At 70.6% G+C, this 56,366-nt stretch carries 52 protein-coding genes and 1 riboswitch (1 of these 53 running past the window's edge); of the genes, 26 read left to right on the top strand and 26 right to left on the bottom strand.

Annotated elements, in window-relative coordinates; genetic code table 11:
* The 5 genes in view from J4H91_RS10615 to panB are tightly spaced (at most 52 nt apart) and all read left to right on the top strand, a layout consistent with a single transcriptional unit that may run on beyond the window.
* Window positions 1–200: the end of a MaoC/PaaZ C-terminal domain-containing protein gene (locus J4H91_RS10615; RefSeq protein WP_208046233.1), read on the top strand. 229 nt of this gene lie to the left of the window's left edge; only the last 200 of its 429 coding nucleotides appear in the window; its start codon lies beyond the left edge, outside the window; its stop codon occupies window positions 198–200.
* Window positions 197–1,375: a UDP-N-acetylmuramate dehydrogenase gene (locus J4H91_RS10610; protein ID WP_341783520.1), complete on the top strand. Its 1,179-nt coding sequence runs from the start codon at window positions 197–199 to the stop codon at window positions 1,373–1,375. The genes J4H91_RS10615 and J4H91_RS10610 overlap by 4 nt, the downstream gene beginning before the upstream one ends.
* Before the next feature lie 52 nt (window positions 1,376–1,427).
* Window positions 1,428–2,156 (top strand): Rossmann-like and DUF2520 domain-containing protein, encoded by a 729-nt coding sequence (locus J4H91_RS10605; RefSeq protein WP_208046232.1) that lies wholly within the window; start codon window positions 1,428–1,430, stop codon window positions 2,154–2,156.
* On the top strand, window positions 2,153–3,034 hold the full coding sequence (gene panC / locus J4H91_RS10600; protein ID WP_208046231.1) for a pantoate--beta-alanine ligase: 882 nt from the start codon (window positions 2,153–2,155) through the stop codon (window positions 3,032–3,034). The genes J4H91_RS10605 and panC overlap by 4 nt, the downstream gene beginning before the upstream one ends.
* A 5-nt stretch (window positions 3,035–3,039) precedes the next feature.
* A complete protein-coding gene (gene panB / locus J4H91_RS10595; RefSeq protein ID WP_208046230.1) occupies window positions 3,040–3,888 on the top strand; it encodes a 3-methyl-2-oxobutanoate hydroxymethyltransferase in 849 nt (282 codons plus the stop codon).
* A 30-nt stretch (window positions 3,889–3,918) separates the two neighbouring features.
* Here panB and J4H91_RS10590 read toward each other — a convergent pair whose 3' ends face one another.
* From J4H91_RS10590 to J4H91_RS10580, 3 genes are all read right to left on the bottom strand, one after another.
* Window positions 3,919–5,454, bottom strand: a complete 1,536-nt coding sequence (locus J4H91_RS10590) for a PLP-dependent transferase (RefSeq protein WP_208046229.1) — start codon at window positions 5,452–5,454, stop codon at window positions 3,919–3,921.
* Window positions 5,451–6,737 (bottom strand): MalY/PatB family protein, encoded by a 1,287-nt coding sequence (locus J4H91_RS10585; protein WP_208046228.1) that lies wholly within the window; start codon window positions 6,735–6,737, stop codon window positions 5,451–5,453. Before J4H91_RS10585 ends, J4H91_RS10590 begins: the two co-directional genes overlap by 4 nt.
* An 83-nt stretch (window positions 6,738–6,820) precedes the next feature.
* Window positions 6,821–7,300 (bottom strand): ATP-dependent zinc protease family protein, encoded by a 480-nt coding sequence (locus tag J4H91_RS10580; protein ID WP_341783519.1) that lies wholly within the window; start codon window positions 7,298–7,300, stop codon window positions 6,821–6,823.
* 25 nt (window positions 7,301–7,325) lie between these two features.
* Here J4H91_RS10580 and J4H91_RS10575 point away from each other — a divergent pair, with 25 nt between their 5' ends.
* A complete protein-coding gene (locus J4H91_RS10575) occupies window positions 7,326–8,519 on the top strand; it encodes a RimK family alpha-L-glutamate ligase (protein ID WP_208046227.1) in 1,194 nt (397 codons plus the stop codon).
* Window positions 8,520–8,537: 18 nt separating this feature from the next.
* On the opposite strand, the gene J4H91_RS10570 is transcribed toward J4H91_RS10575, so the two are convergent.
* The 4 genes from J4H91_RS10570 to J4H91_RS10555 all read right to left on the bottom strand — a co-directional run bounded on the left by J4H91_RS10570 (window position 8,538) and on the right by J4H91_RS10555 (window position 11,958).
* Window positions 8,538–9,257: a YceI family protein gene (locus J4H91_RS10570; RefSeq protein ID WP_208046226.1), complete on the bottom strand. Its 720-nt coding sequence runs from the start codon at window positions 9,255–9,257 to the stop codon at window positions 8,538–8,540.
* 113 nt (window positions 9,258–9,370) lie between these two features.
* Window positions 9,371–10,360, bottom strand: coding sequence for an MDR family oxidoreductase (locus J4H91_RS10565; protein ID WP_208046225.1), 990 nt, complete (start codon window positions 10,358–10,360; stop codon window positions 9,371–9,373).
* A gap of 49 nt (window positions 10,361–10,409) precedes the next feature.
* The gene (locus J4H91_RS10560) at window positions 10,410–11,369 is read right to left on the bottom strand and encodes a diacylglycerol/lipid kinase family protein (protein WP_208046224.1); all 960 of its coding nucleotides are present in this window, start codon (window positions 11,367–11,369) and stop codon (window positions 10,410–10,412) included.
* 19 nt (window positions 11,370–11,388) lie between these two features.
* Entirely contained in the window at window positions 11,389–11,958 is a 570-nt protein-coding gene (locus tag J4H91_RS10555) for a hypothetical protein (RefSeq protein ID WP_208046223.1), read from the bottom strand.
* Window positions 11,959–12,048: 90 nt separating this feature from the next.
* Here J4H91_RS10555 and J4H91_RS10550 point away from each other — a divergent pair, with 90 nt between their 5' ends.
* Both J4H91_RS10550 and J4H91_RS15905 read left to right on the top strand, forming a co-directional pair.
* Complete coding sequence (locus J4H91_RS10550) at window positions 12,049–13,710, top strand: deoxyguanosinetriphosphate triphosphohydrolase family protein (protein ID WP_208046222.1); 1,662 nt, start codon at window positions 12,049–12,051, stop codon at window positions 13,708–13,710.
* Window positions 13,711–14,134: 424 nt separating this feature from the next.
* Complete coding sequence (locus J4H91_RS15905) at window positions 14,135–16,693, top strand: AAA family ATPase (RefSeq protein ID WP_208046221.1); 2,559 nt, start codon at window positions 14,135–14,137, stop codon at window positions 16,691–16,693.
* A gap of 61 nt (window positions 16,694–16,754) precedes the next feature.
* Here J4H91_RS15905 and J4H91_RS10540 read toward each other — a convergent pair whose 3' ends face one another.
* A complete protein-coding gene (locus tag J4H91_RS10540) occupies window positions 16,755–17,459 on the bottom strand; it encodes an NUDIX hydrolase (RefSeq protein WP_208046220.1) in 705 nt (234 codons plus the stop codon).
* A 127-nt stretch (window positions 17,460–17,586) separates the two neighbouring features.
* Between J4H91_RS10540 and J4H91_RS10535 the strand changes: the two genes are divergently transcribed.
* Together J4H91_RS10535 and J4H91_RS10530 are read left to right on the top strand one after the other, a co-directional pair.
* Window positions 17,587–18,351, top strand: a complete 765-nt coding sequence (locus J4H91_RS10535) for a HipA family kinase (protein ID WP_341783518.1) — start codon at window positions 17,587–17,589, stop codon at window positions 18,349–18,351.
* A 12-nt stretch (window positions 18,352–18,363) separates the two neighbouring features.
* The gene (locus tag J4H91_RS10530; protein ID WP_208046218.1) at window positions 18,364–19,233 is read left to right on the top strand and encodes a DUF3037 domain-containing protein; all 870 of its coding nucleotides are present in this window, start codon (window positions 18,364–18,366) and stop codon (window positions 19,231–19,233) included.
* Between the two features lie 65 nt (window positions 19,234–19,298).
* Here J4H91_RS10530 and J4H91_RS10525 read toward each other — a convergent pair whose 3' ends face one another.
* Together J4H91_RS10525 and J4H91_RS10520 are read right to left on the bottom strand one after the other, a co-directional pair.
* The gene (locus J4H91_RS10525) at window positions 19,299–19,574 is read right to left on the bottom strand and encodes a hypothetical protein (protein ID WP_208046217.1); all 276 of its coding nucleotides are present in this window, start codon (window positions 19,572–19,574) and stop codon (window positions 19,299–19,301) included.
* A 55-nt stretch (window positions 19,575–19,629) separates the two neighbouring features.
* Window positions 19,630–21,222 (bottom strand): carboxyl transferase domain-containing protein, encoded by a 1,593-nt coding sequence (locus J4H91_RS10520; protein ID WP_208046216.1) that lies wholly within the window; start codon window positions 21,220–21,222, stop codon window positions 19,630–19,632.
* 113 nt (window positions 21,223–21,335) lie between these two features.
* Between J4H91_RS10520 and J4H91_RS10515 the strand changes: the two genes are divergently transcribed.
* The 3 genes from J4H91_RS10515 to J4H91_RS10505 all read left to right on the top strand — a co-directional run bounded on the left by J4H91_RS10515 (window position 21,336) and on the right by J4H91_RS10505 (window position 25,469).
* A complete protein-coding gene (locus tag J4H91_RS10515; protein ID WP_208046215.1) occupies window positions 21,336–22,181 on the top strand; it encodes a biotin--[acetyl-CoA-carboxylase] ligase in 846 nt (281 codons plus the stop codon).
* 171 nt (window positions 22,182–22,352) lie between these two features.
* Entirely contained in the window at window positions 22,353–23,726 is a 1,374-nt protein-coding gene (locus tag J4H91_RS10510; protein WP_208046214.1) for an APC family permease, read from the top strand.
* 132 nt (window positions 23,727–23,858) lie between these two features.
* Window positions 23,859–25,469: an amidohydrolase gene (locus tag J4H91_RS10505; RefSeq protein ID WP_208046213.1), complete on the top strand. Its 1,611-nt coding sequence runs from the start codon at window positions 23,859–23,861 to the stop codon at window positions 25,467–25,469.
* A 79-nt stretch (window positions 25,470–25,548) separates the two neighbouring features.
* Here J4H91_RS10505 and purU read toward each other — a convergent pair whose 3' ends face one another.
* Complete coding sequence (gene purU / locus J4H91_RS10500) at window positions 25,549–26,433, bottom strand: formyltetrahydrofolate deformylase (RefSeq protein ID WP_208046212.1); 885 nt, start codon at window positions 26,431–26,433, stop codon at window positions 25,549–25,551.
* Between the two features lie 72 nt (window positions 26,434–26,505).
* Window positions 26,506–26,588, top strand: a riboswitch (ZMP/ZTP riboswitch).
* A gap of 35 nt (window positions 26,589–26,623) precedes the next feature.
* Between purU and glyA the strand changes: the two genes are divergently transcribed.
* The 3 genes from glyA to J4H91_RS10485 all read left to right on the top strand — a co-directional run bounded on the left by glyA (window position 26,624) and on the right by J4H91_RS10485 (window position 29,784).
* Window positions 26,624–27,907, top strand: coding sequence for a serine hydroxymethyltransferase (gene glyA, locus J4H91_RS10495; protein ID WP_208046211.1), 1,284 nt, complete (start codon window positions 26,624–26,626; stop codon window positions 27,905–27,907).
* Window positions 27,908–27,989: 82 nt separating this feature from the next.
* Window positions 27,990–28,877: a bifunctional methylenetetrahydrofolate dehydrogenase/methenyltetrahydrofolate cyclohydrolase gene (locus tag J4H91_RS10490; protein ID WP_208046210.1), complete on the top strand. Its 888-nt coding sequence runs from the start codon at window positions 27,990–27,992 to the stop codon at window positions 28,875–28,877.
* A gap of 169 nt (window positions 28,878–29,046) precedes the next feature.
* Window positions 29,047–29,784 carry a VTT domain-containing protein gene (locus J4H91_RS10485; protein ID WP_341783517.1) on the top strand — a complete coding sequence of 246 codons (738 nt, stop codon included), beginning with the start codon at window positions 29,047–29,049 and terminating at the stop codon, window positions 29,782–29,784.
* A gap of 58 nt (window positions 29,785–29,842) precedes the next feature.
* Here the strand turns inward: J4H91_RS10485 and J4H91_RS10480 are convergent, their stop codons facing one another.
* Window positions 29,843–30,154 (bottom strand): DUF6907 domain-containing protein, encoded by a 312-nt coding sequence (locus tag J4H91_RS10480; RefSeq protein ID WP_208046209.1) that lies wholly within the window; start codon window positions 30,152–30,154, stop codon window positions 29,843–29,845.
* A 77-nt stretch (window positions 30,155–30,231) separates the two neighbouring features.
* Window positions 30,232–30,516: a helix-turn-helix domain-containing protein gene (locus J4H91_RS10475; RefSeq protein WP_341783516.1), complete on the bottom strand. Its 285-nt coding sequence runs from the start codon at window positions 30,514–30,516 to the stop codon at window positions 30,232–30,234.
* A 219-nt stretch (window positions 30,517–30,735) separates the two neighbouring features.
* Between J4H91_RS10475 and J4H91_RS10470 the strand changes: the two genes are divergently transcribed.
* From J4H91_RS10470 to J4H91_RS10460, 3 genes are all read left to right on the top strand, one after another.
* Window positions 30,736–33,870 (top strand): DUF5979 domain-containing protein, encoded by a 3,135-nt coding sequence (locus tag J4H91_RS10470; protein ID WP_208046208.1) that lies wholly within the window; start codon window positions 30,736–30,738, stop codon window positions 33,868–33,870.
* Between the two features lie 148 nt (window positions 33,871–34,018).
* The gene (locus tag J4H91_RS10465; protein WP_208046207.1) at window positions 34,019–34,357 is read left to right on the top strand and encodes a metalloregulator ArsR/SmtB family transcription factor; all 339 of its coding nucleotides are present in this window, start codon (window positions 34,019–34,021) and stop codon (window positions 34,355–34,357) included.
* Window positions 34,358–34,470: 113 nt separating this feature from the next.
* Complete coding sequence (locus J4H91_RS10460) at window positions 34,471–35,463, top strand: SRPBCC family protein (protein WP_208046206.1); 993 nt, start codon at window positions 34,471–34,473, stop codon at window positions 35,461–35,463.
* Between the two features lie 77 nt (window positions 35,464–35,540).
* On the opposite strand, the gene J4H91_RS10455 is transcribed toward J4H91_RS10460, so the two are convergent.
* On the bottom strand, window positions 35,541–37,376 hold the full coding sequence (locus tag J4H91_RS10455) for a glycerophosphodiester phosphodiesterase family protein (RefSeq protein WP_208046205.1): 1,836 nt from the start codon (window positions 37,374–37,376) through the stop codon (window positions 35,541–35,543).
* A 135-nt stretch (window positions 37,377–37,511) separates the two neighbouring features.
* Between J4H91_RS10455 and ccsB the strand changes: the two genes are divergently transcribed.
* Both ccsB and J4H91_RS10445 read left to right on the top strand, forming a co-directional pair.
* Complete coding sequence (ccsB, locus tag J4H91_RS10450; RefSeq protein WP_424960843.1) at window positions 37,512–38,519, top strand: c-type cytochrome biogenesis protein CcsB; 1,008 nt, start codon at window positions 37,512–37,514, stop codon at window positions 38,517–38,519.
* A 43-nt stretch (window positions 38,520–38,562) separates the two neighbouring features.
* Window positions 38,563–39,096, top strand: a complete 534-nt coding sequence (locus tag J4H91_RS10445; RefSeq protein WP_208046204.1) for a DUF308 domain-containing protein — start codon at window positions 38,563–38,565, stop codon at window positions 39,094–39,096.
* A 46-nt stretch (window positions 39,097–39,142) separates the two neighbouring features.
* Here J4H91_RS10445 and J4H91_RS10440 read toward each other — a convergent pair whose 3' ends face one another.
* The 11 genes from J4H91_RS10440 to J4H91_RS10390 form a co-directional block, all read right to left on the bottom strand.
* Window positions 39,143–39,694 carry a chlorite dismutase family protein gene (locus J4H91_RS10440; RefSeq protein WP_208046203.1) on the bottom strand — a complete coding sequence of 184 codons (552 nt, stop codon included), beginning with the start codon at window positions 39,692–39,694 and terminating at the stop codon, window positions 39,143–39,145.
* A 49-nt stretch (window positions 39,695–39,743) separates the two neighbouring features.
* Window positions 39,744–40,052: a metal-sensitive transcriptional regulator gene (locus tag J4H91_RS10435; protein WP_208046202.1), complete on the bottom strand. Its 309-nt coding sequence runs from the start codon at window positions 40,050–40,052 to the stop codon at window positions 39,744–39,746.
* 9 nt (window positions 40,053–40,061) lie between these two features.
* Entirely contained in the window at window positions 40,062–40,964 is a 903-nt protein-coding gene (gene rarD / locus J4H91_RS10430; protein WP_208046201.1) for an EamA family transporter RarD, read from the bottom strand.
* Window positions 40,965–40,969: 5 nt separating this feature from the next.
* A complete protein-coding gene (locus tag J4H91_RS10425; protein ID WP_208046200.1) occupies window positions 40,970–41,422 on the bottom strand; it encodes a GNAT family N-acetyltransferase in 453 nt (150 codons plus the stop codon).
* A 113-nt stretch (window positions 41,423–41,535) separates the two neighbouring features.
* Window positions 41,536–42,435 carry an ROK family protein gene (locus J4H91_RS10420; RefSeq protein WP_341783515.1) on the bottom strand — a complete coding sequence of 300 codons (900 nt, stop codon included), beginning with the start codon at window positions 42,433–42,435 and terminating at the stop codon, window positions 41,536–41,538.
* A complete protein-coding gene (locus J4H91_RS10415; RefSeq protein WP_208046199.1) occupies window positions 42,432–44,081 on the bottom strand; it encodes a glycoside hydrolase family 3 N-terminal domain-containing protein in 1,650 nt (549 codons plus the stop codon). The genes J4H91_RS10420 and J4H91_RS10415 overlap by 4 nt, the downstream gene beginning before the upstream one ends.
* The gene (locus tag J4H91_RS10410; protein ID WP_208046256.1) at window positions 44,078–44,956 is read right to left on the bottom strand and encodes a carbohydrate ABC transporter permease; all 879 of its coding nucleotides are present in this window, start codon (window positions 44,954–44,956) and stop codon (window positions 44,078–44,080) included. Before J4H91_RS10410 ends, J4H91_RS10415 begins: the two co-directional genes overlap by 4 nt.
* Before the next feature lie 26 nt (window positions 44,957–44,982).
* Window positions 44,983–45,906 (bottom strand): carbohydrate ABC transporter permease, encoded by a 924-nt coding sequence (locus J4H91_RS10405; RefSeq protein ID WP_208046198.1) that lies wholly within the window; start codon window positions 45,904–45,906, stop codon window positions 44,983–44,985.
* Between the two features lie 82 nt (window positions 45,907–45,988).
* Window positions 45,989–47,320, bottom strand: coding sequence for an extracellular solute-binding protein (locus tag J4H91_RS10400; RefSeq protein ID WP_208046197.1), 1,332 nt, complete (start codon window positions 47,318–47,320; stop codon window positions 45,989–45,991).
* 85 nt (window positions 47,321–47,405) lie between these two features.
* Entirely contained in the window at window positions 47,406–48,593 is a 1,188-nt protein-coding gene (locus tag J4H91_RS10395) for an ROK family transcriptional regulator (protein WP_208046196.1), read from the bottom strand.
* A gap of 269 nt (window positions 48,594–48,862) precedes the next feature.
* Window positions 48,863–49,561 carry a GntR family transcriptional regulator gene (locus J4H91_RS10390; RefSeq protein ID WP_208046195.1) on the bottom strand — a complete coding sequence of 233 codons (699 nt, stop codon included), beginning with the start codon at window positions 49,559–49,561 and terminating at the stop codon, window positions 48,863–48,865.
* A 110-nt stretch (window positions 49,562–49,671) separates the two neighbouring features.
* On the opposite strand from J4H91_RS10390, the gene J4H91_RS10385 reads away from it, so the two are divergent.
* From J4H91_RS10385 to nagA, 4 genes are all read left to right on the top strand, one after another.
* Entirely contained in the window at window positions 49,672–51,165 is a 1,494-nt protein-coding gene (locus J4H91_RS10385; RefSeq protein WP_208046194.1) for a sugar porter family MFS transporter, read from the top strand.
* Window positions 51,162–52,121 (top strand): N-acetylglucosamine kinase, encoded by a 960-nt coding sequence (locus J4H91_RS10380; RefSeq protein ID WP_208046193.1) that lies wholly within the window; start codon window positions 51,162–51,164, stop codon window positions 52,119–52,121. The genes J4H91_RS10385 and J4H91_RS10380 overlap by 4 nt, the downstream gene beginning before the upstream one ends.
* 81 nt (window positions 52,122–52,202) lie before the next feature.
* Entirely contained in the window at window positions 52,203–53,000 is a 798-nt protein-coding gene (gene nagB / locus J4H91_RS10375; protein ID WP_208046192.1) for a glucosamine-6-phosphate deaminase, read from the top strand.
* The gene (gene nagA / locus J4H91_RS10370; RefSeq protein ID WP_341783514.1) at window positions 52,997–54,253 is read left to right on the top strand and encodes an N-acetylglucosamine-6-phosphate deacetylase; all 1,257 of its coding nucleotides are present in this window, start codon (window positions 52,997–52,999) and stop codon (window positions 54,251–54,253) included. Before nagB ends, nagA begins: the two co-directional genes overlap by 4 nt.
* A 13-nt stretch (window positions 54,254–54,266) precedes the next feature.
* Here nagA and J4H91_RS10365 read toward each other — a convergent pair whose 3' ends face one another.
* Window positions 54,267–55,334, bottom strand: a complete 1,068-nt coding sequence (locus tag J4H91_RS10365) for an LLM class flavin-dependent oxidoreductase (RefSeq protein ID WP_208046191.1) — start codon at window positions 55,332–55,334, stop codon at window positions 54,267–54,269.
* An 84-nt stretch (window positions 55,335–55,418) separates the two neighbouring features.
* On the opposite strand from J4H91_RS10365, the gene J4H91_RS10360 reads away from it, so the two are divergent.
* Complete coding sequence (locus J4H91_RS10360; protein WP_208046190.1) at window positions 55,419–56,234, top strand: suppressor of fused domain protein; 816 nt, start codon at window positions 55,419–55,421, stop codon at window positions 56,232–56,234.
* Window positions 56,235–56,366 lie beyond the last annotated feature (132 nt).

The raw sequence follows: 56,366 nt of genomic DNA, 5'->3' as shown, positions 1-56,366 counted from the left end.
CAGCGGGGAGCGTGGTCGACTACCAGTCGCGCTTCACCCGCCCCGTCCCCGTCGACGCCGAGCACGGAGCCGACATCACCGTGACCGCGACCGTCGGCGCGCTCGACGAGGCGCAGCGCACCGCCCGTCTCGATCTGAAGGTGGTCTTCGACGGCGCCACGGTGCTGGGCAAGGCCCAGCTCTCGGTGGCGTTCGCGTGATCCCTCGCGATGAGGTGAGCGCGACGACCCCGCTCGCCGAACTCACCACGATGCGCGTGGGCGGCCCCGCCGCCCGGCTGCTCGTCGCGCGCAGCGCCGATGAGCTCGTGGAGCGCGCGAACGAGCTCTGGGACGCGGAGGAGCCGTGGCTGCTGCTCGGCGGGGGCTCGAACACCGTCGTCTCCGACGAGGGCTTCCCCGGAACGGTTCTGCTCGTCGACTTCGACGGCGTCGAGCGGATCGAGACCGGCGAGGAGGCGCCGGGCACCGTGCGTCTTCGGGTGCAGGCCGGCCACGACTGGGACGCGCTCGTGGCCGAATGCGTGGAGCGCGGCTGGGCCGGCATCGAGGCGCTCTCGGGCATCCCGGGCTTCGCGGGCGCCGCCCCCGTGCAGAACATCGGCGCCTACGGCACCGAGCTCTCCGACGTGCTGCACTCGATCCGCTTCCTCGACCGCTTCGAAGGCGGGGTGCGCACGATCACGGCGGACGAGCTCGAGCTGAGCTACCGCGACTCGGCGATCAAGCGCGGCCTCGAGGGCGTCGTGCTCTCGATCGATCTGGTGCTCGGCGAGGGATCGCGGCGCGGCAGGCACGGCGACGGCGAGGGGCCCGTGCTCTCCGCACCGATCGCCTACGCGCAGCTCGCGAATGCGCTCGGCGTCGAGCTCGGCGCGCGCGTGCCGCTCGCGGACGTGCGCCGGGAGGTGCTGCGGCTGCGGGCCTCGAAGGGCATGGTGCTCGACCCCGCGGATCACGACACCTGGAGCTCCGGCTCCTTCTTCACGAACCCGATCGTCAGCGAGCGCTTCGCGCGCACGCTTCCCGAGCACGCCCCGCGCTTCCCCGTGGACCAGGTCGACCCGGCACCGGCCGTGACGAGCCTCGAGGAGATCGCAGCAGGCCTGCCCCTGCGCGTACCGCCGCCCGCCCCCGAGCCGAAGGTGAAGCTCTCAGCGGCCTGGCTCATCGAGCACTCCGGCATCGGGCGCGGTTTCCGGCTGCCGGGGTCCGGCGCCGCCATCTCGTCGAAGCACACGCTCGCGATCACCAACCGCGGCGGCGCCACGGCCGCGCAGGTCGCGGAGCTCGGCCGTTTTGTGGTGCAGCGCGTGCGGCAGGAGTTCGGCGTGGTGCTCGTGCCCGAGCCGAACCTGTACGGCCTGGAGATCTAGCGGTCCCGATGATCGCGTGTGACGAGATCGCGAGGGATCGGGAGCTTCGCGTATGAGGATTCAGATCGTGGGCCGCGGGCGTATGGCGACCGCGCTCGAGGCCGCGCTCGCCGGCGGGCCGGCGGGTGAGGTCGAGCTGCTGCCCCTCGGTGGACGCGGCACCGACGGAGCCGGCAGCGACGCGGTGCTGCTCGCGGTTCCCGACGCCGAGATCGCGAAGGCTGCGCGAGGGATCCGCCCCGGCCCGCTCGTCGGGCACTGCTCGGGCGCGACCGGCCTCGACGCGCTCGCACCCCACGAGGCCTTCTCGCTGCACCCGCTGCTGACCGTGGTCGGGCCCGGCGCGCGCTTCGAAGGCGCATCGGCGGCCGTCGACGGCACGACGCCGCGATCCCTCGCCCTCGCGGAGCGGCTCGCCGAGCTGCTCGGACTCGAGGCGTTCAGGGTCGCGGGTCGCGACCGTGCCGCCTATCACGCGGCGGCCTCGATCGCGTCGAACTTCCTCGTGACCGTCGAGGGGTTCGCGGCCGATCTCGCGGGGACGGCCGGCGTGCCGCGCCGCGCGCTCGTGCCGCTCGTGCGCGCCGCCGTGCAGAACTGGGCCGAGCTCGGTGCGGCCGATGCCCTCACCGGCCCCGTCGCGCGGGGCGACGCGGCGACGGTGCAGCGGCAGCGAGACGCCGTGCGCGAGCGCATGCCCGAGCGGCTGGCGCTGTTCGACGCGCTCGTCTCGGCGACCGAGGACCTGGCGGCGTTGGCCGCGACGAAGGAGGAGCCGTGAGAATCATCCGCACCGTGTCGGCTCTGCGCGAGGCACTGGGGCGGGCCAGGTCGGGGGGAGCGGCCTCGGTCGGCTTCGTGCCGACCATGGGCGCCCTGCACGAGGGCCACCTCTCGCTCATGCGCGCGGCGCGGGAGGAGAACGATCTCGTCGTCGTCTCGATCTTCGTGAACCCGAAGCAGTTCGAGGAGGCCGCCGACCTCGCCGCCTACCCGCGCCAGGAGCGGCACGACGCCGAGCTCGCAGCCAGCGCGGGCGTCGACCTGATCTTCGCGCCCGACGCCGACGAGCTCTATCCGGCGGGTTTCGCCACCACCGTGAGCGTTTCGGGGACGATCGCCGAGACCCTGGAGGGCGCCGCGCGCGGCACGGGGCACTTCGACGGGGTCGCCACCGTCGTCGCGAAACTGCTCATCGCCGTGATGCCCGAGAACGCCTACTTCGGCCGCAAGGACGCCCAACAGCTCGTCGTGGTGCGTCGTATGGTCGCGGACCTCGGGCTGCCCGTGCGCATCGTCGGCTGCCCGACCGAGCGGGAGCCCGACGGCCTTGCGCTCTCGAGTCGCAACGTGCGCCTCGACGGCGAGGCCAGGGCGCGCGCGGCCGCGATCCCTCGCGCCCTCGCGCTCGCGGAGAGCCTCGTCGCAGACGGCGAACGCAGCGCCGATGTCGTCGGGCGGGCCGTCGCGGAGACGCTCGCCGAGAGCGGGGTGGAGCCCGAGTACATCGCCCTCGTCGACCCCGTCGGCTTCGAAACGGTGGAGAATATCGATCAACCGGTGCTGTGCGCCGTCGCCGCCCGTGTCGGCGGCGTGCGCCTCATCGACAACACGACGCTGAGCGTCGGAGGAACGACGGCGCGCGGCGCCGGGGAATGAGCGAGATGACCAAGATCACGATTCCGGCACTCATGCAGTCGAAGGCCGAGCGGAAGCCGATCGTCATGGTGACGGCGTACGACTACCCGGGTGCGCGCGCCGCCGAGCGGGCCGGCGTCGACATGGTGCTCGTCGGGGATTCCGGCGCGCAGGTGGTGCTCGGCCACGAGTCCACCGTCTCGGTGACGACCGACGAACTGCTGGTGCTCGCCAAGGCCGTGCGTCGAGGCACCGAGACCGCGTTCATGGTGTGCGACGTGCCCTTCGGCTCCACCGAGCTGTCCGACGAGCAGGCCGTCGCGACCGCAGTGCGCTTCGTCAAGGAGGCCGGCGCCGACGGTATCAAGATCGAGGGCGGGGGAGAGCCCCAGTTGAGCCGCGTACGCGCGATCGTCGCGGCGGGTATCCCCGTGGTGGGACACGTGGGGCTCACCCCGCAGACGGCGACCGCGCTCGGCGGGCTGCGCGCCCAGGGTCGCACGATCGCGAGCGCGAGGCGCGTCGTGCGCGAGGCGATCGCCGTGCAGGAGGCCGGAGCCTTCTGCGTGGTCGTCGAGGCAGTGCCCGCCGAGATCGTCGAGTTGCTGCGCGATGAGCTGCGCATCCCGATCATCGGGATCGGGGCGGGTCCCGCCGACGGTCAGGTGCTCGTGCTGCACGACCTCATCGGTTTCACCGAGGGGCAGGCGGCGAAGTTCGTGAAGCGCTACGGCACGATCGGCGAAGACACGACCGCCGCGATCGCCGCCTACGCCGACGAGGTGCGCTCGGGAGTCTTCCCCGGCCCCGAGCACTGCTACGCAGCCAGCGACGACGCGGTGGAGGCTGCCCGGGCCGCGCTGGGTTTCGCGTAGGGGTTTGCCGCTCCCTCGGTTTCCGCTCGCTCAACCGGCTGCTGCGACGCGGTCGAGCGCCCCGCGCAGGTCGCGGATCAGATCCTCGGCCGACTCCAGCCCGATCGACAGCCGCAGCAGGCCCGGCGTGATGCCGAGCCGCTCGTTGATCTCGGGCGCGAAGGAGCCGTGCGTGGAGGTGCCGGGGTGCAGCACCATGGAGCGGGTGTCGCCGATGCCGGTCATGCGCGAGAACACGCGGAGGCCGTTCACGAAGGCGCGCGCCCCGTCGATCCCTCCCCGCACCGTGACGCCGAACACCGATCCGGTCCTGCCGTAGCCGGCGTCGTCGGCGCCGTAGTCGCGCGCCGCGAGGGCGTGCAGCGGGTTCGACGGGAGGCCGGCGTAGTCGACCGAGAGCACTTCGGGCTGCTCCTCGAGCCAGGCCGCGATCCTGATCGACGATGAGACGTGTCGCTCCATACGCAGCGACAGGGTCTCCATGCCCTGATGCAGCAGGAACCCGTGCAGCGGCGAGAGCGTCGGGCCGATGTCGTTGACGACCGATTCCCGCGCGGCCCGCGCGAAGGCGCCCGCGCCGAAGCGCTCGAGCATCGGGGCGACGCCGGGCCTGGCCGACTGCGTGATGAGCGGGTAGGAGCGCCCGGCGCGCTCCGCGGCCTCCCAGTCGAAGTTGCCGCCGTCGACCACGGCTCCGCCGACCGCGGCGCCGTGGCCGGTGAGGAACTTGGTCGTCGAGTGCACGATGATGTTCGCGCCGTGCTCGAAGGGCCTGATGAGCGCGGGTGTGCCGACGGTGTTGTCGACGATGACCGGCAGGTGATGGCGGGCGGCGACCTCTGCGATGCGCCGCAGATCGGTGATGTCGTTGCGCGGGTTCGGGATGGTCTCCGTGTAGATCGCCTTCGTCTCGGGGCGGATCGCCCGCTCCCACTCCGCGTCGTCGTCCGCGTCCCACACGTAGTCGAAGTCGATCCCGAAGCGGCGGAAGCTGCGGCCGAAGAGGATGCGCGTGCCGCCGTAGATCGAACCCGTCGACACGATGTGGTCGCCCTGCTGCGCGAGGGTGAGCAGCGCGGCCGTGATCGCGGCCTGACCGCTCGCGACCGCGACGGACACCTTGCCGCCCTCGAGCGAGGCGAGCCGCTCCTCGGCCACCCAGTTCGTCGGGTTTCCCTGCCGGCTGTAGATGGGAGCATGTTCGCTGGGGGACGGGGCGAAGCCCCGGCCGCGAACTGCTCCGGCCTCACCAGGCCGATGCTCACTGGGCGACAGGGCGAAGCCCTGGTGGTGAGCCGCGCGGGCCTCACCAGGCCCGTGCTCGCTGGGGGAGAAGCCGTCGGGATCGTCGTGCCCGGCGTGCTCGTCGACGCGCCAGTGGATGCTGCCGTCGAAGCGGCTCACCTGATCGTCGAAGTCGTCGAAGAGGTAGCCGGCGGAGAGCGCGATCGGCGGGATGCGGAGCCCGCTGTTCCTGTCGGGGTACTCGCCGGCGTGCACCTGGCGGGTGTCGAATCCGAAGCCGTCCCAGTCGTAGACGGGCGGCGCGGCGGTGTGCTCGGTCACGGGGTCTCCTTCGGTGCCGACGGCAGGATGGCGGCTATGCGGTCCACGGCCTCGCGGATCGTGTCGGGCGCGCACGCCAGGTTGAGGCGCACGTGCCCTCCGCCCCCGGCCCCGAAGTGCGAGCCGTCGCCGAGCGCGACGCGGGCGTCCTCGAGGATGCGGGCGTGCGGGTGCTCGCCCAGGCCGGCCTCGCGGAAGTCGAGCCAGGCGAGGTAACCGGCGTCGGGGCGCGTGTGCCGCACACCGGGCAGCCGGTCCCTCACGAGATCGGCGAGCAGGGCGTCGTTGGCCTCGACCTGCGCGACGGCGCGGTCGAGCCAGCCGCGGGCGTCGCGGAACGCCGCGACGCCCGCGTGCAGGCCGAGAATGCTCGCGCGGCAGGCCACCTCGGGAGGAAGACGGCGCAGCGTCTCGTTCGTCCGATCGTCGGCCGCGACGAGCACCGAGCATTTCGTCCCCGCGAGGTTCCACCCCTTGCTCGCGGAGGTCGCGGTGACCGCGAGAGCTCCGGCCTCCGCGGCGAGAGGCGCGAACGGCGCGAAGGACGAGCCCCGGTGCGTCAGCGGCGCGTGGATCTCGTCGGAGATCACGAGCACGTCGTGCGCCGCGGCGAGGCGCGCGAGCTCGGCGAGCTCATCGTTCGTGTGCACGGTGCCGTGCGGGTTGTGCGGGTTGCAGAGCAGGAACGCGTCGATGCCATCGGCGAATGCGCGGGCGATCGCCTCGAGGTCGAGGCGGGCTGGTGCGATCGATGAGGGATCGCCGACGTCGGCCGCAGCCGCCGCGGGGGCCGGGGCGAGCGGGATCTCGACGACCTCGAACGGCACCTCGTCGAGCATCTCGAAGAAGCTCGGATAGACCGGCACCGGGAGGGCGATCCGCCCGCCCCCCGGCCGGAAGACGCGGAGCGCCTCGACGATGCCCGTGGCGACGTCGGTCGCGAGGTGCACCCGCTCGTGCGGCACCTCCCAGCGCCAGCGATCCCTCGCGAAGTCGGCGAACGCCTCGGCCAGCGGGCCCGCGGCATCGAGGTAGCCGGTGTCGGAGGCCAGCACTCGGTCGACGACGGCGCGCTGCACGACGGGAGAGACCGTGAAATCCATCTCGGCGACGAAGAGGGGCAGCACATCGGCCGGGTATCTGGTCCACTTGAGGCTCGTGCGCTGCGCGCGCAGCAGCGAGGGATCGAGCTCCGTGAACGGCACCCCGCTCGGATCGACGGCGTTCAGCCGGATGCCGCGCGGCGCGGCGGCCGGCGCCCCGGCACAGTCGTGATCGCTCATGCCCCCATGCTCTCGCGCGCCATCGGCGCCCCGCGAGCCGGCAAGTAAGACGGCGTCACACTCCCGGCGCGGCGGGATCCGCGCTAGATCCGACCGCGGTTGCGCCTCCGCACCTCGCGCGGCGGCTTGGCACCCGCGAACGAGGTCGCGGAGTCGACGACGAAGCCCTGACGCAGCGCCTCGCGCCCGACGAGCATGCGGAAGACCATCTCGTCGCGGTCGGTGAGCGTCACCTCGGTGCTGATCCGCCGCCCGACGATCTCGAGGTCGGTGAGCACCACGAGCCGCTCCTGGGCGTGCCCCGACGAGCTGCGCACCGTGCGCCGATCGTGCAGCGGTAGTTCGACCTGCGCGGCGTCGGCGTCGTTCCGCTGCCAGGGGTGCACCGTGAAGCGCACCCACGACTCGCCGTCGCGCTCGAACTCGGCGATCCCGGTCGCGTGCAGCGCCGAGGTCTGTGCGCCGGTGTCCACCTTCGCCTTGATCCACGGAACCCCGATCCCGGGGAGCGACACCCATTCACGCCACCCCGTGAGGGTGCTTGAATGGTGGGGTACGGTCACGCATCTATCTTGGCAGGATTCCACGGTGAAACTCGCGATTCTTTCGCGCGCCCCACAGGCGTACTCGACCCAGCGGTTGCAGGCAGCGGCCGAGCAGCGCGGGCACAGCATCAAGGTGCTCAACACGCTGCGCTTCGCCATCGACCTGGCGGGGGACGAGCCGGATCTGCTCTACCGCGGCAAGCAGCTCGGAGACTACGACGCGATCCTGCCCCGCATCGGAAACTCCATCACCTACTTCGGTACCGCCGTCGTGCGGCAGTTCGAGCAGATGGATGTCTACACCCCCAACACCGCCGCGGGCATCTCGAACGCCCGCGACAAGCTGCGCGCGATCCAGATCCTCTCCCGCCACAACATCGACATGCCCGCCACCGCGTTCGTGCGAAATCGCGCAGATGTGCGCCCCGCGATCGAGAGCGTCGGCGGCGCGCCGGTCGTCATCAAGCTGCTCGAGGGGACGCAGGGCATCGGGGTGATCCTCGCCCCGCAGGTCAAGGTCGCCGAGGCGATCATCGAGACGCTGCACTCGACCCGCCAGAACGTGCTCATCCAGCGCTTCGTCTCGGAGAGCCGCGGCCGCGACGTGCGCGCCCTCGTCGTGGGCGACCGTGTGGTCGCGGCGATGCGCCGCATCGCCTCGGGCGACGAGTTCCGCTCGAACGTGCACCGCGGCGGCACGGTGGAGGCCGTGCAGTTGGATCCGGCATACGAGCAGGCCGCTGTGCGCTCCGCGCAGATCATGGGCCTGCGCGTCGCGGGTGTCGACATGCTCGAGGGCGATGAGGGTCCCCTCGTGATGGAGGTGAACTCCTCGCCCGGGCTGCAGGGGATCGAGGCCGCCACGGGACTCGACGTGGCCGGTGCGATCATCGACTACATCGCGAACCAGGTCGACTTCCCCGAGATCGACGTGCGACAGCGGCTGTCGGTGTCGACGGGCTACGGCGTCGCGGAGCTCACGATGCACGGCTCGGAGCACGTGGGCAAGACGCTCGGGGAGCTCGGGCTCTGGGACCGCGACATCACCGTGCTCACCCTGCACCGCGGTGTGCAGGTGATCCCGAACCCTCGCAAGCACGTGGTACTCGAGGCCGAGGATCGCCTGCTGTGCTTCGGGAAGCTCGAGGAGATGCGCTCGATGATCCCGGAGCGGCGGCGCCGACGCGCGCGTGTGCGCAAGCTGCCGAAGTCGGCTCAGGATCTCGCCGAGGGGTGAGGGATCGGCTCCGCCGGCTCAGTCGGCGGGGCCGCGCTCCGCGGTGAGCTGGAATTCGACGGCGCCGGACGGCTCGACCTGCACGAAGCCGAGGCTCGGCGCCTGCACGCCGAAGTCGGCGAACACGATCGGGATCGACCCCGCGATCTCGGCCACGCGGCCGTCGCTGCGCACCGAGACGTCGGCGGTGACGGAGCGGGTGACGCCCGCGATCGTGAGGTCGCCCACCGCCTGCGCCTGCACGACCTCGCCCGTCGCGGGCACGGAGGCGAGCTCGACGGGCGTCGTCAGCTCGAAGGTCGCGGTCGGGAACTCGTCGGCGCGCATCGCCTGATCTCGGAAGTAGGCGTCGCGCGACGAGTTGTCGGTGGCGATCGAGGCGACGTCGACCGTCAGCCTCGCCGCGTCGAGCGAACGGCCCGAATCCGCGATCGTGAAGGTGCCCGTCACGTCGGAGGTGCGCCCCGTCACCGTCACGTCGGTTCCGTTCAGCACCTCGTCGACCCGGTAGCCCGCCTCCGATCCCTCGCCCACCGACCACTCGCCGGCGAGGTCGGCGGGGTCGAGGGCGGCGCCGTCGCGCGAGAGCACGCTCTCGTCGGCGCCGAGGCTGGGCGCTTCGGCAGCGGGTGCCGCGATGAGGTCGCGGTACACGATCGGCCCCGCGATGGCGGCGACCGCGATGAGCGCGAGCACGCCGACGCCGGAGGCGACGAGGATCTTCTGAGACTTTCGCAAGCGGGGCTCCTGGGCTCGTGCGGCGGGTGGTGCCCCCACCTTCGCAGGCGAATCGATGAGGAACCTCGGAGCCGGTCGGGAGCTGCCTGGGTGGCGGGCGTCCCGGCGAGGGATCAGCGGTTCACGTCGACGACCGTGCGACCGCGCACGCGGCCCGCGAGGATCCGCTCCGCGTGCGGGATCGTCTCGGCGAGGCCGATGGTCTCGGTCATGCCGTCGAGCACCGCGAGGTCGAGCTCTGCTGCGAGCGCCTTCCAGGCCCGCTGCCGCAGCGTTCGGGGCGCGTCGACCGAGTTCGCCCCGGCCAGGGTGACGCCGCGCAGGATGAACGGCATGACCGTCGTCGGCAGGTCGGCGCCCTGCGCGAGCCCGCAGGCCGCGACGGCGCCCCCGTAGCCGGTCTGCGCGAGCACGTTCGCGAGCGTGGTCGACCCGACGGAGTCGACGGCGCCCGCCCAGCGCTGGCTCTGCAGGGGCTTGCCGAGCTCCTCCGACAGCTCGCGTCGGTCGATGAGGTCGACGGCGCCCAGCTCCCGCAGGTAGTCGCCCTGCTCGTCGGCGCGTCCCGTCGAGGCGACGACCCGGTATCCGCGCCCGGCGAGGAGGGAGATCGCGACCGATCCCACGCCTCCCGCGGCGCCGGTCACGAGCAGATCGCCGGCCCCGGGCTCGACGCCGGCGTCCTCGAGGGCGAGCACGCAGAGCATGGCGGTGAAGCCGGCGGTTCCGATCGCGGCTGCCCGGTCGGGCGAGATCCCTTCGGGAAGCCGCACGAGGGCGTCGGGGCGCACGCGGGCGCGCGTCGCGAAGCCGCCGTTGCGCGTCTCGCCGAGCCCGTCGCCGTTCAGCACGACGACGTCGCCCTCGCGCCACTCGTCGGACGCGGAGGCTGCGACGCGCCCCACGACGTCGATGCCGGGGATGAGGGGCCAGGACCGCACGATGCCCTTGCCCGCGAGTGCGAGGCCGTCCTTGTAGTTGAACGACGAGTGGAGCACGTCGAGCTCCACGGATCCCTCGCCCGCCCGCAGCAGTTCCTCGGCCTCGGAGTCCTCGACGATCCGGGGCTCCGCGCCCTTCGATTCGATCACGATCGCACGCATCGGTATTCCTCCTCGTTCCGTTCCCGCGGCTTCCGCCGCGCCTCGTTCCCTACCCGCGCACCCGCAGCGCGCCGGGCAGGATCCGCACCTCGAACGCGGCGACCTCTCCGACGTCTTCGCCGTCGATCTCGAAGGCGAGCGGTTCGGGCAGCTCGACGCGCACCTCTCGTGCGCGCAGGTGGGTGGTCGACTCCGAGCTCTCGGCCGTTCCGCCTCCTGCGACGAGCCGCTTCAGCCCGTTGTCCCACATCATGTTCTTCATCGTGTCGAACCAGGCGCCGGCGGTGTCCGCGCTCAGTACGAGCAGGTCGAGTTCGCCGTCGTCGGGTGCCGCATCCGGCAGAAGAGTGATCCCTCCCTGGATGCTGCCGCAGTTCGCGACCAGCAGGGTGTGGGCGGGGACGGGCGAGGGATCGCCGCCGTCGAGGCTCAGGGACGCCTCGACGACCTCCGTGCTCGATGCAGCGCGGCCGAGCGACTCGACGTAGGCGAGCCAGCCGGCCTTGGCCTTCAGCTCGTCGTCGGTCTCGACGATCATCTGCGCATCGATCCCGAAGCCGACCATCACGACGAAGCCGCGGCGCTCCTCCGCGCCGTCGGCCGTGCGTGATCGCACCTCGCCGAGGTCGAGCGGGGAGGCGGTTCCGGCGAGTGCGAGCGCGAAGGCGGCTCGCGCGTCGCCGAGGGGGACGCCGAGGTTGCGGGCTAGCAGATTGCCGGTGCCGAGCGGCACCAGCCCGAGCTCGGCCGCAGCGGCGCCGCTCTCGCCCAGCCGCTCCGCGACCGCGCGCACGGTGCCGTCGCCGCCCGCCGCGATCACGAGGTCGCAGCCCTGCTCGAGCGCCTCTGCCGCGGCCCCCTGTCCGGGGTCGTCCACGGTGGTCTCGAACCAGAGGCAGTCCGCCTCCTCGTGCCCGGGCGACTCCGCGAGCGCGACGCTGAGCGCGTCCCGCAGCTCCGCCTCTTCGACCTTCGACGGGTTCCAGACGATCCCGATCCGCTCACCCATGGTTCTCCCTTCGTCCGAATTACAGCTCGGCGAGCATCGCTTTCCAGTGCCCGCGCCACGCCTCGATGCGGTCTCCGCTCGGCAGGCCGTCGTGGTTCACCGCGAGGATGCACCGGTCATCGCCCTTGGGAGTCGCCGAGACCTCGACGCGGCCGGCTCCGTCGAGCCCGAAACGCCAGAACGAGCGCTTCTCGGTGCGTGATGAACGCGGCTCTCCCGCCGCGTGTCCCAGGTGCGCCTCTCGCTCGCCGTGTGCGGTGCGCCAGGCGTCGATGGCGGCGTCTCGGTCGAGCGGCATCGTGCGGCTCGCGCTCACCCGGAACGTTCCCGACGAGGACTGGCCCGGCACCCGGAGACCCGCGTGCTGCTCGTAGGCGATCGCAGCGCCCTGCGCCCACCAGTCGGGGTTGTCGAGCCCCTCGGGCATGCGGGTACGGGCGAGGCGGGCGATATCCGCGTGCGTGAGCTCGCGTGCTCCCTCGGCCTCGAAGTATCGGAGCCAGTCGTCCCAGGCGCGGCCGGTCGCGCGTTCCAGGGCCGGGATGTTCCCGGGCCGCGTGCTGTTGCCCGATTCCGCTGCAGCGCTCATGGCTCCAGCGTACTCGGGAAGCCGCGGCGCGCGTCGGCGCCGACCCCTCGCCCTGTCGCCTCCCGCGAATCGGCTGCTATGAATGGAGGCATGAGTGCGCGAGTCGAGAGCGGCGAGGGATCCCCGGTGGCCGGGAGCGCCGCCGCCGAGCGGGCGCGTGAGGCGCGGCGCTACGTCGAGGACGTGGGCTCGCAGCACCGACCGACCGACCTCGGTGCGCCCGGCGATCCCGGCTGGGAGGCGCGCGAGGGCGAGGTGCAGGAGTTCAGGGTCGACCTCGAGCGGATCCGCTTCTCCTCCTATTTCGGGAGGCTCTCCGACGTCACCCAGGTCGTGCCGCAGTCGGGCGTGGGGCCCGTGATGCACAACCGGCTCACCCACTCGCTCAAGGTCAGCGCCGTCGCGCGCGTGATCGCGGCCCAGCTCGCGGGACGCGAGGCGCGCCACGCCGCTTTCGCGAGGGGCGAGAGCCCGCACGACGACGCGGTCGGCGCCGTCGTCGCACGGCTCGGCGGGTGCGACACCATCGTCGCGCAGGCGGCGGCCCACGCGCACGACCTCGGCCACCCGCCGTTCGGGCACCTCGGCGAGCGAGTGCTCGACAGAGTCGCGCGCGAGCGGCTGGGGCTGGCCGAGGGCTTCGAGGGCAACGCGCAGAGTTTCCGCATTCTCACGCAGCTCGACACGCTCGGTCGCGATTTCCCCGGCCTCAACCTCACCGCCGCCTCGCGCGCGGCGACGCTGAAGTATCCCTGGACCCGTGCCGCGTGGGTCGGGGTGACCGAGGCGGAGCTGCCCGCCGACGAGCGTCCGCGCGGCGTCGGCACCGACGCGGTCGGCGGCGCCGAGAAGTTCTCGGCCTACTCCCTCGATGCGGAGGAGATGGAGCAGGCGCTCGCCGCATTCCCTCGGATCGAGCGCGGACGGCAGACCGTGGAGTGCGGCGTGATGGACCTCGCCGACGACATCGCCTACGCCGTGCACGATCTCGACGACTTCGCGAGGGCCGGGGTGCTGCAGCAGGCGGCGGTCACCTCGGAGTTCCGCGCCTGGCTCGCCGAGGCCGACGCGCTGGCAGGCGAACCGGAGCCGGCGCTCGCCGCCGAGCGCCGCGCGCCCGGCCGCTCGCTCGAACTGCTGTGGCGGCGCCTGCGTCGCAAGGACGGCTGGATCGCCGACCGCGACGCGTTCACCGCGGCGGTGCGTCACGTGAGCGCTGAGGTGGGCGAGGCCCTGCTCGCTGCTCCCTACGACGGCGGCATCGACAGCGAGCGCGCCGTATCGAGCTTCACGCGGCGCTGGATCGATCACCTGCGCACCTCGATCGTGGTCGAGGAGCACCCGCACGTGCGCAGCGGTCACGTGCGTCTGGACGGCCGCGCCTGGCACGAGGTGATGGTGCTGAAGTTCGTGCACGCGCACTTCGTGCTCGAGCGCCCGGAGCTCGGGCAGCCTCAGCGCGGCAGAGCGCGGGTGGTCGAGGAGTTGGCGCTCGGCTTCGACGCGTGGCTCTCCGATACCGACGACGCCGTCCGGGCGCCGCGGCGCCTGCTCGAGTGGGTCGAGGAGGCGACGGACGCAGCGTTCCGCGTGCGGAGGGATCGGCCCGAGCTGCTGATGGGCGACGCCGACGACGCCGCGCTGCGCAGACAGGGCAGGGCGCGCGCGGTGCTCGACTACGTCGCGTCTCTCAGCGATCAGCAGGCGGTGACCGCGCACCGCGCGCTCACCGGAGGCTCCGTGCTCGGCTGAGCGCACGCGGAACGGACGGTCTGCCGCGTCGACGGGTGGGATTTGGGGCCCGGGGAGGGTGGTTCCGGGGGCTGAAACGGCGGGGCGGGCGCTTACGGGATCTACAGTCGGAAGCAGCGGTCCGGCTGCGAGTTATCTCGACCCGGACTCGCTCGACGATCGACTTGCGGCGCGTCATCCCCGATAAGCCGAGGTGGTCGTCGCACGGGCGGGGCGAGGCCATCTCCCCGGGTGCTTCCCCCGCCCGTTCACTCCAGACAACGCCTCCGGCTCCCCGCGGCCCCGCCGCGATGCGGCGCCCGACGCGCGTGATACCCTTTCGACAGGGGAACTGCAGGGTCTCGGATCGCGGTTGAGGTGGTGCTTCGTCGGGGGGTGAGGCGCCGCGCGGCTTCGAGCTCCGTACGAGTCTGGGAGTGTTGTGGTGATACCCGCGATCCGGTTCCGAGCCCTGGAGAGATCTCGGCTGATCCCGGTCGGGCCCGAGGGCGATCTTCCTCCGCTGACGCTGATCTTCGCGCCGGCGGGCATGGGCAAGACCGTGCTCGCGGCGCAGTGGGCCCGGGGCGGGGCCTTCGGCGACCGGGAAGTGCTCTGGATGCGTTCGCCCGAGATGGGGAGCGGCGCGTCCGCCTTCTGGGCCGCGCTGCTCGACGCGCTGAACCCCGCGGGCGAGGGATCGGACGGCAGGAGGGCGGGCGCGAAACGGGCCGTGCAGCGAGCCGTCTCCCGACTGGGCGCGCCGACCGTGCTCGTGATCGACGACTACCAGAACTCCACCGAGGCGTCGTTCGACCTCGAGGTGGCCGAACTGCTCGGACTGAGCGAGCACCTCTACATCGTGGCGCTCTCGCGCCGCTTCGCCGCTCTCGACGGCCCGCTCGTCACGAGCCGTACGCCGTTCGAACTGATCGACGCCGATCGTCTCGCCTTCACCCGCGAGGAGACCGCCGCCATGGCGGCGCTCTACGGCGTCGGCGGGCCGCGCGCCGTCGATGCGCTCCACGAGTCCTCCGGGGGTTGGCCGGTCGCCGTGCGGCTCGTCGTGCAGCAGTTGGCCGAGGGCGGTGAGCAGCGCGACCTCGACTCCCAGCTCGCGCGCTTCGTCGTGCAGCACAGTCAGCGGATCGTGCACCCCCGGGGGCGCTCCGTGCTGCTGCTCGCGGCGCTCTGCGAGCTCGTCAGCGTCGACCTCGTGAGCGAGGTGCTCGAGCTCGGCTACGCGGAGACCCTCGAGGTGGTGCGCGAGCTGTGCGAACTCGGACTGCTGAGCCGCAACTGGTACTCCGACACCATCCGTCTCGTGGGTCACCCCGGATTCGCGAGCACGCTGCGCTCCCGCGCGCTCCAGGAGTTCGGGGATCCGCGGGCACGGGAGCTCCAACGGCGCAGCGCGCGAGAACTCGCCCGCGACGCGCCCTTCCCGGCCGTGCGCCAGCTCATCGAGCTCGGCGCCTTCGAAGAGGCCTCACGGGCGATCGCGCGCGACTTCCTCGAAGTGGTCGACTCCCACACCGGCCTGCTCGCGCTGCTCAGACGCTTGCCGCTCGACGAGATCCGGGGCTTCGCGGTGCTCGTCGGCTCGCGACTGATCCTCGAGATGTCGGAGCCGGAGACCCCGGGAGACCAGCTCGACGCGCTGCACGGGCTGTTGCGCAGCTCGGCGCGCGAAGCGCTCAGGAGCTCCGACAGCGAACTGCGCATCGTCTCCCTCGCCCTCCTCGTCGCCGCCGAACGGATGCGCGGCAACGGGGGCGAGTCGCTGCGGCTCGCCCGCGATCTCGAGCAGCGGCTGTTCGACGAGTCTGAGCGCACCACCAAGCTGCTGGAGCGCTCCCTGTCCATCCTCCACGCCATCAGCGCGCTCACGGGCGTGCTCGCAGGCGATCTCGCGCTCGGCAGGAGAAGCTTCTCGTGGGCGCTCGCGAGCGCCGAACAGCAGGGCAACGAGGGCGAGCAGATCCGCGGCTGGTACGGGCTCTCGATCGTCGCCGCGCTGCGCGGCGACATCGCGCAGGTGCACGAGCACATCGCGCGAGCCGAGGAGACCGAGGCCCGTGCCGGCCTGAGAAGCCCGCACCTGAGCTGGGTGAACGGCGTCGCCGCGCGCGCCTTCGCCGACATCGAGGCCGCGCGCATGGCGCAGCTGCGGGACCGGCTCTCGGCGCTCGGGCCGCTGATCACCCGCGTCGAGCAGTGGCCCATCCTGGCGATCGCGGAGGCCACGGCTGCGCGTGAGCAGGAGGGCTGCCGCGCCGCACTCGACCTGATCGCCCGCCGTGCGCGAGAGGCCGAGGCGGCGTTCCGCGCGACCGCCTTCTTCAAGGGAGTGCTGGCCATCCACGCCGCCAACCTGAACGCGGTGCTCGGCGACTACGGCTCCGCCGCGCAGCTGCTCGCGGAACTGCCCGAAGCTCTGCCCGACGCGGTGGCGGCGCAGGCGAGGCTGAAGCTGCTGATGGGAGACCGCGAAGGGGCGATCAAGGTGGCGCGGGCGCTGCTGCGCGCCGAATCGACGCCGCGCCTCGCCGCCGATTCGGGGCTGCTGCTCGCCGCGGCGCTCGAGCAGCGGGGCGATGCGGAAGGCGCGGACTCGGCGTTCGCGACCGCGATCGAGCTGATGCGCGACCACGGCCTCACCAGCCCTCTCACGATGGTCCCCTACGACGCCCTGCTCGCTCTCGCGGGGCGCGCGTCGGCGCGACCGTGGGGCGGCGAGCTGATCGCGCGCCTCGAGGGACTGCCCGAGACCCTGCGCTGCGTGCAGTACGAGGCGCTGTCGCGCGCCGAACTCCGCACCCTCGGAGCGTTCGGCCGCGGAGCGAGCACCGTCGCCGAGGCGGCCGAGGTGCTGTTCGTCACCCAGAACACGGTCAAGTTCCATCTGCGCAGCGTCTTCCGGAAGCTGCGGGTCTCCCAGCGCGACGAGGCGGTGCAGAGGGCCAGGAGCATGGGGCTCATCGACCGCGCGGGCGAGGATTGACGGGCGGGAGAGACGGCTCGGCGCGGGACGCCGCGGCGCGAGATGTCGCGCTGCCGGCGTCTTACGGCTGCACGGCGAAGGTGTGCTCCCGATCCCACGGCACCGCCCAGCCGAGCCGATCGAAGAGAGTCGCGAGCAGGATGCCGGTGAACCCCCAGACGACGTGACCGCCGAAGCGGTCGTCGAGACGGAAGGCGGCGCCCCGGTGCACCAGCGGTCCCCGCTCCAGCACCGAGGTGCCTCGCCTGGCCGGGTCGAGCAGCTCGGCGACGGGAACCCGGAACACGTCGACCGACTCCGAATGGTCGGCTGCGACCTCGCTCGGCAACCGCCACCAGCCGATCACCGGAGTGACGAGGTTGTTGCTGACGGGGATGTGCACCTCGGGCAGCGAGCCGAGCACCTCGACGCCCGACGGATCGAGGCCGGTCTCCTCCCATGCCTCCCGCAGCGCCGTGCGCGCGGGGTCCCCGCCGTCCGAGGGCTCCGCCCCGCCGCCGGGGAAGGCGATCTGCCCCGGATGGTGGCGCATGCCGTCGGCGCGCCGCGTCAGCAGCAGATCGAGCTCGGGAGGCACGGGGGCTTCGAGCGGCGCTTCGGATGCGCGGCGGGCCGGGACGCGGTCGAGCGCGCCGAACAGGATCAGCACCGAGGATCGCCGCAGCGGCCGATCGGCGAGCGGCCCCTGCGGTTCGAACTCCAGGGCCACCTCCCGCGCCATGAGCGCGCTGAGGTCCCGCTGCACATCCTCGACGCTCCCACCCATGCCCGACAGCCTAGCGGGGAGGGTCGCAGTCGGCGCCTCCTCGCAGTATGAGGCCGCGGCTTCGACGGGCCGACCTTCTTCTCGCATTACTCCTGACCCGTGTCCGGTGAGCCGGTAGTCTCGAACTATGCTTGGGCAGTCCCCGTCATCTCTACCTCGCGTGCGGCTCGTCACACGAGTGCGACAGACCGGGTCGGGTTCTGAGGCCTTCCTCGCTGTGGCTTCCGACGGGCAACAATATTGGGTGAAAGCGCCCGATAGTCCGCAAGGGCCGCGTGCGCTCGTTGCCGAGGTCATCGCATACGGGATCGGTCGTGCGATCGGGGCTCCGGTACCCTCCAACGTGCTCGTCGAGATTCCGGGCGCTCTCGGACTGGTCTACTCAGACGGTCGCTCGATGAACGCGGGCATCGGGCACGGTTCATTGAACGTTCCGGATGTGATCGAGTCTGATGATTGGGGTACCTATTCGAAGCGAGATGACAATCGTCGGAGGCAGGCATTCATTCTGGCGATGTGGGACCTCTGCATGGGGGTTGACCCGCAATGGCTGCATCAGACCACGGACGACTACAGCATTTGGTCGTTCGATCATGGCCTTTGGCTCGCAGGAGAGACAGACTGGGATCTCCCATCGTTGCGCCGCATCGGCACAGGGGCCTGGCAACACGATATCGATGCAGGAGTAGCATCCGCCCGAGCATTGAACGATGCTGCAACTCAGGTCGCGTACCTCGGCCTCGAAACAATCCAGACCATCACCGGTCAGGTGCCTTTAGACTGGAATACTACGCCCGCAGAACTGCTCGAAGTCGCTTCTCTGCTACATGCGCGCATTCCCGGAGTCGCAGATCGTCTCCGTGCGGCAGCCAAGCAGAGCCGATACCCGTAAGGAGGTGCCAACATGAGCTATCAATACTGGATCATTCGGTATGTGCCAAACATCGCCAGAGGCGAGTTCACCAACATTGGCATCCTGTGCGGGCGCGATGGCAGCGATTGGGCCGTGCGCTTCGATACTAGAGCGGTGCGCAACCGTGGCCGGCTCGGCACCGATCTGCACGAACTCAGACCCTGGGTGTCATGGCTCGAGCGACGCGTTGAACGACACAGCAGCATCGAGTTCGACGGCGAGCCCGTCAGTAGCGGATGGGTTGGTCACCTGCGCACCAGGCAGGCGAACTCCGTGCAGTTCTCTGAACCCAACACCATCGAGGTGCCCTCTGCCGCGGAAGGCGTAGCCCTGCTGTTCCCGCACCTGGTCGAGCGTGAAACAGTCAAGCGGCAGCGAACGCTGTCGCGGACTTCGATGCGTGCAGAGGTGCGTGACACGTTGCAGTTCGAGTTCGACCTCGCTCTCGGACGGGATCTGTTCGTGCAGCCGAAAGCTTCCATCGGGAAACAGCGGAGCACGTTCGACTTCATGCGTCGAGACCATCGAACGGATGACCTGTTGAACGTGTGGGCGTTCAACATCGCCAATGTCGAGCTGCTCGAGCAGCAGGTGCAAGCCTCGAACTACTTCCTGACGAGGCTCCGCGACGGCGGTGCTGAGATGAGCTTGGGCGCGGCACGGACTGTGATTGTTGATTCGGATGTGCCCGTGAACGTGATCTACGATCCGCCCACGTCGCAGCGTGAAGCGCAGTGGCGCACGGACGCGTTTGAAGCAGCCTTGGAAGCATGGAGCCTCAACGACGTCGCTGTACGCTCGCTCGATGATTTCCGATCAGAACCCCTCGGCACGGGACGACTGTTCGAGCCCGCGCACTAGCTTTGAGGAGCGGGCCGATCATCGCGAATCAGCCACGGATCCCTAACCGAACGGCGCTGCGATCCCTAGCCGTCGAGCAGCAGGTCGCCGATGCCCTCGGGCACGCGCTGCGAGCGCGCCCACGGCTCGCGGTCGCGGCGCTCGACCCGCTTCACCCGCTGCGTCTCCTCCGTGCGCACCTGCGTGAGCACCGCGATCACCGCGGCGCGCTCCTCGTCGCTGACCCGGCGGGTCTCGAAGCGGATGTCCTCGCCGCGCGCGGCGTCGTCGTGCTCGCCGAGCCCCTCGCGTCGCGCGGCGTCGCGCGCCGATGCGTCGGGCGGCAGTGCGGTGTCGTTCATGATGATCCTCTCGCGATGCTCGCCCGGCCTGCGGCGGTGGGCGGCGATCCCTCGCCTAGAGCGGGATGTTCCCGTGCTTCTTCGCGGGGAGCTCGTCGCGCTTGCCGCGCAGGCCTCGCAGTGCCTTGATGACCGCGAGGCGGGTGCCCGCGGGCTCGAGCACGTTGTCGAGTTCGCCGCGCTCGGCCGCGAGGAACGGGGAGGAGACATCGGCCGTGTACTTCGCGGTCAGCTCGGAGCGCAGGGCCTCGACGTCCTCACCGCGCTCGGCGGCGGCGGCCAGCTCCTTGCGGTACAGGATGTTGACGGCGCCGGCACCGCCCATGACGGCGATCTCTGCGGTGGGCCAGGCGATGTTGAAGTCGGCGCCCATCTGCTTCGAACCCATCACGATGTAGGCCCCGCCGTACGCCTTGCGCGTGATGATCGTGACGAGCGGCACGGTGGCCTCGGCGTAGGCGTAGAGCAGCTTCGCACCGCGCCGGATGACGCCCTGGAACTCCTGGTCGGTGCCGGGCAGGTAGCCGGGAACGTCGACGAGGGTGAGGATCGGGATCGAGAACGCGTCGCAGAAGCGCACGAAGCGCGCGGCCTTCTCGCTCGCGTCGATGTTCAGCGTGCCCGCCATCTGATTGGGCTGGTTCGCCACGATGCCGACCGTGCGGCCCTCGACGCGGCCGAAGCCGATGAGGATGTTCGGGGCGAACAGCGGCTGCACTTCGAGGAAGTCGCCGCCGTCGAGGATGGCCTCGATGACGGTCTTCATGTCGTAGGGCTGGTTCGGGCTGTCGGGGATGATCGTGTTCAGCCTGCGGTCGGCGTCGGTGATCTGCAGCGCGGTGTCGCTGTCGTAGATCGGCGCCTCGGCGAGGTTGTTGTCGGGGAGGTAGCTGATGAGCGTGCGGGCGTAGTCGAGCGCGTCGTGCTCGTCGCTCGCGAGGTAGTGCGAGACGCCGCTCGTCTTGTTGTGGGTGAGCGCGCCGCCGAGCTCCTCGAAACCGACCTCCTCGCCAGTGACGGTCTTGATGACGTCGGGGCCGGTGACGAACATGTGGCTGGTCTTGTCGACCATGATCACGAAGTCGGTGAGCGCGGGGGAGTAGACGGCGCCGCCCGCCGAGGGACCCATGACGATCGAGATCTGGGGGATCACGCCGGAGCAGGCGGTGTTGAGCCGGAAGATGTTCGCGTACTTCGACAGCGAGACGACGCCCTCCTGGATGCGCGCTCCGCCGGAGTCGAGGATGCCGATGCACGGCGCGCCCGTCTTGAGCGCGAACTCCATGGCCTTCACGATCTTCTCGCCCGCGACCTCGCCGAGGGAGCCGCCGAAGGTGGTGAAGTCCTGCGAGTAGACGACGACCTGCCGCCCGTGGATGGTGCCGGCGCCGGTGACGACGGAGTCGCCGAACGGGCGGCTGTTCTCCATGCCGAAGCCGTGGGTGCGGTGCTTCACGTACTTGTCGAACTCGACGAAGGAGCCCGGGTCGAGGAGCGCGGCGATGCGCTCCCGGGCCGTCATCTTGCCGCGGGGGTGCTGCTTGGCTGCTGCTGCGGCATCGCGGTCGCCCACGGCCTCCTGATACTTGAGGCGGTGGTCGGCGATGCGGCCCGCGGTCGTCGCGAGCGAGGCGTTGTCTCCAGTCACGCAGCCCAGCCTATCGCGGGGCGTATGCTCCTCGCCCGACGACTCCTCCAATCGGTTCCGATTTCCTTGGTCGGAACCCTACGAAGCCCTTCCGGGGCGATAGCGTGGCTGACATGGAACTGAGTCGCACCCGGGAACTGCTGCCGCGGGTCATCTGGCGCGAGACCTCTCCCTCCACGAACGCGGAGCTGCGCGATCTCGCGACGGGGGCGGGGCCCGCCGTCGACGCGGGCGAGGGATCCCTGCCGCACGGCACCCTGCTCGCGACGGCGAACCAGACCGCGGGCCGCGGCCGTCTCGACCGCGGCTGGGTCACGCCGCCAGACGCCGCGGTCGCCGCCTCGCTGCTCGTGCGCGGGTTCGGGGGAGCGCTCGGCCCGGGTTGGCTGCCGCTCATCGCGGGGGCCGCGATGAGCGCGGCACTGCAACCGTATTTCGGGGCGGGGATGCGCGTCGGGCTGAAGTGGCCCAATGACGTGCATGTGCGAGACGAGGAGGACGCGATGGCGGGGCGGCCCGGCCTGAAGCTCGTCGGCATCCTCTGCGAGCTGCTGCTCGACGGCTCGGTGATCGTGGGCACGGGTATCAATCTGCTGCTGCCCGAGTGGGAACTGCCGACCGAGCGCGCCACCTCCCTGCTCGCCGCGGGGGCGGACGTCGGAGGTGCGGAGACCCTGGCCGACGCCGCGGGGCAGCGGCTCGCCGACGAGGTGATCGCCGCCTACGCCGCCGAGCTGTTGCGCCTCGCCGCAGTCGCTGCCGAGCAGCCCGCGGCGGTGCGGGCACGGGTCGCGCGTTCGTCGCTGACACTCGGCACGGAGGTGCGCGTGCATCTGCCGGGCGGCGAGGTCTTCGACGGGCGCGCCCGAGCGCTGGCCGAGGACGGATCCCTCATCGTCGATCTGCCCACCGGGGGCGAGCTCACGGTGGCCGCGGGCGACGTCGAGCACCTGCGGTGATCCCTCGCCGCTCGCGCACAGGACCGCCCGCCCGCTCGCGGCCGAGCACCGCGGGCCGCAGGGCCTCGCGCCGTAACTCACGCGAAACACGATCGATATGCGGAGCTGACCCAGGGGGTTCATAATGTTCCCGTGCACACCGATGTGCGCGCCTATCGGAATGGATGAAAGATGAATGATCAGCATTCCTCGCTGCCGCCCGCAACCGAGTTGACCGCCGCGGTCACCGAGGGCCGCTTCAAACGAGTGCTCGGCATCCCCTCGCTCGTGCTGTTCGGGCTCGTGTACATGGTGCCGCTCACCGTGTTCACGACCTACGGCATCGTGACCTCGCTCACCGGCGGCAGGCTGGTCGACGCCTACATCATCACCCTCGTGGTGATGCTGTTCACGGCGCGATCGTACGCGCGTCTCTCATCGGCGATGCCCTACTCGGGCTCCGCCTACATCTACACGCAGCAGAGCTTCGGCGGCGCGGTCGGCTTCCTCGTCGGCTGGGCGCTGCTGCTCGACTACCTGTTCCTGCCGATGATCAACTACCTCGTCATCGGCCTCTATCTCAATGACGCGACCGGGGTACCGAACTGGGTGTGGATCGTGCTGTCGATCGCGGTCGTGACGGTGCTCAACATCGTCGGCATCGTGCAGGTGGCCAGGGCGAACTTCGTGATCATCGCGGTGCAGACGATCTTCGTCGTCCTGTTCGTCGTGCTCGGACTGTCGACCGCCCTGGGCCACGGGGTCGACCTCATGGCCCCGTTCGTCGGCGACGGCAGCGACGCCGCCGGGCAGACCGGCCCGCTCTTCAACGGTGCCGCGATCCTCGCGCTCTCCTTCCTCGGCTTCGATTCGGTGTCGACCCTCTCGGAGGAGGCGAAGGACGCGAAGCGCACGGTGCCGCGGGCCATCATGATCGTGACGCTCGGCGCCGGCCTCATCTTCATCCTGCTCGCCTTCGTCGCCCAGCTCGTCTACCCGTCGAACGAGTTCGAGAACGTCGACACGGCGAGCACCCAGGTCATCGGTGTGATCGGAGGCTGGCTGTCGGTGCTGTTCGTCGCGGGCTACGTCGCGGGCGCACTCGGGTCGGCACTCACCTCGCAGGCCTCGGTCTCCCGCATCCTCTTCGCGATGGGTCGAGACGGCGTGCTGCCCCGCTCGATCTTCGGGCACCTCAACAAGCGCTTCGGTACGCCGGTCATCGCGATCTCGATCGTGTCGGCCGTGTCGCTGCTCGCCATCGTGATCGACCTCACCGTGCTGTCGAACATGATCAGCTTCGGCGCGCTCTTCGCCTTCTCCTTCGTCAACCTCGCGGTCGTGGTGCACTTCTACATCCGCGAGAAGGAGCGCAGCGGCATTGCCTGGCTGAACAACCTCGTGCTGCCGCTCATCGGAGTCGGGCTCACGATCTGGCTGTGGACGAGCCTGACCGCCCAGACCTTCGTGATCGGCCTCTCGTGGCTCGCCGTCGGGTTCGTCATCCTGCTCATCATCACCCGCTTCTTCACTCGCCCCACCCCGACTCTCGACCTGGAGGAGTGAGCGGGCCGAACACCGAGGGCGGCAGGGGTCGGGCCCATTCGGCCCGGCCGCGGTCGTGCTGCCGGTCGGATCCGCCGGTGGAGGATAATGGCGGGGTCGCAGGCGAGGGCGGGCGACCGGAAAGGGCGGAACATGGCACAGGCAGGCGGCAGTCTCGCGATCACGGGCGCGAAGCTGCGCACCAACGCGGGCGACACGGGGGCGACGGCGATCCTGATCGTCGACGGCGCGATCGAGATGCTCGGCGGCGACGCCGAGGTGCGGGCCGCGGCCGAGAGGCGAGGGATCCGGGTGCGCGACGTCGCGGGCGCGACCGTCACCCCGGGCCTCTTCGACGCCCACACCCACCCGCACTGGGCGGCGGCCGTCACGGCCGGCGTCGACCTGGGCGGCTGCGAGACGCTCGAGCAGGTGCGCTCGGCGATCGCGGCGGAGCACGCGAGGCTGCCGGAGGGCGCGTGGCTGCGCGGCTGGAACCTCGAGTACGAGGCCTTCGAGGAGACGGGGATGCGAGGCGACCTCATCGCCGACGCGGCGCCCGGCCGCCCGGTCGCGCTCATGTGCTACGACCTCCACACGGGTCTCGGCACCGCGCCGGCGCTCGCGGCCGCGGGCATCACGGGCCCCCGCGAGTTCGATGACGCGAGCGAGATCGTGGTCGACGAGAACGGCGTGCCGACGGGCGAGCTGCGGGAGCCCACGGCCTACGGCATCCTCTTCGACGCCGCGCCGGCCCCGACGCACGAGGAGGACCGGGACCGGCTGCGCGACATGTTCCGCAGGCTCGCGGCCGCCGGGCTGACGGGCGGCGCCATCATGGACGGCAAGGACGCGACGGTCGAACTGCTCGCCGAGCTCGAGACGCGCGGCGAGCTCGATCACCGCATCACTGTGCACCACTGGCACGCGGTGGGCGACACCGATGCCGATGTCGCCCGCGTCATCGAGGGGAGGGATCGGTGCGGCCGCCTCTGGGAGTGCGGCGCGATCAAGCTGTTCAGCGACGGCGTGATCGACACCGGCACCGCCTGGCTGCACGCCCCCGACCTCCGCGGTGACGGCCGTGCCCCGTTCTGGCCGTCATGGGAGCGCTACGCGGAGGTCGTGCGCGCCTACCACGACGCCGGCATGCTGATCGCGACGCACGCGGTCGGCGACTACGCGGTGCACCGCGTGCTCGAGGTCTACGCGGACCTGCCCGAGCGGCCGGGGCTGCCGTTCCACTCGATCGAGCACCTCGAGGTGCTCTCCGACGCCGACGTCGAGGCGCTGCGCGGCAGCGGTGTCACCGCGTCGATGCAGCCGCTGCATATGCAGTGGCGGTCTGCGGCGGGCGAGGACAACTGGGCCTCCCGGCTCGGGAGCGAGAGGGCCGCGACCGGCTACCGCGTGCGCGACGTGCTGGAGAGCGGGTGCCGGCTCGTGCTGGGCTCGGACTGGCCGGTCGCCCAGTACGATCCTCGCATCGGCATGGCGTGGGCTCGCGGGAGGCACACGCCCGGGGATCCCTCGGCGCACGTCTTCGAGCCCGAGCAGCGGCTCACGGGCGAGGAGGCGCTGCTCGCCTATACGCTGTGGCCGGCACAGGCCCGAGGGCACGCGGACCGGGGCCGGATCGTCGCGGGCGCGGTCGCCGATCTGACGGTGTGGGCCGCCGACCCCGTGGAGGCGACGCCAGACGAGCTGATCTCCGTGCCGATCGTGCTCACCGTCGTCGACGGCAGGATCGTGCACGAGGCCTGAGGCGGAGCCTGTGGTCCCGACCCGCTCGTTCCGCCGGTTGAGCGAGCGAAGCGAGTCGAAACCAGGATCCCTCGCCAGCTCAGCGGAAGATGATGGTGCGCGCGCCGTCGGCGAGGACGCGGTTCTCGGCGAACCAGCCCACGGCTCGACGCAGCACGCGCGCCTCCTCGTCCTGGCCGAGCTGCACGAGCTCGCGCGAGGAGTACGAGTGGTCGACGCGCACCACGTCCTGCTCGATGATCGGCCCCTCGTCGAGGTCGGTCGTGACGAAGTGAGCGGTCGCTCCGATGAGCTTCACGCCGCGCCGGTGCGCCTGCTTGTAGGGGTTCGCGCCCTTGAAGCCGGGCAGGAACGAGTGGTGGATGTTGATCGCGCGCCCCTCGAGCGCCTCGCAGAGCTCGGGAGAGAGGATCTGCATGTAGCGGGCGAGCACCACGAGCTCGATGTCGTGCTGCTCGACGGCCTCGAGCACACGCGCCTCGAACGCCGCCTTGTCGGCCTCGCCCGCGATCGGCCTGTGCTCGAAGTCGACGCCGTAGAACTCGGCGAGGTCGCGCACGGTCTCGTGGTTCGAGAGGATCAGCGGCACCTCGATCGGCAGTTGTCCCGCGCGCTGCCGGTAGAGCAGATCGTTGACGCAGTGCGTCGCGGTCGACGCGAGCAGCAGGGTGCGCACGGGGCGGCCGACGCGGTCGAGGCGCCAGCTCATGTGGTAGCGCTCGGTGACCGGGGTGAGCGCGGCGGAGAACCGCTCCTCGAAGGTCTCGGGTTGGGCGACCGCCTCGATCTGCAGGCGCATGAAGAAGCGCGCCGTGTCGTGGCTCGAGAACTGCTGGCTCTCCGCGATGTTGCCTCCGGCCGCGACGATGGCGCCGCTGATCGCATGCACGATACCGGGCCCGTCGATGCAGGAGAGGGTCAGCACCCACTGGGTGTCGTCTGCGGTCGTCGCGATCGTGTTCACGAGACTCAAGGGTAGTGGAGGGATCGGGACGCCGCAGACGCTGGCGTTTCGAGCGGTCGGGGTTGCTAGACTGTTCTCCGTCGTGACTGGCGTGCAGGTGGGTGACCACCGGGGAGCGACGAATTCGTACAAGGCCGCTCGCCTGGGCCGCAGGATCAGACCCTGCGCGCAGGGAGATGAGAGGTACGTCATGTCACAGCAGTCAGCCTTCTTCAACGAGCCGCTCGAGGCGGTCGATCCCGAGATCGCGGCGGTGCTCGAACAGGAGCTCGGCCGTCAGCGCGGCACCCTCGAGATGATCGCGAGCGAGAACTTCGTGCCGCGTGCCGTGCTCGAGGCGCAGGGCTCGGTGCTCACCAACAAGTACGCCGAGGGCTACCCCGGGCGACGCTACTACGGCGGCTGCGAGTTCGTCGACGTGGCCGAGGACCTCGCGAGGGATCGCGCCAAGGCTCTCTTCGGCGCGGCGTACGCGAACGTGCAGCCACACTCGGGGGCGAGCGCCAACGCGGCCGTGCTCAGCGCCATCGCCGAGCCCGGCGACACGATCCTGGGGCTCGAACTCGCCCACGGCGGTCATCTCACCCACGGCATGAGGCTCAACTTCTCGGGCAAGCTCTACAACGTGGCCTCGTACGGCGTCGATCCCGAGACCTTCCTCGTCGACATGGACGTCGTGCGCGAGAAGGCGCTCGAGCACCGGCCCAAGGTGATCATCGCCGGCTGGTCGGCCTACCCGCGCACGCTCGACTTCGCGAGGTTCCGCGAGATCGCCGACGAGGTGGGCGCGACGCTGTGGGTCGACATGGCGCACTTCGCCGGTCTCGTCGCCGCGGGCCTCCACCCGAACCCGGTGCCGCACGCGCATGTGGTGAGTTCGACCGTGCACAAGACGATCGGCGGCCCCCGCTCGGGCTTCATCCTCACGAACGACGCCGAGATCTCGAAGCGCATCAACTCCAATGTGTTCCCCGGCCAGCAGGGCGGCCCCCTCATGCACGTGATCGCGGCGAAGGCGACCGCCTTCAAGCTCGCCGCCACCGACGAGTTCAAGGAGCGCCAGGTGCGCACGCTGAGCGGTGCGAAGCTGCTCGCCGAAGCGCTCACGAGCGAGGCCTCGAAGGCGGCGGGCGTCGACGTGCTCACCGGCGGCACCGATGTGCACCTCGTACTCGCCGACCTGCGCGACTCGCAGCTCGACGGTCAGCAGGCCGAGGACGCGCTGCATGCGGTCGGCATCACCGTGAACCGCAACGCGGTGCCGTTCGATCCGCGCCCGCCGATGGTCACGAGCGGCCTGCGCATCGGCACGCCGGCGCTGGCGACCCGCGGCTTCGGCGACGATGAGTTCGCCGAGGTGGCCGACATCATCGCGCAGACCCTCCAGGGAGTCGGCGACGCCGACGCGCTGCGAGGGAGGGTGGGCGAACTCGCCGCGGCCTTCCCCCTGTACCCCGGACTCGAGACCTGGTAAACCCGTTCGCAGGGCCTGTGGAGGCGAGCGGTGCTCGCGCCCCTTCGGCAGGCTCGGCCGCTGCTCACATGAGGAGTCAGACATGACCGCACAGCAACTCGACGGCCGCACCGCGGCCGCCAACATCAAGGATGACCTCGCCGCCCGAGTGGCGGTGCTCCGCGAGCGCGGCATCGTGCCGGGGCTCGCGACGGTCCTCGTCGGAGAGGACCCGGGCTCGCAGTGGTACGTCGCGGGCAAGCACCGCGACTGCGCCGAGGTGGGCATCGCGTCGATCCGCCGGGATCTGCCCGAGACGGTGACGCAGGAGGAACTCGAGGCGGTGCTCGACGAGCTCAACGCGAACCCCGAGTGCACCGGGTACATCGTGCAGCTGCCGCTGCCGAAGCACATCGACACCGACCGCATCCTCGAGCGCATCGACCCCGACAAAGACGCGGACGGCCTCCACCCCACGAACCTCGGGCGGCTCGTGCTCAACGTGAACACCGAGATCACGAGCCCGCTGCCGTGCACGCCGAGGGGCGTGATCGAGCTGGTGGAGCAGAACGGGCTCTCGTGGCAGGGCAAGCACGTCGTGGTGGTCGGCCGCGGTGTGACGGTCGGGCGACCGATCGGCCCGCTGCTCACGCGGCGCGACGTGAACGCGACCGTGACGCTGACGCACACGGGCACGAGGGATCTGGGGGCCGAGCTGCGTGTCGCCGACGTCATCGTGGCCGCGGCCGGTGCGGAGGGCATCGTGCGCGCCGAGGATGTGAAGCCGGGCGCGATCGTGCTTGACGTTGGCGTCTCGCGCAAGACCGACCCCGAGACCGGCAAGAGCCGCGTCGTCGGCGACGTCGACCCCGCGGTCGCAGAGGTCGCCGGCTGGGTCTCGCCGAACCCGGGCGGGGTCGGGCCGATGACCCGGGCCCTGCTGCTCAAGAACGTGGTGGAGATGGCGGAGCGCGGCGCGTCCGCCCGCTGACCGGGCTACCCGCTGGTTGAGCGAGGCGCAGCCGAGTCGAAAGCGAGGCTCGACTCCGCGATGCTGAGTCCAAATCGAGGCTGCGGTTTCGACTCGCTCCTTCCTCGCTCGCCCAACCAGCGGAACGCGGGCCCCTCGCCGCTCAGACACGGCTGGTAGCGTAGGGCGGGTGACTATCGCGCACCTGATCGACCTGCCCACGGCCGTGCCCGCACTGCTCGGAATCGACTGGCTCGACCCCGAGACGCTGCTGCGGGCGGGCGGCTGGGTGGCGCTCATCCTCGCGTGCCTGTTCGTGTTCCTCGAGACCGGCGTCGTGGTGCTCGCCTTCCTGCCAGGCGATTCGCTGCTGTTCACGGTCGGCCTCTTCAGCGCGACGGGCCCCGGCGGCGTGCCCATCATCGACATCCCGATCTGGATCACCTGCTCCGTGCTGTTCGTGTTCGCGTTCCTCGGCGATCAGATGGGCTTCATGATCGGTCGTAAGATCGGTCCGGCCCTCTTCAACCGCCCGAAGAGCAAGCTCTTCAATCCCGAGAACGTCGAGCGCACCCACGCCTTCTTCGAGAAGCACGGGCCGAAGGCGATCATCATCGCGCGCTTCCTGCCCATCATCCGCGGCTTCGTGCCCGCCGCGGCCGGTATCGGGCACATGACCTACCGCCGCTTCGTCGCCTACAACGCGATCGGCGCACTGCTCTGGGCCGTCGGCGTGACCCTGCTCGGCTACTTCCTCGGCCAGATCCCGTTCGTGCAGGAGTACAGCGAGATCTTCATCATCGTGCTCGTGCTCATCCCGGGCATCCCGATCCTCGTCGAGATCTGGCGCGGTCTCCGCTCGTGGTGGGCGAAGCGCCGCGCGGACGAGGTCGACGCGACCGACAGGGATCCCTCGCCATCCGCTTGACGAGCTGACGCTCGATTCCGCCGCCGCGCTGTCTGCGACGGGACTCGGCCGAGAGCGACTACTCCAGCAGACCCTGGAGCTCGGAGACCAGACGTCGAAGGCTGGCCTCGCTGAGTTCGTATTCGATGCCGTCGTCGGTGCCGAGAAAATACCAGACGCGCGAATCGCCATCGTGTTGCCACCGGCCCAAGATGAGGTTCTGATCCACGATGCGCTCCACGAGCTTCTCTTCGACGAAGTCACGCACGCGGAGAGTGAGGATGACCGAACGGCCCGCATCGCGGTGCGCTCGGTCATCGGGATGATCCCCCTCTGCATGATCGATGATGCACCATTCGGGACAGGCGCTGTGTTGCCAGCTGATAGACACGGCGATACCTCGGTAGATGTCGGTGCACGGTGCTCACAGGGTAGAGCGGACCTCGGACATCGACGGTCCGTGCGAGGCTACAGACCGCGTCCGCTGAGATCCGGCCAGGGCTGCGGGAGCAGTTCGTCGAGCGTGACATCGAGCTGCTGGGCAACCGCCATGATGCTGCGCAAGCTTGGGTTCAGGGGCGAACCCGGTGCAGACTCGCCCTTCTCCATCTTCTGATAGGTGTAGCGAGTGATGCCCGCAGCCGCGGCGAGCCGCTCCTGGCTCAGGCCGCGCTCGATGCGCCGGCGTTGGAGCTCTGTACCGACCCGTCGCGCATAGTCGGCCCAGTACTCCCCCGGAATCAGCTTTGCCACTCCACAAGGTTCTAGCACCACTCAATTTCATAAGGCCTCGTTAAATTGGCGTTTCAGTTCATTCTATGCATAATAAAAGAGGCCGTCTAAGTTTCGCGATTACGGAGCTTCTGCTCTGGCGGTCATTGGAATCTCGGGCGCTCAGAGCTGTGAGCTATCCGTACGGGAAGGCGAGGACGCTGCATGAAAAGGTTGATACTCCGGCGACGGGGAGGCGAAGTGAGGCCCGGGCGATCCGCCGCCGTGCTCTTCTCGGTCTTGGCGCTCATCGCCGGGGCTTTTGCGCTCCCGCAGGCGGCGCATGCGGCGACTGCGGCGACGATCGACTCGGTCGAGTTCGCGAACGACACGTTCCCGGGCGGCAGCCGGCAGGAGATCAACGTCGCGTGGAGCGCGCCGGACAATCCGTCGACGCCGCTCACGGTCACCGTCCCGCTCCCCGACGAACTGAGCGGGCACGCCGACCGCTTTCCCGCGATCGACGCCGACGGCAACGAGGCCGGCGAGTGCGTCGTCGCCGCGAACCAGGTGGTGTGCACGATCGACGACGCCTATGTCGAGAGCCACCCGGTCGACATCAGCGGCACCTTCAGATTCCTGGCGAATGTGAACGTCTACAACACCGAGGATGTCGAACGCACCTATGATTTCGGCGGAGTGCAGGCTCCGCCCGTCACGGTGACGCCCAACCCCGCCGTGTGCACGGAGGACTGCGACTTCAAGGGAGCCGGTGCCTGGAAGGGTGGCGGTTACAACAACCTCGAGGACGAGATCGTCTGGACCGTGCAGGTTCCGGCGCCCGCCGACGGCATGGAGGCCGGCCTCGACATCACCGTGACCGACCTGCTCGACACGTCCGCATTCGAACTCGTCAGCGGCCCTGCCGTGCGCGAGGCGGGCAGCGTCCGACGCAGCCCGCAGACGCACCGCGAGAATCTCGTCTGGCACACGATGCCCGCCGACCTGGTGACCGTGTCTGGCGACAACCTCAGCGCGTCGTTCACGACCCGCCCCGGGCTGGACGACGATCAGCCGAACGCCGGCGACCGCGGTCTGACGGGTTCCGTGTACCAGGTCCAGTGGCGCGTGAAGGTGCTCGACGAGGGCAAGGCCAAGACCTATCAGAACGAGGCGGAGTACACGGTCGAGGGTCAGGAGACGAGGACCGTCAAGGGCAGCGCGACGCGCTACTCCGGTTCGGGCACCGTCGTCGGCAAGAACTTCGGCAAGTTCGCGGTCACGAAGCTGCTCACGGGAGACGCGCGGTTCAACCCCGCTCCCGAGTTCACGCTGAACTGGACCGCCTACGACACGACCGATCCGACGGATCCCGGCACTCCCGGGACGGCGACCATCCGCGCGGGCGAGCCGTTCTTCAGTCAGGAGTTCTTCAAGGACACCCGGGTCGTCATCACCGAGGTGCAGCCCGCGGGCCCCGCGAACGTGACCTGGGGCACGCCGAAGTTCCTCGCCGTGGACGCCTCGGGCGACCCGATCCCGGGTGCCGATCCGACCGACTCCGTCGAGATCACCTTCTCGGCCGACAACCGGAACCTGGCGAAGGTGTCCTACTTCACCCTCACGAACGAGGCCACCCTCGACAAGGCGCCGATCCGGGCGAAGAAGGTCGTCGAGAACCCGGACGGGGCGGACCTGTCGGGAGTCCCGACGTACATGGTGAACTACAGCTACCCGGCGTCGAGCACGTGGGCCGCGGGGTCGGGCTCCCTGATCCTCCCGGCCGACGGCACCGTCGTCGCGAGCGACGCGCTGCCCGTGGGCGCCGAGGTCACGCTCTCCGAGATCGCCCCGGTCGCGATCCCCGGCGCCACCTGGGACGCGCCCGTGATCTCCCCGACGAAGCTCGTCGTGGGGCAGGATCGCGAAGCGGTCGTGCAGGTGACGAACCGGACCACGAAGGATTTGGGCGCGTTCAGCATCCGGAAGACGCTCTCGGGCGACGGCAAGGACCTCGTGCCGCCGGGCACGGCGTTCCAGGTGCACTGGAGCCACCCGGCCGGACCCGGCTACGAGGCCGGCGAGGGCACGGTCGAGGTGATAGCCGGGGGAGATCCCGTCACCGTCGACGGGCTGCCGGCCGGTGCGCAAGTGACCCTGAGCGAGGCCGCGCCCGATCCGATCACGGGCGGCGAATGGCTCGACCCCGTCTTCTCGAAGACGACGTTCCCGGTGATCAAGAACGAGACCGTCACCATCGACCTGGACAACCCGATCAGGCTCGGCAGCGGCGACTTCAAGATCCGCAAGGCGCTCGAGGGCACCGGCGCCGAGCTCGTGGACCCGGCGACGACGTTCGCGGTCGGGTACAGCTACCCGGCGGGCACCGGATTTCAGTCGGGCGAGGGCACGATCCAGGTGTCCGCGGACGGATCCTGGGCCTCCAGCGGAGCCCTGCCCTTCGGCGCCGAGGTGACGCTCGCGGAGCTCGACCCGGCTCCGGTTCCCGGAGGCACCTGGCAGGGGCACGCCTTCGATCCCGAGACGTTCACGATCGGCGACGGCACCACCGTCGAGGTGACGCTCACGAACACGATCAGCCGCGACGTCGGCGCCTTCGGCCTCGTCAAGGCCGTGACCGGCGACGCCGTCCACCTGATCCCCGAGGGGACCGAGTACGTGTTCGAGTACTCCTACCCGGCGGGCGACACCTTCGAGGCTGGCGAGGGCACCATCACGGTGACGGCTGGCGGCGACCCCGTGAGCGTCGGCGACCTCCCCGCGGGGGCCGTCGTGACCCTCGTCGAGGTGGCCCCCGAGAAGGTCGGGGGAGGCACCTGGCAGCCGGTCGTGTTCGACGGCCCGAGCACCTTCGTGATCGGGAAGGACGCCACGATCGTGCTCGAGGCGACGAACGAGATCTCGCTGAACAGCGGCGGATTCTCCGTACTGAAGCAGATCGCGGGCGACGGCGCCGGCCTCGTGGAGGACGGCACCGAGTTCGAGGTGGACTTCTCCTACCCGGCGGGCGAGGGCTTCGAGGCGGGAGCGGGCACCATCACGGTGGCTGCGAATGGAGAGGCGACCGTCGTCGACGGACTGCCCTACGGCGCCGTCGTGACGCTGACCGAGGCCGCAGCGGTCGAGGTCCCGGGCGGCACCTGGCAGCAGCCCGAGTTCAGCACAGACACGTTCACCATCGGCGACGGCACCGTCGTCGAGGTCGAACTCACGAACACCATCACCCGAGACAAGGCTCCTGCTTCCCCAACCCATCGGGGCCTGAGCAACACCGGTGGCATGCCCCTTCTCCCCTTGGGGCTCGGCGGAGCGGTTCTGCTCTGCATCGGTGGGGTGATGGTTCTGTCCAGGAGGCGAAGCGGCGCAGTCGAATAATTCGCATCCGGATGGACCCAAGGACCCGCAACCTCCCCCTAGGCTGCGGGTCCTTCGGGCTGCGTGCACCGATTCTTCGTTCGGGGTTGACCGGGCGCAGCGAGCGATCTAGCATACAACCAAATGGTTGTATGAATGGGGTGAGAACGTGGATGTGCAGGAGCAACTGTCCGACGAGCAGGTGAACCGGATCTTCCGGGCGCTCGCAGACGCCACGCGCCGCGACATCGTGCGCCGCACCCTTGCCGAGGAGGCCTCCATCTCGGAGCTCGCGCGGCGTTACGACATGTCGTTCGCGGCCGTGCAGAAGCACGTCGCCGTGCTCGAGGCGGCCGACCTCGTCGCCCGCACCGCCAGAGGGAGGGAGCGCATCATCCAAGGCAATCCGGAAACCATCCGCAGAGCGCAGCAATTGCTCGGTCGCTTCGAGCAGATCTGGCGATCCCGCATCGACAGGCTCGACGCTCTATTCGCGAGCGAGCCCTGACACCGAGCTCACCGCGACGCAGTCCGCTGCACCGCACCCGAGTCCGAAGCCGACCGCGCCGCTGCATCTCCGAAGCATCAGACCCACAGATCCACCCGAAGAAGGGAAACATCATGCCCGTCACCGAAGTCGTCACCGACCCCGAAGCGCTCACGCTGACCGTGATCGCGGACTTCACGGTTCCCGTGCGCAGGCTCTGGGACGCCTACGTCGATCCCCGCCAGCTCGAACGCTTCTGGGGCCCGCCCGAGTACCCCGCCACCTTCCTGCGCCACGACGCCGAGCCCGGCGGCCTCAGCCAGTACTACATGACCGGCCCAGAGGGGGAGCGCTACCACGGCTACTGGAAGTGGGTGGCGGTCGACGCACCCGCTTCCTTCGAGGTGCGCGACGGCTTCGCGCACGACGACGGCACCCCGAACACCGAGTTGCCGGAGGGACGCATGGTGCTCGACTTCGCCGAGACCGCCCTGGGCTCGCGGGTCACGATCACCAGCTACTTCGAGTCGAGCGAGGACATGGAGCAGATCCTGGCCATGGGTCAGGCCGAGGGCATGCGCGAGGCGATGGGGCAGATGGACGCCGTGTTCGAGGATCTCGCCTCCTTCGCGGCGGGACGGGGCACTGAGCTGCAGCTCATCGGCGACACGCAGGCCCGCACGTACCGCATCGTGCGCGGCTCCCGCGAGCAGGTGTGGCGCGCGCACCACGACCCCGAGCTGCTGCGCCGCTGGCAGCTGGGCCCCGACGGCTGGACCATGCCGATCTGCGAGGTCGCGACCGAGGTGGGGCAGCGCTACCGCAGCGGTTGGGAGAACTCGGCGGATGGGCAGCGCTTCGGCTTCACGGGTGTCGTCGAGGAGATCTCGCCGCCGAACCGCTCGGTGACCACCGAGGCGATGTGGACGCCCGAGGATCCCGACGCCGAGAACAGCCCGGTCACGATCAACGAGCTCACGCTCACCCCGGTGGAGGGCGGCACGCTCGTCTCGCTGCTCATCACCTATCCCGATGCCGCGACCCGCGAGATGATCCTCGCGACCGGCATGGTCGACGGCATGGAGACGAGCTACGCGCGCCTCGAGAACGAGGTGCTCGCGGCCTGAGCCACGCGGGCGAGGGATCCTGCCGCGCGGTTCCGGGCGGCAGATCCCTCGCCCATCGGCGTGCTCGGGGGAGCGGTTCACCCGACCGTGACGAAGCGCTCGACGATGTCGAAGAGCGCGGCTGCGAGCCCCGTCTCGTCCTGCATCTCGTCGCGGAGCGACAGCACGGTGTCCGGATGGTCCGTGATGATGCCGTCGGTGCCACGTCGCAGGTGCTCGCGCATGCCCGACTCGTCGTCGACGGTCCAGGTCATGAAGCCGAGCCCGGCGGCCAGCGCGGCGCCCTGCAGATGCTCGGTGGCGCTCCACTCCTCGACCACGATGAAGTCGGCCGGGGTGTCGGGCGCATCGACCGCGGCGAACGCCATCGTGTAGCCGACGGTGAGGTCGGGGCGCAGCAGTTTCAGGCGCTCCACGCTCGGCGCGTCGAGCGAGTGGTAGATGTTGCTCTCGAGCGCGTCCAACCGCTCCAGCTCGGCGACGAGCCGTTCCACATGGTCGGGGGTCTCGCCGCCGCCGAGCTTGATCTCGATGAGCAGCGGCATCCCGAGTTCCTGCGCGCGGGACACGTAGTCCGCGAGCGAGGGGATCAGGTCTTCGTGCCCGTGCAGATCTCGCACCGTGATCGAGGTGAGCTCGTCGAGCGTCAGATCCTTGACGGCGTCGGCTCGCCCGGCGAGGCGGCCGAGCGTCGCGTCGTGCATGGCGACGAACTCGCCGTCCCGCGTCTGCATCACGTCCATCTCGACGAGGTCGGCGCCCGCCTCGTGCGCCGCCTCGAGCCCGCCGATCGTGTTCTCCACTCCGCCGTCCGAGAACCCGCGGTGGGCGAGCACGAGCGTTTCGGGGTACTCCGACAGCCGCTGCATGGTGCCGACGCCCGCCGTGCCGAAGCCGAGCACCGCGACGACCGCAGCCGCGGTGACGATGCCGGCGAGGCGACGGGGCGGGCGGGGTCCCTCGCCCCGCGCCGGGGATGGTGCGAGCTCCACCCCGGCCGGCAACCGCTCCGCTCCGCGCAGCACGGCCGTGATGAGCACGGCCGCGACCGCCGCCGTCGCGAGCCCGCTCAGCATGAGGCCCGCGAGCTGCGCCGCTCCCAGCGAGTAGGCGGCGACGACGGGCGACGCTCCGGGCGCGACCGCATCGGAGAGTGCGGTCGGCAGGATCGCGATCACCGCGAGCAGCGTGCCGAGCGTCGCGAACACTCCGAGCACCGTGCCGACGGAGAGCGCGATGGGCGCCCATCCGCGCAGCCCCCGCGTCAGACGCCAGCTCGACCTGGCCGCTCTGCCGCCCGTCGTCAGCACGAAGACGGGAACGGTGAGCGCGAGCCGCACGTTGAGCGCGACGAGCAGCAGCAGGAACAGCGAGAACCCGATGCCCGTCTGCACGCTCTTCGCGAGCTCGCCCGAGATGAACGAGGGGATCGCGATGCCGCGTGTGAGCACCGACGTGAAGCCGAAGCCGGTGAGCGGCAGCAGCAGGAAGAGGTAGAGCAGCAGCGCGCCTGAGCCCGGTCGCAGCAGTCTGCGCGCCACCCGCCCGAGCTCGCGGCCGAGATCCCTCCACCCGAGGCCCGGCCTGCGCAGGAGCAGCACGAGCAGCGCGAACTGCATCGAGATCAGCCAGAAGGCGATCGCGATGATCAGCACGATGAGTGCTGCAGTCAGCGTGAAGCCCTGCCCGATGCGCAACTGCCCCATGTCGAGGCCGTGCATGCCGGCGGCTCGGAGCGCTTCTCGGTAAAGCCAACCGATCACGGGCAGCGCGATGCCGAGGATCACCAACTGGCACGCGAGGATCAGCGCAGCGAGCCTGGCGCCGCCCGCGCGCACGAGACGGGTGCCCTCGGCGAGCAGCAGACCGGTCTCGCGCCAGACTCCGGTCTGTCCGGGGCGGGATTTCACCATGCGCCTCAGTCTATCGGGGCCGGTGGGCGAGGGATCGCGGGGCGAGGGATCCGGGCGACAGGATCCCTCGCCGCAACTGCCGCCGCCCCATACTCCCAGCCATCCCCCGGCGACGAGCGGTTACCCTGAAGAACTGTGGTGAGTGAGCTGGAAACCTACTCGACGATCGCGCTCTATTCGGCGATGATCGTGTATTCGATCGCGTTCGTCTTCTACGCGGTCGACCTGGCCAACCGCAGCGGCGACGCGGCGGTGGCAGGGGCTGCCCGGGCCGGATCGGCGCGTGCCGACGAGACCCGACTGGCGGCCGGGGCTTCCGGGGCCTCGGGCGGCGTGGCGACCCTTACGCGGACGACTGCCCCGGTGCAGCAGGCGCCTCAGCCGAAGCGGTCGCGATCCCTGCGGATCGGCTTCTCGCTCACCGTGCTCGGCTTCGCCATCCACCTCGCGGCGACCATCCTGCGCGGCATCGGCGCGGGTCGCGTGCCGTGGGCCAACATGTACGAGTTCGCGCTCACCGCCACCTGCGCGATCGTGCTCATCTTCCTCGTCGTCCAGTTCTTCGTCGACCTGCGCTTCCTCGGCACGCTCGTGACGGGCATGACGGTGCTCTTCCTCGGCATCTCGAAGGTCAACTTCTACGTCGAGATCGTGCCGCTGCAGCCGGCGCTCGACTCCTACTGGCTCGTCATCCACATCCTCGTCGCCGTGCTCGCGGTCGGCTTCCTGACGCTCTCGTTCGGGCTGTCGATCCTGCAACTGCTGCAGACGAAGCGCGAGGCCGCAGCCGAGGGGGAGCAGGGAGCCCTGCGCTTCCTCGCAACGCTCCCGAGCGCGGTGCGCCTCGAAGACATCGCCTACCGGCTCGCGATCATCGGCTTCGTGTTCTGGACCTTCACCCTGATCGCCGGTTCGATCTGGGCCGAGGCCGCGTGGAGCCGCTACTGGGGCTGGGACGTGAAAGAGGTGTGGACCTTCGTGATCTGGGTGCTCTACGCCGGCTTCATCCATGCGCGGGCGACGCGCGGCTGGCGCGGAACCCGCTCGGCATGGCTCAATGTCATCGCCTACGCAGCGGTGATCTTCAACTTCACGATCGTCAACGTGTTCTTCAAGGGGCTTCACGCCTATTCGGGCCTCTAGGCCTGACGAGGGGCGCGGTCGTTCCGACAGGGATCGGGGGAGCATGAGCTGGGAGATCGTCTCCGGAGGCGATGCGCCGACGCGCCGCTTCCCGTGGTGGATCCCGCTCGCCGTCGGGGTGCTCGTGCTGTTCGCGGGCTGCGGGCTGCTGCTGTGGCCGTTCTTCGCGGCGTCGTGGCTGCTCGCCGTGCTGTTCGGGTCGGCTCTCATCGCCAACGGCCTCGCGCTGCTCGTGCGTCAGCGTTCGAACGGAGCAACCGTCGCGGCGGGCATCGTGCTGATCGCGGGCGGCGTGCTGGCGATGGTGTTCTCGGGGCTCACGGCCGACGTGATCGTCACGCTGTTCGGCACCGCGGTGATCCTGATCGGTGCGCTCTGGCTGACGGTCGGCGTGCGGGCCGGCGGGGGAGCCGCCGTGCTCGTCCCCGCGATCATCGTGATCCTGACGGGCGTCGTCGCTCTCGTCTGGCCGGGGGTCGCGCTGGCCTTCGTGGCCGTGCTCGGCGGTCTCGTGATGCTGCTGCTCGGCTCCTCGCTCGTGTGGACCGCGCTCGCTCTGCGGCGCGCGCTCCGGTGAGGGATCGGGATCCCTCGCCCGAAGGACCGCCCGGCCCGCGGGCGCGCTACTGCAGCACCTCGATGATCTCGACCGGCTCGATGAGACGGCCGACGTAGACCTCGGCGTCGACGCCGGCCGCGTGCCTGCCCTCGAGGCGGTGATCGGCCAGCAGGCGCGCGAGCCCGGAGAGATCGTCGGCCTCCAGCGTCGACGGGGTCTCGAGCGGCGCATCGGGTGCGCGCACCGCGAGCCACAGCGCCGGCTCCTCCTCGTCGGGCGCCTCGGACCCGTCGAGCACGCCGACGGCGCCCCACGTGCGGATGAGCGGCTTGAGCAGCGAGCTGCGCCGCAACTCGCGCAGCGCCCACTGCAGGTCTTCGCCCGCGCCGCCGCGCAGCCACACCATGAGGTCCGCGTCGGAGCGCAGCCCGCTCGCGTCGTACCAGCCGCGCACCGTCACCCCCTCGTCGCCGATCACATCGACGACGTCCTCGAGCTCCTGCACGATGCCGGGCACGTCGCGGCCGTCGAGCACCACGGGGTGCGACGAGCTCAGGCGGAAGACCGCGAAGAGGGTGAAGACGTGCTGGGGGAGGTCTACGGTCGTTTCGCTCATGACCTCATGGTGCCGCGTGCGGGCGCCCTGCCGCAAGGGGGTGCGATCCCTACCGCACCAGGCGCGCGATCGCGTCCGACGCCTCCTTGAGCTTCTCGGTCGCGACCTCGCCGCCCTCCGCGGCCGCCTGGGCGACGCAGTGGCTCAGGTGATCGTCGAGCAGCGCGAGCGCCACCCGCTCGAGCGCCTTCGTCGCAGCCGAGACCTGGGTGAGGATGTCGATGCAGTAGGCGTCCTCCTCGACCATGCGGTGGACGCCGCGCACCTGACCCTCGGCGCGGCGCAGGCGCTTCAGCAGTTCGTCCTTGTGCTCGATGTAGCCGTGGCCCTCGTGCGACTCGCAGGAGACTTCACTCATGCGAGCACTCTACCCCCGTCTGGCCCTCACCAGCTGCACGACTCCACCGACCAGGATCACGAGCACCGCGACCCAGATGGCACCGTACATGACGAGTTCGCCCGGGGTGATCTGCTCGCCGTTCGCGAGCGACGCCACCATCAGCAGCGCCGGCTCCAGGTAGCTGAGCAGCCCGAAGAGACTGAGCGACAGCAGTTTCGAAGCGGTGAGGTAGCAGACCAGGGCGAGCCCCGTGACCACGGCGTACAGCGGGCCCAGCCAGACGAGCGTCGGGTTCTCGGCGAGCGCCGGGGTCGCCACGACCTCGCGGATCAGGAAGAACGCGGCGGCAGGCGCGGCCAGCGCGAAATCCCAGAACATGCCGCCCAGGTGTCCCGTGCCGAGCGAGCGGCGCAGCACGAAATAGACCGGGTAGGCGCCCGCCACCAGAAGCGTCTCCCACGAGATGCCGCCGACGCGGAACAACTCGAAGACCACGCCCGCCGCGGCGATGCCCGCGGCGACCCACTGCCACCGCGTGAGGCGATCGCGGTAGAGGATGCGTCCGACGACCACGAGCACGAGCGGCAGCAGGAAGTACCCGAGCGCCACCTGCAACCCTCTGCCGTGCAGCGGCGCCCAGCCGAACAGCCAGATCTGCGCCGAGAGCAGCACCGACGACGCGCAGAGGGGGAGCAGCAGAGCGGGCTTGGCCCGGATGCGGCGACCGATCGCGGACGCCAGGGGCCACGCGCGCGAGGAGAGCAGCACCAGCACGATCAACGGAATGGTGAGCAGGAAGCGCAGACCCCAAAGCCCCTCGGCGGATGCCGGAGCGAGGTACGGAGTGAAGAAGTAGACGCCGGCGAACAGGACCGAGGAGGATACCGAGACCAGTACCCCTCGCGCGCCGGACCCGATCGGGCCGGGCAACCTCGTCAGAGGTCGATCGCGCCGATGACCTCGCCGTAGGGCGTCTCGCCGACCGGCTTGAACCCGATGTGGAGGAAGAACTCCTCGGGGCCGTCCTCGCCGCGCTCCCAGAGCACCGTGAGACGGTCGACTCCGCGGCGGCGGGCCTCCTCGATGAGCGCGTTCACCGCGAACGTGCCGACGCCCTTGCCCTGCGCCTCCGCATCGACGTTGATGCGCCACAGAGCGGCTCGGAACTCCTCCTGCGGAGCGTCCGGATCGAAGTTGCCGTGGACGAAGCCGACGACGCGATCGTCGTCGAGCACCACGCGCTGCCAGGCCGAGTGCGCGGGGGTGACCGCTGCGGCCGCGGCGTAGGAGACCGGCGTGATGAACTGCTCCTGGCCCGGCTTGAGGCCCAGCGCGTTCACCGCGACGATGGTCGATGCCGAGAGTTCTTCGAGGCGGAGTGCGTTCATGGATCCAGGCTAGCGGGTGGTGGGGGATGCGCAAGTCTCATGCGCTACGGGCCGGTGAATTCTCGGGTGCGGCGCGGTGGAAAGCGCTCGCTCGACCGACGGAAGAGGCGCCCTCAGCCTGCGGCGAGCGCGGCGCCCACCGCTGCGGCGGGGGATCCCTCCGGCAGCAGCTGGAATCTCCGACTCAGCTCGAGAGCCGCGAGGAACGGCGACTCCGCCTCCCAGCGCGCGAGCTCGTCCCTGATGCCGTCCCGCAGTGGGGCGCCCAGCAGACGCAGACCGCCGCCGATCACGAGCGAGTCGGGGTCGAGCGACAGCCCGAGCAGGCGGATCGCGCTCGCGGCGCCCTGCACGAGGAGTTCGAAGCAGCGGCGGGCGTCGCGATCGCCCGAGGCCGCCGCGGTCAGGAGCGTGCGGCCGGGGTGTTCCCCGCCCGCCGGCCAGTAGGCCTTGAGCGCCGAACCGCTCGCCTCGGTCTCGAGGCACCCGGTCTGGCCGCAGGGGCAGGGCCGTCCGAGGCGTCCGATGGGGAGGTGTCCGATCTCGCCGGCCATGCCGAGCTTGCCGCGCAGCGGGGCGCCGTCGACGATGATGCCCGAGGCCACCCCCGTGCCGAGGTTCAGGTAGGCGACCGTGCCGCCCAGCTCCATGAGGTGCGCGGCGCCGATCGCGGCGGCCGTCACGTCGTTGTCGATGGAGACTGGGATGCCGGTGCGGCGGCCGAGCTCGGGTCCGATCGCGAGTGAGTCGATGCCCATGTTGTAGGCGTTGCGCACCTCGCCCGACCGCCGGTCGATCTGACCGGGCAGGCCGACGCCGATCGATGCGAAGCCCGTGCGTCCCGTGCGCTCGGCGAGCTCGGCGACGGCCGCCTCGGCAGTCGAGAGCACGCCTTCCGCGCCGCTCACGGTGGGCCGGGTGACGGTGGCCTCGACCCGGCCGAGCTCGTCGAGCGCGATCGCCTCGGTCTTGGTGCCGCCGATGTCCATGCCGATGCGAGCGGGGGAGGTCACAGGGTGCCGCCTTCCATCAGTGCCAGGAGCGCGCTGCCGACGAGTCTGGAGGAGCCGAAGCAGGCGAGATCAGCGTATCCGGTCTCCGTACCCGGCCAGCCCGCCTCGACGCAGAGCACGGGCACGCCCGCGGCGCGCAGCCCGTCCACGCACTCCCGCGCGAAGGCGCGCCTGTGGATGTCGCGGCCGATCACCACGGCGCCCTGCTCGGTCAGCTCCTCGAGCGGCCAGAGCGGGGTCGAGGCTTCGTCGACCGGAATCAGGGGCCGCCTCGCGAAGGCCGAGGCTGCGGGCTCGCCTCCGGGCAGCGGGTGCGCGGCGGCCGCGAACGGTCCCCAGGGCGCATGGCCGACGGCCATGTTGGCCTCGGCGTCGATGCGCAGCACCCAGGCGCTCGGGTGGTCGGCGAACCACGCCCTGGCGGTCTCCGCTCCGTCGAAGCTCGCGGCGATGCGCTCCAGCTCGCGGGCGAGCGAGGCGGGCGCCACGATGGCGGCATCCGGTGCATCCGGTGCATCGGCGGTGGCGGAGGCGAGGGATCCGGCCCCCGCATCGGCGGTTCCGGCCGCGGTCCCCGGCGCGAACGCGACAGGCGACGCGTCCCCGGACGCCGCACCGCTCGCGAGCGCGCGCACGCGCGACGCGGCTTCGCGCACGCGCGCCTCATCGAGGCGCCCCTCGCGCACGGCGTCGAGCACGTGCTGCTCGATCCCGTGCAACCGATCCCCGTCGGTTCCGGTGCCGAGGCACAGCAGGTCGCACCCGGCCGCGAGCGCGCGCACGGCCGCCTCGGGGACGCCGATCTCGCCGCTCGCGCCCGCCATGTCGAGCGCGTCCGAGACGATCACGCCGTCGAAGCCCAGCCGCTCGCGCAGCAGGTCGTGCAGGATCGCGCGGCTGAAGGTCGCGGGGCCCGCGGGGTCGAGCTGCGGCAGGAGGATGTGCGAGGTCATGATCGTGCGCGCACCGGCGGCGATCGCCGCGCGGAAGGGCGGCAGGTCGCGCCGCTCGATCACCTCGAGGGGCGCGTCGACGACGGGCAGCGCGAGGTGCGAGTCCTGCGCCGTGTCGCCGTGGCCGGGGAAGTGCTTGGGGCACGAGACCGCCCCTGTGCTCTCCAGTCCGCGCACCCACGCCTCGACGTGCCGCGAGGCGAGCGCGGGGTCGGCGCCGAAGCTGCGCGTGCCGATCACGGGGTTCGCGGCGTTGCTGTTGACGTCGGCGTCGGGTGCGAGCGCCAGGTTGAAGCCGGAGGCGAGGATGTCGCGCCCGACGCGGCGTCCGATCTCCTCCGTGTAGTCGGGGTCGTCGATCCTCCCGAGCACCGCGGCGCCGGGATACGGCGCGCCCTCGAGGTAGTGCAGGCGGGTCACCTCGCCGCCCTCCTCGTCGATCGCGATGAGCGAGTCGGGCCCCGCCGCGCGCAGGGCGGCGCCGAGACGGGCGAGCTGCTCCCGATCCCTCACATTGGCGCCGTAGACGCAGCTCGCCACGAGGCCGTCGCCGAGGGCCTCGACCAGCCACTCCGGCGCGTCGAAGCCGACGAAGCCCGGCATGAGCGTCGCGCGGACCTCGCGGCGGAGGTCGGACCGGTCGCCCTCGGCCGGAGCGGTGCGCGATGCGGCGCCCCCGGATCCCTCGCTCATCCCTTCACCGCCCCGCTCACCATGCCGCTCGTCATGCGGCCCTGCACGAACATGAAGAACACGATCACCGGCACCGCGACGAGCGTCGAGGCCGCCATCACCTCGCCCCAGTCGATCGCGCGCGAGGCCGACTGCTGCACGAAGCCGCGCAACCAGAGCGGGAGGGTCTGGGTGCCCGAGTCCTGCAGGATCACGAGCGCGACCGTGAACTCGTTCCACGCCTGCAGGAAGGCGTACACGCCGCTCGCGATGAGCCCCGGCGCGAGCAGCGGGAAGGTGATGCGCAGGAAGGCCTGGGTGCGGCTCAGCCCGTCGACCATCGCCGCCTCCTCGAGATCGGCGGGGATGCCCGCGACGAAGCCCCGCAGCATCCAGATCGTGAAGGGCACGACGGCCGCGATGTAGATGATGCTGACGCCGATCACCGAGTTGAGCAGACCGATGCCGTCCATCAGCTTGTACTGCGCGATAAACATGCCCTCCGCGGGCAGCATCTGGATGAACAGCACGGCGAGCACGAAGCCGCGGCGCCCCTTGAAGCGGAAGCGGCTGATGGCGAGCGAGGCGAGGAAGGCGAAGACGAGGCAGCAGGTCACGGCGATGCCCGCGACCGCGAGGCTCACGCCGAGCGCACGCAGGAAACCGCCGTCCTCGAACACCGAGATGAAGTTCCTGAGGGATCCGCCGAGGGGCAGCAGCGTCGGCGTGGTGCGCTCGAGCACCGCGTTCGACAGCAGCGACGAGTTCAGCATCCAGTAGACGGGGAACACCCAGATCAGGGCGATGATCACGGCCAGCGCGCCGAGCAGCGCCCTCGTGATGCGCTTGGGGTTCGCGCGGCCGCGACGGTTCACGACGCCGAGTGGCGCCGTCATGGTCGAGGTGCGGGGAGACGTGCTGCTCACGGCTGCTCATCCTCCTTCAGCAGATTGCGGACGTAGGCCCAGCTCAGCGCGATCGTGAGCAGGAGCACGAAGATCGACATCGCGCTGGCCATGGCGAAGTCGCTCGACCCGACGCCGAGCTGGTAGATGTAGGTGCCGAGAACGTCGGTCTGGCTCGCGAGGGATCCGCGATCCTGCAGCAGCTTGATCTGCGCGAAGACCCGAAGATCCCAGATGATCTGCAGCAGCATCACGATGCCGAGCACCGGTTTGACGAGCGGCAGCACGATGTCGCGCAGGCGCTGCCAGGGCGTCGCGCCGTCCATCTGCGCGGCCTCGAGCACCTCGCCCGGCACCTGCGTGAGGCCGGCGTAGATGGAGAACGCGACGAACGGCACGCTCATCCAGACGACGATGACGAGCGCGACGCCGAAGAAGCTCAGCGGATCCTGCAGCCAGTTGTGGCCCTGCATCGGGATGCCGACGCTGGTGAGCACCCAGTTGACGAGGCCGCGGCGCCAGTCGAAGATCCAGTTCCAGATGGTCATCGCCGCGACGACGGGGGTGGCCCACGCGAGCAGCAACGAGACCTGCAGGATGATGCGCGCGACGGTGGAGACGGCCTGCATGAGCAGCGCGAGGGCGAGGCCGACGACCATCGTGACGCCCGCGGTGAGGAGGCAGAACGCGACCGAGCGGCCCACGACCAGCCAGGTCGTCTTCGAGGTGAAGAGCTCGATGTAGTTGCCGAACCAGACCCACTCCGGCGGCTGGCCGAACTGCTGCGCGAGCCCGAAGTGCTGCATCGAGGTGATGAGCTGCCAGACGATCGGGTAGCCGAGCGCGAGCAGCACGATGAGGGTGGCCGGCAGCAGCAGGGCGTAGGGCGTGATGCGGAACCTGCGCCGCCTGGGCGGCGCAGGTGCGGGAGCGGTGCTCATCGCGGGCCTTTCGGGTGGGTTCGTGAGGATGGGTGGGCGGCGGATCCCTCATCGACGGACGAGGGATCCGCCGCCCGCCGCATCACTTCTGGTTGAGGAGCGGATCGAGCTTGGCGTTGGTGTCCTTCGCCAGCTGCTCGAGATCCTCGGCGTCGCGGATCTGCGCGAAGAACTCCTCCATGATGTTCTTCGCCTCGATCGCGGCCCAACCGGGCGCGGCGGGGGTCAGCTTCGAGTTCGAGGCCGACTCGACGAGGGCCTGGGCGAACTGGTCGTCGCCGAGGGAGTGGGCGTACTTCTGGTTCGCAGGGCCGAGGCCGTTCTCGCCGAGGATGTTCTGGTACTCCTCGGAGAAGATGATCTGCATGAGCTCCTTGGCGAGCTCGGGGTTCTTCGACTTCGCAGAGATGCCGATGTTCGATCCGCCGGCGAAGACGGGGGCGGGCTTGCCGTCGTTGCCGGGCAGCACGAGGGTGCCGAAGGTGTCGTCGTTCCACTCGCGCACCATCTCGCCGTCCTGCTCGACGAGGTCGCCGATCGACCAGTGCGCCCAGCCCGGGGCCATGATGGTCGCGGCGGAGAGCGAGAGGTCGCCGGTGACGTTGCCGTCCTCGTCCTTGACCTGGTCGGAGTCGTTCAGGAACTGGTACTGGTTCGCATCCTTCGCATCGTTCGGCGCGTTCGAGGCGGTGCGGTAGATCTGCTGCAGCTGCTCGAGGCCCTTGAGCGATTCGGGCGAGTCGAGGGTCGCCTTCCACTCGCCGTCCTGGAACTCGGCGATGTCGCCGCCGTTCGCGAAGATCCACGAGATGCCGTCGCGCCAGTCCTGACCGCCGAGGTAGAAGCCCGAGAAGCCGTCGATGCCCTTGGGGTTCTTCTCTGCGATCGTGGCGACCGCGGCGTTGAACTCGTCGAGCGTCGCAGGAGTGGAAACGCCTGCGGCCTCCCACACGTCCTTGCGGTAGAAGACGTAGCGCGAGCCGAAGTAGTAGGGGAGGGTGTAGTTCTTGCCCTCGACGGCGCCGGCCTCGACGAAGGACTGCAGCAGGTCGTCGCCGCCGAGCTCGTCGTACATGTCGCTGATGTCGAGGAAGGCGCCCACGTTCGTGAAGGTCGGCGACTGCGTGTTGCCGATCTCTGTCACGTCGGGGGTGTTCTCGGCGTCGGGGAGCGCAGTGGTGAGCTTGGTGACGATGTCTCCCCAGGTCTGCTCCTCGATCTTGAGGTCGGCGCCCGTCTGCTCCTTGAACTCGGAGGTGAGGTAGTCGCGCGCCTCCTTCGGGGTGTCGGACCCGATGACCCACATCGTGATCGAATCGCCCTCGCCGCCGCCCGAGCCGCCCTGGCTGCAGCCGGTGAACAGCAGAGCGGAAGCCACGGCCGCGGCGGTGAGACCCGCGAGCTTTCTCTTCATGGTGTTTTCCTTTCGGTGTGCGTCCGGCTGCTGCCGGTGCGCGGTATGGGGTGAGATGGGGCGAGGGATCGCGGATCCCTCGCCGTCATGAGACGCCGAGCCTGTCCTGCAGCACGATCGCGAGCGCGCCGCGCAGCACCAGGTCTTCGCCCTGCGTGCTGAGCCGCAGATGCAGGGCGTCGTGCGTGTCGGGCATGGTGCGGCGGTGCAGGATGTCGGACACGGCGTCGATGAGCGTGCCCTCGAGCAGCTCGGCCGGCCCGGCGAGCACGATCTCCGACAGGTTGAGGGCGCCGACGACGGGAGCGAGCGCAACGCCCAGGCGGCTGCCGGCCTCCCGCAGGACGCTCTCGCGCGCGTCGGCCGGAGCGTCGTCGAGCGCCGCGTTGAGCCGCGGCACTGAGAGCCAGTGCTCGAGCACCTGCTCCCGGGAGTAGGGGGCGTCGAGGCCGAGATCCGTGCCGACCATGACCTGGCCGATCTCGCCGGCCGCGAAGCGGTGGCCCTTGACGGGGCGGCCGTCGATGACGAGGCCGGAGCCGACGCCGTGGCCGATGGTGATGAGGATGAAGTCGTCGCTCGTGCGCCCCGAGCCGTATTCGGCGAGCGCCGAGACGTTGGCGTCGTTGCCGACCGAGACGGGCAGGCCCGTGCGCTCCTCGACGGCGGCGCGCAGGTGCAGATTCTCCCAGCCGAGGTTGGGCGCGGTGCGCACGACGCCGTCGTCGTCGGTGACGCCGGGGGTGCCGATGCCGACGCCGAGCAGCGGCGCCGCGCTCGCCGCCTGCAGCTCGACTGCGAGGCCGATCGCGAGCTCTAGGGCGGCTTCGCCAGTTGCGCCGTCGAGCGGCGCATCTCGGCGAGCGAGCACCTCGCCGTCGAGGCGGATCACGGCTCCGCGGAGGAGCAGGTGGTCGCTCAGGTCGATGCACACCGCCGCGTGCGCCTCGCGGGCGAGGTCGACGAGGATCGCAGGCTTGCCGGGGCGCTGCGACTCCTGCTGGCCGAGCTCGTGGGCGAGGCCCTCGCCGATGAGCTCCGCGACGAGGCCCGAGATGGTCACCTTGGTGAGGCCGGTCGCCCGGGCGATGTCGGCGCGGCTGAGGGGGCCCGAGAGGTAGAGGGTCTGCAGCACGAGCGTGCGGTTGTGCTGCTTCGCGTCGCCAGGGGTGGCGCGCAGGCCGACCCGGAGGGGGCTCGTGCGGGGAGCGGGGGAGATCCTGCGCGAGCCAGGGCCGGAGGGGCTCCCGGGACGCTGCGTTGCGGCCGTCATGTGAGTTAGTAAAACTTACGAACTAAATATTCGCAAGTGCGGGTTCCCTGTCCGGAGCGGTCGTGACCGAACTGTGATGCGCGGCGCGACCATCGGCTGCGCTTCGTCGCTTCTCTCGGCGAGACCGACCGTTTCGGCGAGACCGACGATTTCAGCGCCCCCGGAACAGTCGGTCTCGCTGGAAGCGTCGTGTTCGGTGCGGGCGGGGAGGTGTGTGTTTGTGTGCGGGCGGCGCGGGGCGGGGGAGGCCCGGGATCCCGCGCGACCGCTCAGGCCCGCGTGGCGCTCGCGCGGAAGCGGAAGCGATCCCCCCGGAAGACGGAGCGCGTGAACTCGACCGCGGCGCCGTCCTTCGCGCGGGCCGTGCGCCTCGCGACGAGGAGGGGAAGGCCGACCTCGATGCCGAGCAGCGCCGCTTCAGCCGGGTCGGCGAGTTCAGTGGCGATCTCGTCGTCGACCGAGGCGATGGCGATCCCGTAGACCTCTTCCAGTGTGCGGTAGAGGGATCCGCGCTCGGCGAGCCGCTCGTGCAGCTCCGGGTAGCGTCCCGGAAGCCTGGCGATCTCACGGGCGAGCGGCGATCCGGCGTGTCGGCGCACGCGGTCGACGCGGGTGACTGTCGCGCCGGGGGGCACCCCGAGGGCCGCGGCGACCTCGGCCGTCGCCGGCTCCTCCTCGATGCCGAGCACGTCGCTCTCGAGGCGGGTCGCGTCGAGATCCTCGCTGAGGGAGGTGAGCTGGCGCACCGTGATGATGGGGGGATCGGCGACGAAGGTGCCGCGGCCCTGCACTCGTTCGACCCTGCCCTCCATGACGAGTTCGGTGAGCGCCTGGCGGATCGTCGTGCGCGAGGTGTCGAACCGCTCTGCGAGCTCCCGTTCCGTGGGCAACGGGTCGCCCGGCTGCGCTCCCTCGATGAGTTCGAGGATGCGGAGTTTCTGCGTGTAGTACTTGGGCGTGATCGTCATGTGCTTGACACCTCGATTGGTCTATGCCTATCTTAAGCACATCAAATTGGTCTAGTCCTTTTGATCGGGTGGTGGACCCGGAACAACCTCGAACGACGAAAGGTGCCGACGTGGGCATTCTGAAAGACCTCCGCACATCCTCGCGGGGTGCAATCCTCGTGGCCATTGCGGCCGCGGCCGTGGGCATCATCTACGGCTACGATTCCTCGAACATCGGCGGGGCGCTCGACTTCATCTCCGCCGACTTCGGCATCACGTCCGAGGCGGAGAAGGGCCTCCTCACCTCGTACGTGATCTTCGGCGAGATCTTCGGCGCGATCGTGGGCGGCGCGTTCGCGAACCGCTACGGGCGCAAGCTCATGATGGTGTTCGTCGCGGCGACGTTCACCCTGTTCTCGCTCTTCTCCGGGCTCGCATGGGACGTGCCCTCGCTCGCCATCGCCCGCGTGCTGCTCGGCGTCGCGATCGGCATCTCGATCGTCGTCGTACCGATGTACGTCGCCGAGTCGGCTCCGACGAAGATCCGCGGCGCCCTGCTCGTGATGTACCAGGTCGCGACGGTGTTCGGCATCATCCTCGGCTATCTGCTCGCGTGGGGCCTCGCGCCCTCGGGCAACTGGCGCGTCATGCTCGGGGCGGCCGCCGTACCCGGTCTGGTGATCACGCTCATGCTGCTCCGCTCGCCCGATACGCCGCGCTGGTACATGATGCAGGGACGCCGCGACGACGCGGTGCGCGTGCTCGGACAGATCGACCCGCAGGCCGATCCCTCGCGCGAACTCGCGGTCGTCGAGGCCGAGCTCGCCGAGGGCCGCGGCCGCCCCTCCGTGCTGCAGGGGCTGGGGGAGATGCTGCGCCGCCCCTACCTGCGCGCGGCCTTCTTCGTGGTGATGCTGGGCTTCTTCGTGCAGATCACCGGCATCAACGCGATCGTCTACTACAGCCCGCAGATTATCAAGGCGATGGGTTTCGACTCGGGCGATCACATGGCGATCTTCGGCCTCCCCGCGCTCGTGCAGGTGATCGGTCTCATCGCCGTCTTCGTCTCGATGAGCCTCGTCGATCGCATGGGCCGCAGGCCCGTGCTGCTCACCGGCATCGGCATCATGGTGGCCGCGGGCGCGATCATGGTCGTCACCTTCATGTTCGGAGCGGCCGGCCAGGATCCCACCGATGTGCGCCTCGACGGCGGGTTCGTGGCCCTCGGCTTCCTCGGGCTCGTGCTCTTCAACGTCGGCTTCACCTTCGGATTCGGCGCGCTCGTCTGGGTGTACGCGGGCGAGACCTTCCCGTCGCACCTGCGCGGGCTCGGCTCCAGCACGATGCTCACGAGCGACCTCGTCGCGAACTTCATCGTCGGCGTCGCCTTCCTCCCGCTGCTCAAGTCGACGGGCGGGGCGGGCGTCTTCGCGATCCTCGGCGGTCTCGCGATCGTCGCGTTCCTCTTCGTGCTGAAGTTCGCTCCCGAGACCAAGGGGCGCCCGCTCGACGACATCTCGGTGTACTGGAAGAACGGCGGCAAGTGGCCGGCCGATGTGACGGGGCTCATCGGCGTGAATGACGCTGAGCGAGCCGGCACGGGCGACGCGGGCGGCCGCGCATGACCGCCGAAGACCGCGATCCCGAGCGGTTCGGGGCGCTGAGCGCGCGAGGGGAAGGCGGGGGCGAGGGATCCCGGCGGCTCGTACTCGGGCTCGACGTCGGCGGCTCGAAGACCCACGCGATCCTCTCCGACGGCGAGACGGTGCTCGCCGAGGTGCTCGCGGGCAGCGCGAACCCCGCCTCAGTCGGCGTCGAGGAGGCCGCGCGGCAGCTCAGGAGCGTCTTCGAGCGCATCGTCGATGCGCCGCTCGCTGCGATCATCGCGGGCGTGGCGGGCGCAGACACCGCGCCCGCGGCCCTGCGGTTCCGCGAACTGCTCGCGATCCATCGGCCCGGAGCCCGGGTGAGCGTTGTGCACGACTCCGAGCTGCTGCTCGCGACCGCCGGAGTCGGCTCGGGGATCGCCGTGATCTCGGGAACCGGCTCTGTCGGCTGGGCCCGCGACGAGCAGGGGCGCACCGCCCGCGCCGGCGGCTGGGGCTACCTGCTCGGCGACGAGGGCAGCGGCTACTGGGTGACGCGCATGGCCATGCGCCACGCCCTCGAGCGCGTCGACCAGGGCGAACCGGCCGATCTGCTCTCGCAGCAGCTCGCGTCCGACTGCGGCCTGCAGGGTCCGGCCGAGCTGCTCGACCACTTCACCGCGAACCCCGAGCGCCGCTTCTGGGCCTCCCGGGCCCGGGTCGTCTTCGAACTCGCCCACGACGGCGACCCGACGGCGTGCGCCATCGTCTCGGGCGCGGCGGATCACCTCACCTTCTTCGCCACGAGCGCGGGTGGCAGACTCGGGCTGACCGGCCCGGTCGTGCTCGCGGGAGGCCAGCTCGTGCACCAGCCGCTGCTGCAGCGCGCGGTGCGCGAGCGCCTGGAGTCGCGCGGCTACGGCGACATCCGCGTGCTGGACCGCGACCCGGTGCACGGAGCCGTCGACCTCGCGCTCGCCCTCGCCGCCGCCTGACCCCGTCCGAAAACCGGCAGCCGCAACCCGCCGACGGCCGCCCGCCCCATCGAAACCCGTCGCACACCCCAGGAGCATCCCGTGGAGATCACCATCGTCCCCGACGCGAACGCCGTCGCCACCACCGCAGCCAATCGGATCGCCGCGGTGATCCGGGCGCGAGCCGCGAGCGACCCCGCCCGCCCCGCCGTGCTCGGCGTCGCCACCGGGTCCTCGCCGCTCGGCACCTACGCGGCGCTGGCCGAGCGCGTGCGCTCGGGCGAGCTCGACACGACCGGCGTGCGCGCCTTCGCGCTCGACGAGTACGTCGGCCTCGACCCGGCGCACCCCGAGAGCTACCACTCGGTGATCCGCCGCACGGTGACCGAGCCGCTCGGCCTCGACCCCGCGCGCGTGCACGTGCCCGACGGCGCGGCGAGCGACCTCGAGGCGGCATGCGCCGAGTACGAGCGCCTGATCCGCGACGCGGGCGGCGTCGATCTGCAGCTGCTCGGCATCGGGGCGAACGGCCACATCGGCTTCAACGAGCCCACCTCGTCGTTCGCCTCGCGCACGCGCATCAAGACGTTGGCGCCGCAGACCCGCGCCGACAACGCTCGCTTCTTCGACTCGCCCGAACAGGTGCCGGTGCACTGCGTGACGCAGGGGCTCGGCACGATCCTCGAGGCGCGGCGGCTGCTGCTCGTGGCGCAGGGAGAGGCCAAGGCCGACGCCGTGGCGCAGATGATCGAGGGGCCGCTCGCGAGCGTGTGCCCGGCGAGCGCATTGCAGCTGCACCCCGACGCCGTCGTGGTGATCGACCGGGCCGCCGCGTCGAAGCTGCGCCTCACCGACTACCACGAGCACGTGCAGGAGCGGCTGCCGGGGGTCGGCGCGTGACCGCCGACGGTGCGGTGCGCCGGGAGTCGGTCGCACGCCGGGAGTCAGCCGGGCCCACGGACGGGTCCGGTGCCGAGGCGCCGCCCGGTGCCGTCACCGAGGCCCGCGACGGCACCGTCACGGCGGCGCGGGTGGTGACCGGGTCTGCGGTGCACGCCCCCGGCTGGGTCTCGTTCGAGGGCGGCCGCATCACCGCGGTCGGCAGCGGGGCGCCCGAGACGGCACCGACCCGCGACCTCGGCGAGGCGACGCTCGTGCCCGGCTTCGTCGATGTCCACGTGCACGGCGGCGGCGGGGCCGACTACACCGAGGGGTCCCTCGACCGCGCGCGCCTCGCCGCAGCTGCGCACCGCGGCCGCGGCACCACGACGGGCATGGCGAGCCTCGTGACCGACACCCCCGAGCGCCTGCTCGCGGGGGTGCGCATGCTCGCGGGCCTCGTCGGGGCGGGGGAGGTGCGGGGCATCCACCTGGAGGGGCCCTGGCTGAGCCCGGCCCGCGCGGGAGCGCACGATCCCTCGCTGCTGCGCGCCCCCGGTCCCTCCGAGATCGACGCGCTGATCGAGGCGGGCGAGGGATCCCTCGCGATGGTCACGCTCGCACCCGAGCTGCCCGGCGCCATCGACGCGATCGCCCGACTCACCGCCGCGGGGGTGCGGGTCGCGGTCGGTCACACCGACGCCGACTACGCGACGGCGCGGAGGGCGATCGACGCCGGTGCGACGATCGCGACGCACCTGTTCAACGCCATGCGGCCGCTGCACCACCGGGAGCCCGGGCCCGTGCTCGCGCTGCTCGAGGATCCGCGCGTCGCGATCGAGCTCATCGCCGACGGGACGCACCTGCACCCCGAGCTGGCGCGCTGGGCCGCCGACCGGGCGGGCGCTGATCGCGCGATGCTCGTGACCGATGCCATGGGGGCGGCGGTCTGCGGCGACGGCGACTACCGGCTCGGCGCGCTCGATGTGGAGGTCGAGGGCGGCGTCGCGCGCCTCGTCGGCAGTGAGACGATCGCGGGCAGCACGGCCACGATGGACGGGCTGTTCCGCGCGTGGGTGCGGGGTGCGGAGCGTCACGGCGACGACGCGGAGGACGCGCTGCTGGCGGCCGTCCGCATGACGGCGGCGAACCCCGCGCGCGCGCTCGGCTGGTCCGAGGTCGGAGACCTGGCCCAGGGGCGGCTCATGGACGCCGCGGTGCTCGACGGCGAGCTGCGCGTCGTCGAGGTGCTGCGGGCGCCCCGCCTCCGCTGAGCGGGTTCCGCCCTCAGCCGCGCAGCAGCTCGCGCACGCGAGGGATCACGCGCGTCGCGTAGAGTTCGATGCTCGACATGAGCTGCTCGTGGGGCATGGTGCCGTTCGCGTATTTGAGGTCGAAGCGGTCGGCGCCCAGGGTGCGCACGGTCGACGCGATGCGCTGCGCGACGGTCTCCGGCGATCCGACGTAGAGGGATCCGGCCGAGGCCTCGCGCTCGAACTCGGCGCGGGAGGTCGCGGGCCAGCCCCGCTCGGCGCCGATGCGGTTGCGGTTCGCCTCGAAGTGCGGCCACAGCTGATCCCTCGCGGCCTCGTCGGTCTCCGCCACGTGACCCGGCGAGTGCACGCCGAGCGGCATGGGCGCACGGCCCAGTTCGCTCTGCGTCTGCCGGTAGAGCTGCGCGAACGGGGCGAAGCGGGCGGGGTCGCCGCCGATGATCGCGAGCATCATCGGAATGCCGACCTGCACCGTGCGCAGCACGGATTGCGGGCTGCCGCCCACCCCGATCCAGGCGCGCACGCCGCTCTCCTGCTCGGTCTTCGGATAGACCTCCTGCTCGACGAGCGGGCTGCGGTGCCGGCCCGACCAGGTGACGGGCCCCTCGTGGCGCAGCTTCGCGAAGAGGTCGAGCTTCTCGCTGAAGAGGGTGTCGTAGTCTTCGAGGCGGTATCCGAAGAGGGGGAAGGACTCCGTGAAGGAGCCGCGGCCCAGGATCACCTCGGCGCGGCCAGAGCTCACGGCGTCGAGAGTGGCGAAACGCTCGTACACGCGCACCGGGTCGTCGCTCGAGAGCACCGTCACGCCCGTGCCGAGCAGGATGCGCTCGGTGCGCCCGGCGATCGCGGCGAGCGCGATCTCGGGAGCGCTCAGGGCGAAGTCGTCGCGGTGGTGCTCGCCGAGGGTGATCGCGTCGACGCCGAGCCGGTCGGCGAGGGCCGCCTGCTCCACGACATCGCGCAGCACCTGCGCGTGAGAGGCGCGCCCGCCTTCCGGTGTCTCGGTGACGTCGCCGAAGGTGTCGAGTCCGAGGATGAGTTCGTCGGGGCCTGCGCCCGGCACTGCCTGCAATGCGGTCATGCCCGATGCAACGGTGTGCGCGGCGAGGGTATTCCGCGCCGCCCCGCTCTTGCCGCCGCGATAGCCAGTTGCCAGACTGAGGGGATGACCGAGGAGCAGGCCTTCCCCGCACACGTGTTCGACGCGCTCGGAGTCGAGCCCCTGGTGCACGTCGACCCGATCGGCGGTGCGGTCCGCGTGGTCGAGAAGCGCCCGGAAGACGGCCCGATCACCCTGATGACACTGGGCGCCTCGCGTCTGCCGAGCGCTTCGGGCGAGCGCGTCGAGCTCGCCGTCGAGGTGCAGGAAGGGCAGGAGGGCGCGGCGCGGATCGCGATGCAGATCGTCTGCGACGACATGCATGCGAACCACCGGGTACCCCCGGTCGGGGCCCCGTGGCGCAACAGCGAGCCGTTTCTCAGCGGTACGCGGATCTCGGCGATCCTGGTGACGCCGTCGCGGTGGGGCGCCGCGTTCGACGAGGTGCGGGCGTCCGACGGGGCACTCGTGGGTCACCTGCGCACCCTGCGGCTGCTCACGGATGCGGAGGCCGCGTTCGTGTCGGCGCAGGGCTGGGAAGCGCTGGTCGAAGCCGCGGGCTCGCTCGACGCCCTGCTGGACGTCGAGCGGGACGACGCGGTCTCGAACCCCGGGCTGCGCGGCAATGCGCCCGTGTTCCTCTCGAAGCTGCACGCCGATCATCCGCCGCGCTGGGTCACGTTCACCGGCGGCGAGCTGCAGTCGGTCACGGGCCTGGAGTCCGACGCCTACATGGATGATGCCGCCAACCACGAGGTGTGGTCGGTCGATACGTTCCTCACCCGATACCCCTGGATCGCGGGTTTCGTGCGCGAGGCGAGGCCGGGGCAGACGGCGCTGTTCACCGACGACTCGGGTGCCTACACCCTGGAGGACGACTAGGGCGTGTCTCCTATATGCGTAGCCAGGTCAGGATCGCTGCGATCACAACCCCGGCTCGATAGGTCACCGCGAGTTTGTCATAGCGCGTAGCGAGCCCTCGCCACTGCTTCATCAAATTGAAGGCCCGCTCCA

It is taken from the genome of Leucobacter ruminantium, from assembly GCF_017565705.1.
GTDB classification, from domain to species: domain Bacteria; phylum Actinomycetota; class Actinomycetes; order Actinomycetales; family Microbacteriaceae; genus Leucobacter; species Leucobacter ruminantium.
Note: the sequence above shows the minus strand (reverse complement) of the source record. Positions and strands in the feature narration are given on the sequence as shown.

Excerpts from the sequence above, each read along its gene's own strand:
- J4H91_RS10535 (WP_341783518.1), top strand. The coding sequence starts at position 17,587 with ATGCTTGGGCAGTCCCCGTCATCTCTACCTCGCGTGCGGCTCGTCACA.
- J4H91_RS10540 (WP_208046220.1), bottom strand. The coding sequence starts at position 17,459 with ATGGGTGGGAGCGTCGAGGATGTGCAGCGGGACCTCAGCGCGCTCATG.
- J4H91_RS10550 (WP_208046222.1), top strand. The coding sequence starts at position 12,049 with ATGAGTGCGCGAGTCGAGAGCGGCGAGGGATCCCCGGTGGCCGGGAGC.
- J4H91_RS10425 (WP_208046200.1), bottom strand. The coding sequence starts at position 41,422 with ATGAACGCACTCCGCCTCGAAGAACTCTCGGCATCGACCATCGTCGCG.
- J4H91_RS10605 (WP_208046232.1), top strand. The coding sequence starts at position 1,428 with ATGAGGATTCAGATCGTGGGCCGCGGGCGTATGGCGACCGCGCTCGAG.
- J4H91_RS10415 (WP_208046199.1), bottom strand. The coding sequence starts at position 44,081 with ATGAGCGAGGGATCCGGGGGCGCCGCATCGCGCACCGCTCCGGCCGAG.
- J4H91_RS10525 (WP_208046217.1), bottom strand. The coding sequence starts at position 19,574 with ATGAACGACACCGCACTGCCGCCCGACGCATCGGCGCGCGACGCCGCG.
- J4H91_RS10555 (WP_208046223.1), bottom strand. The coding sequence starts at position 11,958 with ATGAGCGCTGCAGCGGAATCGGGCAACAGCACGCGGCCCGGGAACATC.
- J4H91_RS10460 (WP_208046206.1), top strand. The coding sequence starts at position 34,471 with ATGCCCGTCACCGAAGTCGTCACCGACCCCGAAGCGCTCACGCTGACC.
- J4H91_RS10530 (WP_208046218.1), top strand. The coding sequence starts at position 18,364 with ATGAGCTATCAATACTGGATCATTCGGTATGTGCCAAACATCGCCAGA.
- J4H91_RS10405 (WP_208046198.1), bottom strand. The coding sequence starts at position 45,906 with ATGAGCACCGCTCCCGCACCTGCGCCGCCCAGGCGGCGCAGGTTCCGC.
- panB (WP_208046230.1), top strand. The coding sequence starts at position 3,040 with ATGACCAAGATCACGATTCCGGCACTCATGCAGTCGAAGGCCGAGCGG.
- J4H91_RS10565 (WP_208046225.1), bottom strand. The coding sequence starts at position 10,360 with ATGCGTGCGATCGTGATCGAATCGAAGGGCGCGGAGCCCCGGATCGTC.
- J4H91_RS10380 (WP_208046193.1), top strand. The coding sequence starts at position 51,162 with ATGACCGCCGAAGACCGCGATCCCGAGCGGTTCGGGGCGCTGAGCGCG.
- J4H91_RS10390 (WP_208046195.1), bottom strand. The coding sequence starts at position 49,561 with ATGACGATCACGCCCAAGTACTACACGCAGAAACTCCGCATCCTCGAA.
- J4H91_RS10365 (WP_208046191.1), bottom strand. The coding sequence starts at position 55,334 with ATGACCGCATTGCAGGCAGTGCCGGGCGCAGGCCCCGACGAACTCATC.
- J4H91_RS10435 (WP_208046202.1), bottom strand. The coding sequence starts at position 40,052 with ATGAGTGAAGTCTCCTGCGAGTCGCACGAGGGCCACGGCTACATCGAG.
- J4H91_RS10515 (WP_208046215.1), top strand. The coding sequence starts at position 21,336 with ATGGAACTGAGTCGCACCCGGGAACTGCTGCCGCGGGTCATCTGGCGC.
- J4H91_RS10505 (WP_208046213.1), top strand. The coding sequence starts at position 23,859 with ATGGCACAGGCAGGCGGCAGTCTCGCGATCACGGGCGCGAAGCTGCGC.
- J4H91_RS10585 (WP_208046228.1), bottom strand. The coding sequence starts at position 6,737 with ATGAGCGATCACGACTGTGCCGGGGCGCCGGCCGCCGCGCCGCGCGGC.
- J4H91_RS10400 (WP_208046197.1), bottom strand. The coding sequence starts at position 47,320 with ATGAAGAGAAAGCTCGCGGGTCTCACCGCCGCGGCCGTGGCTTCCGCT.
- J4H91_RS10490 (WP_208046210.1), top strand. The coding sequence starts at position 27,990 with ATGACCGCACAGCAACTCGACGGCCGCACCGCGGCCGCCAACATCAAG.
- J4H91_RS10445 (WP_208046204.1), top strand. The coding sequence starts at position 38,563 with ATGAGCTGGGAGATCGTCTCCGGAGGCGATGCGCCGACGCGCCGCTTC.
- J4H91_RS10410 (WP_208046256.1), bottom strand. The coding sequence starts at position 44,956 with ATGACGGCGCCACTCGGCGTCGTGAACCGTCGCGGCCGCGCGAACCCC.
- J4H91_RS10510 (WP_208046214.1), top strand. The coding sequence starts at position 22,353 with ATGAATGATCAGCATTCCTCGCTGCCGCCCGCAACCGAGTTGACCGCC.
- J4H91_RS10395 (WP_208046196.1), bottom strand. The coding sequence starts at position 48,593 with ATGACGGCCGCAACGCAGCGTCCCGGGAGCCCCTCCGGCCCTGGCTCG.
- J4H91_RS10360 (WP_208046190.1), top strand. The coding sequence starts at position 55,419 with ATGACCGAGGAGCAGGCCTTCCCCGCACACGTGTTCGACGCGCTCGGA.
- J4H91_RS10560 (WP_208046224.1), bottom strand. The coding sequence starts at position 11,369 with ATGGGTGAGCGGATCGGGATCGTCTGGAACCCGTCGAAGGTCGAAGAG.
- J4H91_RS10440 (WP_208046203.1), bottom strand. The coding sequence starts at position 39,694 with ATGAGCGAAACGACCGTAGACCTCCCCCAGCACGTCTTCACCCTCTTC.
- glyA (WP_208046211.1), top strand. The coding sequence starts at position 26,624 with ATGTCACAGCAGTCAGCCTTCTTCAACGAGCCGCTCGAGGCGGTCGAT.
- J4H91_RS10455 (WP_208046205.1), bottom strand. The coding sequence starts at position 37,376 with ATGGTGAAATCCCGCCCCGGACAGACCGGAGTCTGGCGCGAGACCGGT.